Here is a 54917-nt window from a genome sequence, read left to right as displayed (position 1 = left end):
TTGACCGAAGAGGTGACCCTCGAAACGCGCGACGGCGAGAACTGGCTGCAGGCACTCGCCCGCGTGCTCGAGCAGCGCAATCTCTATGCGGAAGTGGACTTCAGCCGCCGCAATATCGCGCTGCGCGCCGGGCCGCCGAAGAGCTTCGCCGTGGTCGAGGGCGGCGTCGCGGCCGCAACCCCTGACGGGAAGCTTCAAGCCGCTGCGCCGACAGCTGACACGCTGCCTGCTGGCCATGTAGATGCGGTAACGCCGGTAGCCGGGACACCGCTGCCTGACGGCCCGACACTGGCATCGGCCTTCGGTGCCTTGGCGATTCGCGACACGAAGCAGGGCCGCATTGAAATCCGATTCGAGCAGGAGCCCAAGGATCTAGTCTTGCGGGACGCATCCGACAGCAAGATCTGGACGCGGTGGGACGAGGCCCAGCGCGTACTGTCCTTCGCCACGGTCGATCGCTTCACGGCGACGGCGGATGGCAAGTCTGTCGACGTGACGCGCACCCCGGAGATCGACTATGAGTTCCCGAACCAGAACGGCGCCGGTCTGGAAATGGTCTTCGAAAAGGACGGTGCGACCTATCTCAGCTTTGCCAAGTCGTTGGTGAGCGTGTCGGTGTTCGGCGATGAACACCAGCGCAACGGCGAACTCAAGGACCGCTACTACAGGTTCAACGGCATCGCCGCACGCCTGACCGTGATCGCGGATGGGAGTGTGGTCTACGTTGACCGTGTGCCGCAGGTCCGGTTCAAAGAGCAGCCTGGAAAGGTGGCGCTGTGAGGATAGGCGCGATCGCGGTCGTCTGCACGGTCTTGCTGACCGGCGTCGCCCATGCCGACTGCCTGGACGATGCCGCGGTGTTTCACGGCGTCAGCCCATCTCTGCTGCGGAGTATCGCGATGCAGGAGTCCACCATGCGGCCGTGGGTGACGAGTCGAAACGCGAACGGGTCGGAGGATATCGGGCTCATGCAGATCAATTCGATCCACCTGCCGCGGCTGAGCCGGTACGGCATCACGCGCGCCCACCTGTTTGATGGATGCATCAACGCCTACGTCGGCGCGTGGATTCTGCGCGAGAACATCCAGCGCTTCGGGCCGACGTGGAAAGCGGTCGGGGCCTACAACGCCTCCTCACCCGACAAGCAGTTGCGCTACGCCAACCAGATTCATGCGCGGTGGCAGGCGCTGCAGCGCGCCGCCTTGCGGTAGTTCCTTCACCTCAATCGAACGCATAGCTATGTGCCAATCCAACCGAACCACCCGCATTGCTGTCGCCGCAGCATCGTTGCTGAGCGGCCTGATCCTTGTGCCAGCGGTGCACGCCTCGCAACTCTCGAACGACGGCTGGCAACACCTGCAGCCGCTTCGTGCCCCCAAGGCTGCCGTCAACCCGACCATGCTGGCCGCGAATACGCCCTCCGTGGTCGCCGCGGCACCTAACAAGGCGAGCACGCCGGCAGGGCCGGGTGCCGCGCCAACGGTCGGTGCGGCGTTCCGGCTTGTCAAAGGGGAGGCGCTGCAACAGCAGCTACAGAACTGGGCGAATCGGGCCGGTTGGACCGTCGCATGGAATGTCCCGGACGGCTGGATTGTGCCCGGCGACAAGGACTACGGCAGTGACTTCGAAAGCGCCGTCAAGCGCGTGGTCGAAGAGCTGGCCAACAACGGTGCGGACGTGGTGGGCGATAGCTGGCGCGGCAATCGCACGGTGATTATCAGCCAAAACGGGATGGTTCAGTGATGATGCAAATGATGAGGAATACGGCGCGCTACACGGCGGCTATCGTTGCGGCTGCAACACTGCTGTCCGGCTGCGGTGTGATGGAGACGCGCAACTTGCAGGACACCATCGGCAGCGACGCGCACGCGGCTTACGCCGATGCACCACGCAGCCGCCCGGTGTTCCGGGTGCATGAAGGCGCCTGGCTGATGGGAGAGAAGATCCGAGCCAGCAAGCCGCAGCCGGACATCTACAACAAGCATGTGGTGTTCAGGGGCACGCTGGGCTCGTTGACCGAAGCCGCGAGCTGGATCGCACAGAGTATCGGCGTGCGTGCGACTGTAGACGCATCCGCCGTCGCAACCTCTGTGTCTGGCACCGCGCCGACCCAGCCGGCCGGCGCTGCGCGGCCGACTGGTCCTATCCCGATGGGTGGCACGCCCCGCGTGGACCTGGCCACCTCGCTGGCCGGCACGTCTGCGTCGGGCCAGGGTGCTGGCATGGCGCTGTCTGTGCCCTTGACCCTTAGGTACGAAGGCAGCTTCAAGGGCTTCCTGGATGCCGTCGAGGCGCACTTTGGGGTCTGGTCTCGTTACAACGACGGCACGGTCTCGTTTTTCAGGACGGAAACCCGGACCTTCATGCTGCCGAGCCTCGCGGATTCGTCCTCCATGAATGGCTCGATCACGACGTCGGACAGCAGTTCCGGCGGCACGGCCGGCGCCGGAGGCAATGGCGGGTCTGGTGGAAGCGGGGCGGGAAGAAGCGGTCAGTCCATGACGATGTCGACCGAGATGAAGCCCTGGGAGACGCTGCAGGCGACCGCTAAGGCAGTCGCTGGCGCGAGCGCCGACGTCGTGGTGGACAAGAATCTCGGCACCCTGACGGTCACCGGCGACCCCGTGCAGTGCGACCGCATTGAGCAGTTCGTCAAGAGCCTCGTGGCGATGTATGGCAAGCAGGTCGCCATCGACGTACAGGTCTACGAGGTGCGCGTCACGCGCGAGGACAATTTTGGCCTGAACCTGTCGCTTGCCTATCAAAGCTCTAGCGGTAAGCCCGACGTCTCGTTCAGTTCCGTCAGCACGCCCACGATTTCAGGGAGCGCCACCGCCATGAATCTTGGCGCGACGATCATGAGTGGTCCTTTCGCCGGCAGCAAGGCCGTGGTGCAAGCGCTTTCGACGCTCGGCAATGTGTCACAGGTGGTATCGCGCTCGGGCGTGACGCAGAACGGCAAGGTGCTGGCTCTGCAGACCGCCACGCTGCAGGACTATGTCGCGCAGTCGCAAACAACGCTGGCTGCCAACGTGGGTTCCACCAGTTCCATACAGACCGGAACGGTGACCTACGGCTTCACCAGCAACTTCCTGCCGAAGGTTGTCGATGGCCGCATCCTGATGAATTTCGACATGACGCTGTCGGACCTGCTGCCACTGCAGCGATTCAACTCGGGCGGCGATGCGAACCAGACCAGCGTGCAGCTGCGCACCATGCCGACCAACCGGTTCACGCAGTCGATCACCCTGAAGCCCGGCGAATCGCTGGTACTCACCGGCCTGCGCAACCAGAAGGCCTCCACGACCAACAACGGCGTGGGTGAGCCGTGGATGGCTGCGCTCGGCGGCGGGGTTGGTGCCCTCAAGGGAGACACGGTCATCGCCATCATGATCTCGGCCCGCTTGCTGTAACAGAGAGACCATTCCATGCAGAATCGCTCATTCAATCTTCGTTGGACCCCGGCCGCGCTGGCCATTGCCGCTACCATCGGCCTCTCGGTGACCGTCCCTGCCCATGGGGCGTCGACGATGTCGAACCCTGTTGCAGCGGCGATCGCATCGGCGGGGGGCGGCTCAGTGACGTCGCAAGCGGGGACCGGCTCGGCGGCGCAGCCGGTGGCTGGTAGCCCAGCGGCGGCCAATGGGACACCCACAGCGGCTGCCGCGGAGACGGCACAACCGTCGCGCACCACTGACGCGCCCGAACTCGCTGCGTTGCAGTCCCAACTGGCCTTGTGGAAGGCACGCGCCGAGATCGCCAAGTTCAAGGCGGAAGTGAAGCGTGCCGAGGATTCCATGGTGGCAGCTCCTGCTGGGGCGCCGCCGGGAGCGGGCGTGCCGTCGGTTTCGCTGGGCGGCCCAATGCCGACGGGCGGCGTCGCAGAGCGAGCACCGCGGCTCGCGCCGGAAGCGCCCCGGCTGGTGTCGTTGCGCGCATTCGATGGTCACTACAACGCCGTAGTGGATGTCAGCGGCCGCACGGTGCCGGTCCAGGCTGGCGACTCGCTGGACGGTGGCTGGAAGGTCGTGAGCATCGACGACGGCGGGGTAAAGCTTGCCAACGGCAAGCGCGTGCGCACGCTGAGGCCGTGAGCGATGGCGGAGATCCTGTCATTCCCCGGACTGAAAGGTGGCTTTGCCATCGGGCTGACCTGGCATCACGAGGAAAAGCAGCCGAGCAAAAGCGTCCTGCGCGCGAGGGCGCTGGAACTTGGCCGCAATGTGCGCTGGGGCGTCGTGCATGAAAGCGCGGAAGGCGCCATCCAGACCGGTTTCTGCGAAGCGATCGCCGGCGCGAAGCCGGCCGGGCTGAAGCCGCTCGCGGCGATCGTGGCGGGCCAGCACCGCCAGCCTTGGAGGGGGCTCTTTCATCTGCAGGGCAGCCTCTACTGGTACATCGCCGTCCGTCAGGGGCACGCCGTCATCGCCGGTGGCGACCGGGTTGGCACGCTCGAGGAACTGGCACCGGTCCGCGAGCGGCATCGTGCCCTGGGCGAATGGACGGAGGTTGAGGGAACGGTTCGGGATCTCGCGAACATGGCGCGGGCGTCGAAGGGCGTGTCAGCTATGCGAGACGTCCTGACCGGCCCTTGGAAGTCGACTTCCTATACCGTCGCTGCGGCGGCTGGCGTGGCGGCCCTTTTCGTGGGCGGGTGGTACTGGTACGACCAGCAGCAGGAAGCTGAGCGCGAGGCGCAATTGATGCGCCAGCGCGCGATCGCTGCAGCGCAGCGTGCCAATGAGGCTGCTCGGCAACGGGCGGTACCTTGGGTTGATGAAGCTACGCCGACCGCCTTCCTGCAGGCGTGCCGCCGCGCGTGGGACCGCCAGGCCCTCGCGGACGCGGGCTGGACGCTCTCCAGCTGGCGCTGCAAGCCGGCCACGTCGACGGCCCTGACGATCGAAATTACCTGGAAGCGGGAGGGCGGTTTGGCAGCCAACGCGCCGGGCGCGCTTTCCGCCGACGGAAATCAAGCGACGGCGACCGGAAATGCGCCGGCGGCTTTCCTGCCTTCGTCGCGCGCGGTGAATCGGCCTGCCGAAGCGCAGCGTTCGATGTGGACGTATGCACAGGGTACCGGCGTGGGCTTGCAGCTGACCTCGCCGCCGCCTCTGCTTCCGGCCGATGGCAACACGCCGGTTGATCCGTGGCTCGCAATGACGGCGGACTTTGGCTTCGGTGCACCGCCGTGGTTGGGCTTGGGCGAGGGGTTGGACGCGGTGGCGGGTCTGCGACTGACGGAAGTCAGCTACGACGGGGCCGCCCAGGCATGGAAAGGAACCGGAAGGCTATATGCAATGCGGGATGGCGCAGTGCCGCCTGCTGGGAGTCAACAACAATGATCGCGACGATCTCTCGTCTGTGGCGCAGTCCACGCAGTAAGTCGGCACGAGGCACCGCATTTGCAACCCGGGCCGAGCCGTCGGTGAAGTCCGATGCGCTCGCGTTGCCGAAGCCTCCGGAGGTGCTTGAGCCTCATATCCTCTATCCCCGCAACCTGCCGGCCACCTTCGACCGTGTTGCCTGCAACCTCGACCATCTGACGGCTGACCAAGCGGCGGCGCTTCGTCAACGCGTCGCGGAAAGCGGGCTGCACGTGGAGGATGTCGCCAGGGAGCTGGGCCTGACCGATGACAACGTGCAGCAAGTGCTGGCGGTGCACGGCTGCGACATCTACGTGGATGCCAGGCATTTCGGCACGCCGCGGCTTCTGACCTGGGAAGCCAAGGTGCGGCGCAGCGGTGCGGCTCCGCAAGTGCGCAAGGTGTCCGCGCAGGAGCTTGCCGTGCTGCGTCAGCAGCGCGGCGCCGGCCAGCAGCAGGACACCGACCTGCAGACCCTGACCCTCGCGCGCCGGCTGATCGCGGATTGCGCCATTCTGGTTGCCTCGGACATTCACATCCTGGTGCGCGAGGACCATACCGAGATCCAGGTACGAATCAAGGGCGATCTACGGACAGTTTCCGCCCAGTCAATGCGCCGCGAGGAGGGCGAACGCCTGATCCGTGCCATATACACCGGTCTCGCCACGGTGAAGGCGGCCACCTACAACCCACTGGACGTGCAGGACGCCCAGATCGCGGGCGACGCGCTGCCGGGCACGGGGCTGTCGAGTGTTCGGATCGTGCGCGGACCGGCCTACCCGGTGGAGAGCGGCGGCGGCTTCCTTGTTGCGCGGCTGCAATACCGGGAGCACCACGAAGGCGCACTGAAGGCGGATGCCATCGATGCGGCTAAGCGGCTGGACCTTCGCACGCCGAAGGTGCCGGGCGGCGAATTCAAGCTCGGCCAGATGGGCTACACGCCGCTGCAGGTGGAACTCATCTCGCAGCTGCTGCGCCGCCCCATGGGCGTGATCGTCGTGACCGGCCCGACCGGGAGCGGCAAGACCACGACTCTCTTTGAGTGCACGCGGCACCAGGCGCGCCTCTTCCCTCAAAAGCGGCTCATCACGATCGAGAACCCGACCGAGTATCCGATGGATTGGGCGATCCAGCTCACGACGGAAAGCGAACGGTTCCCGGAGATGCTGCGCATGACGCTGCGGATGGACCCGGATGCGGTGCTTCTGGGCGAAATCCGTGGCGTCGAGGAGGCGATCGCGACGCTGCAGGCGGCGGCGACCGGGCACCAGGTACTCACGACGCTGCACGTGACCGACCCGTTCGAGACATTCTCCCGACTGGTGATGCTGGACCACGTTCGTCTGGCTATGGACGTGATCGCCAATCACACCCAGATCATCGGCCTGATTGCACAGCGGATTGTGCCGCTGCTCTGCCCGAAATGCTCGGTCACCCTCGACAAGGCGTCTGAGCCGCTGCCGGACTACATGCTCAATGCGATGCGCTCGTGGGGGGATCTGTCTGAGGTGCGCGTTCGCGGGAGCGGATGCGATCACTGCCACGGCCAAGCCATCATTGGTCAACAGGCGGTTGCCGAGGTGGTCGTCACCAGCGAGCAACTGATGCAGGACTTCATCGACGACGGTGTCTTGGCCGCGCGGCGCAATCATCGGCGCCGGGAGGGATCGGACAAGCCCATGATTGCGCACGCGATGGATCTCGTGCTGGCCGGTCGTCTGTGCCCGGTCGACGCTGAGGGAAGCGTTGACGCGATTCCGATGCGGGAGCACCTATGAGCGGATTGTCTTGGGCCATGCGCCGGCGCCTGTATCAACAGGCATCGAGCCAATTGGAGAACGGGCTGACCCTCGCGCAAGTCATTGAGGACTTCCGGGAGCGGCAGGACAGGCGAGGCCGCAAGCGCGCAGCCGAGGCCGCGCACGAGGTCGGGCGCCAGGTGCGCGACGGCAAGGCGCTGATGGCGGCGATGGGCACGAGTCTCAGCGATCTGGAACGCAGCGTGCTGGACGCCGGCGAGAAGGCAGGGCAACTGCCGGACGCCATGCGGCTGGTGCTGGATGTGCGCGAGCTGACGACGCGGCTGCGCCGGAAGCTGCAGGCGAGCTTCTTTGCGCCAACGGTGTATCTGGCCACGCTGTATGTCGTCCTGCTGCTGATCGGTGGCTACATCGTGCCGCAGTTTCTCGACATCCTGCCGATCGGGAAGTGGACCGACTGGGCCTATGCCATGTACTGGATGGGCCAGTTGGCGGTGGGATGGCCTGCACCGGTGATCTTCGGGAGTCTCGGCGCCTATGCCGTCTGGAGCTGGTGGGCGCTGCCGCGCTGGACCGGCCCGGGCCGGCGATTCTGCGACCAGCACGTGTTCCCGTTCACGGCGTACCGCGAAATCACCGGCTTCACCTGGGCGATGTCGTTTGTGGCGCTGTTGCGGGCCAAGGTGCCGGACATTGCCGCGCTGGAGGGACAGATCGGCTCGGCATCGCCATGGCTGGCCTCTCGTCTGAGACCGATTCGCCTCGGACTGGCCGATGGCCTGGACCTGGCGGAATCCATGCGGCAGACCGGGAACGGGTTTCCGTCGCTGGACCTGATCGACGAGGTCGGCGCGTATGCGGGCTTTGATGACTTCACCGAAAAGATCACGGTCGCAGTGCGTCAGAACGCCGAAGTCATCGAACGCCAGTTGCTCGCCAAAGGGATGGTGATGTCGGCGATCTTCACCGGCCTGATGTTCCTTGCTTTCGTGGTGCTGCAGCTAGGCTCCAACTCACTCTCATCGATCCTCACGTCCTCGACGGGCCAGTTCTAACAATCGCCGTTATTCATACACATTTAGGAGCTTCACATGGATGGCATTCTCGGGCGCATTGTCGCCATCGTCTTGGGCCTTCTCGCACTGGCTGGAATTGCCTATGCGGGCTACAACGGGTTCCAGAACCACAAGGCCAGTGTGGTGGCGACCAACATCGCGCAGCTGATCACAAACGCTCGCGCCGGGTTCTCGCAGGGCAACAACGGCTATACCAACTTTACTACGGCAAACGTCGCATCGATGATCACGAGCGGCATGTTCCCGTCCGACATGGTGCGCGGTACCACGCTGATCGACTCCTGGGGAAATGCGGTCACGCTCGCGTCGGCCAATAGCGGATCGCAGGGGGTGATCACCTTCGGCGGCGGCAATGCGCAGACGGCAAAACAGTGTGTCAGCACCGCCCTTGGCCTCAAGGACTACGTGACGCTGGCGATCGGATCGACGACCTTCAATCAGACCAACCTGCCCGACCAGGCCACCGCAGGTGCGGCATGCAGCGCCACCTCGACGTTCACACTCACGTTTCAGTAACCAGGCATCGGAAACTACGCTCCACCAGCGGTATCGCGTCCACGATGGTGAAGCGTCGCAAATCAGGGCGTGCATTGTTTGGGGAAATGACATGGATGGGATTCTCGGGCGGATCGTTGCCATCGTGCTGGGCCTGCTCGCGCTCGCTGGTATCGCCTATGCAGGCTATAACGGCTTCCAGAACCACAAGGCAAGCGTGGTGGCCACCAACATCTCGCAGCTGATCACGAACGCCCGCGCGGGCTTCTCTCAGGGGAGCAACGGGTACACCAACTTCACCACTGCCAACATTCCGGCAATGATCACCGGCGGGATGTTCCCGTCCGACATGGTGCGCGGCACCACGCTCTTGGATCCATGGGGCAACGCGGTGACGTTGTCTGCCGCAAGTGCCGGCTCACAAGGCGTGATCCGATTCGGCGGAGGCAATGCCCAAACTGCGAAGCAGTGTGTCAGCACGGCCATGGGCCTAAAGGACTACGTCTCGCTGGCCGTGGGAACCACCACGTTCACTCAGGCGAACCTGCCGGATCAGGCGACCGCTGGCGCCGTGTGCAGCGCGACTGCCACCTTCACCCTCACTTTCCAGTGATCTCCGGCGCTATCGCCACTATCTGAGGAGGAGACTATGGGCTATCTCATCTTGCCGATCGCGGCGGTCCTGTTCAGCCTTGGCATCGTGGCGCAGAGCTGGCAACTATCACAAGCAGCGCCGGGAGCCGGCGTGCCCGGACGCATGGACTCCGTCGCAACGGTCACCGCGCAGCAGGCCCAGGCCTATGGGGCGGCGTGCGTGTCGACCGCCGACGCAACGCCTGGCCTCGTTGGTGCCAGCCTGATCCCGGCGCTGCCCTCCGGGATGGCGGCGCCGACTGGTGCGGGCTGCATGGCCGTAGCCAACCCGGGTGGCGGGCGCGACGTGTACGGCTACGTCCGCGTTAAGTCAGGCGCCGGCGCCGCGCTGCTTGGGAGCACGCAAGGCAGTCTCGCGTGGTTCCGGGTCCGTAGCCAGGGTACGGCCATCAATATTTCCACCGGCATCGCATACAGCGTGCCTTCGACCATTCCCGTTGGGGCGCTGGTTCATTGGGTCCAGCTGAACACCTGAGAATTGCATGGAAGCCATACTCGGATATCTCATCGCACTGATGCTCTCGATGCTGAGCTTTGCCGGCTTTGTGACGTGGGCGAAGGCGGGTGTCACGAACGTGCAGACCGCGGCTGCGGCGAGCCAGATGCTTGTGTTCGACAAGGCAGCCCTGCAGTTCGTGCAGGACGAGGCGGCGACACTGGTCGCGCAGGCGACGCCAAGCGTGCCCGTCAACATTACGCCGGCGATGCTGATCAATGGCGGCTATCTCCCTGCCGGATTCTCGGCGACCAACGTGTTTGGCCAGACGTGGCTCCTCCAGGTTCTGCAACCGACGCCGAACAACCTGCAGGCGCTTGTCACTTCCCAAGGTGGGCGTGCGATCACGGACACCCGCCAGCTCGTGCAGATCGCTGCGCAGGCCGGCGCGCAGGGTGGCTTCGTGCCCTACGCGGGGCAGAACGGCGATCCGACGATGGTGGCTAATAGGGCGTATGGAGCGTATGGGGCGTGGCAAGTTCCGCTGGCGAACTACACGAACCCCGGAAGCGGCAGGCTTGCGTCGTTGCTCGCATTTACCGGCGTGCAGGCCAACAACGGCTATTTGTATCGGGCGCAGGTTCCGGGTCATCCGGAACTAAATCGGATGCAGACGTCGATTGACATGGCTGGGAACGACGTGAACAACGCAGGTCGGGTGACGGCGACAACGGCTTTGACCAGCCAAGGCGACACTTATCTCACTAGTACAGGCGCCCCCGGGACTGCGTGCGCGGTTGATACCTCTACCCGCAGGAGTACCTCAGGCACCGGCCATGTGATCTGTTCAGGGGGCATATGGCAGGCGGTTGGGACGGCTGTAGCAAACATCTTCGAAGGCCTAGGTTGCGGAAACAATGGTCAGATCGCAACGAGCGCGACCAATGTTGGCTACGTGTGCAAAGGCAACCGGTATATCACGCTCAACAACGCGTTAGGGAATATGAACGTCACTCGAAAGTTTGAAAACGTGACGGACGGCATGACGTTTCCTAAGGATAACTGCCCGGGTGGTACTGCATGGGCGATGTACACGCCGAAGCAGGAAATGGTGAATATCACCGGCAACGTGATACCTCCCATTCAAGGCACCTTCTTCTCTATGAACGACAACGGGACCTTCTGGTACGCACAAGCGAGCGCTATCTCTCCTGCGGCCTGGTATAGCGGCAACGATACGGGCGCGCTTGGAGGGCAACTAGTGGGCACGGTCACAACGGGCTGTACGTTTTAAGGAATCAAATATGAAGCGCATTTTTGTAGCGTGCACCTTGATGGCTAGCTTTTCCGCAGCCGAGGCACAGCTCTATTCGTTTCCGGCGCCGGCGATGACCGTGGCTGACTGTCGAGCTGGCCAGGTCTGGATGCGGCGGAGCAATGGCTTGCCATACTGCGATACACCGATTCCTCCCGCGCCGCCGCCACCGCCTTGCTGTGCCCCGCCACCGCCGCCGGCCTGCCAGTATTCGCCGGGTGCCTATAGCATTGCTATTGGCGATATGGGTCAATGCACGGCCGATGGCGGCTGCGAGGGCAAGGGTTATCAAATTCTCTGGGGTGGAAGCGTTGTAGCCTCTCAAATGTGGAGCGGCTACATGGAGTGGCCGGAGCTGAATTCTCTGGCGTCGGCCGGCATTGACGCCAGCGGATATCGCGTGGGAACTAACAAAGCGAGCTACCTAAGCAACGGCAACAACATGGGACTCGGTGTGTACGAAGTTTGTAGGAAGTAATGGCAGCCCGAAAATACCGGACTCCAGTACGCAGATCCGCCAAGCAAGGAAAAACAAAAGGGCCCGCAAAATCTGCGGGCCCTTGCCTGTTACGGGGATCGCTTCAGAACGCGGTGAAGCTCCAAGATTTGTTGATTGCAATGCCATTGCGGGCGCCGCTAAATGTTGCTGTGTACGTGCCGGCAGAAAGCGGCTGGGTGGGAAGCATGAACACCACACCGGCAAACAGGCGGGCATCCTCGACGGCGTTCGAAACAGATCCGGACTTCGCTTTGGAGGGAACCAAAACGCGCACCGGGACCACAGCGCCACCAGGACCAGCCAGCGAAAAGTTCGACACAGTCAGAACATCGGTGGATTCCGGAGCGGGGACGCGGAACATGATTGGATGTCCGGCAGCAGTCAAATCCGGAGCCGGGTTAGGGGACTCACCAGCAGGGGTAAAGGAACCAACAACTCGTTCGCCGTCAACAGGCGAGTAGGCCATGCCTCCCGCGGGAAGTTGCTGGCCACCCCACGACGGAAGGCCGTAGCCGCTGCCGTTCGCGCCGGTAGACAGTCCAAAATTGATTACGCAATAGCCATCTCGGTTAGCAACACCGATCGTTTCTTGGTTGCTGGTGATACCTTGCAGGTGGTAGACCGAGTTCTTGAAGCTATCGACGCAGAATGCAGACATGGACGCTGACTGGCTGACCCACTGATTCTTCGATGCTCCTGCTGCCACCGCCTGCTCATACGGGTTCACGCCCGTGAAGCCTGGCTTGCCAACGGTTTCCTCATGTGCAAGCAATGCGTTCGCCTTCATGTAGGCGAGATGATTATCAGCGGCCGCGTCCAGGAAAGCGTCCTGCCGCAATGCGCCGACGCCCATCGCAAGGCGATAGTTGTTGAGGTCGGTATAGCTAGCGAGGCGGAAGTCTCCAGCAGGGTAAGTAGGAGTGCCGACGCTAGTGGCGGGCGGCACCGACGTCGGCACTTGCGGAGTCGTCGGGGTGGTCGGTGTAGTGGGAGGAGTGGTGGGGTTTTTGGAGCCACCATCGTCACCGCCGCCGCCACCGCACGCTGCAAGAGCGAGCGTCATGGCCGTGGCCAGCACCGAAAGAGTGAGTTTGGAGTTTTGCATGTTTGTTTTTCTTCCTCTGACTTTTGCCGGCCGGGGATCGACCGTTACTTTTAGCTTACCCATCGCTGTGCGAAGTCAAGTGCCCGCAATCCCCGGCCGGACGTGAGAATACACGAAGGCGACCAACACCAAGACGGCGAATAGGAGCCGAATTTGACCCCCGGAAAGTGGGGTGTCCCTACCTATCGGCTCGATTTTCGGAGTGACCTCTGGTCCAGGGCGTGCTACCGCGAACGGTACAGCGACGTTCCGCAGCTGTTGCAGATGTGCCATTGGTGCACGGCGATGAAGGGCTGTTCACGCCAAAGGCGAATACTCCGTGATCCGCACCGATAGCAGGACATGCCGCGCTCCGTCACGCAAGTCGGATACTTGCGGGCATATTCACTCACCGTGGGCAGGCCCTCGCGGGTCAACACGAATGCGAGCAAGCCAAAGTACGAGAAGACCATGCACGCGATCGCCCATGGCCAAGCCCAGCGATCCTCCTGCCTGGCCCATTTGAACGCGAGGTACGCGGGCAATGCGAAAGCGATCGCAATCGTGATCCATTCCATCTCTCAATCTCCTGTTATGGCGCTTCACCAGCCCCTTCTGCTCGGAGGAGCGGGCTATCGCAAGGCCGTGGTGGGTGCTGCAGTCCTGAAGGTCCAGGAAAGGCTCACCGGCTTACCGGCCCGAGTGCCCGTGAAAGAAGCCGTGTAGGTCTCACGATCAGCCAAGGGCGCGAGCGGGAGCAGGAAGGCCGCATTGTTGCGTAGGTACTCGTCGGCAACACCAGCAGAACCATCCGCCTTCGCGGCGGGGGACACCAATACGCGTGCAGGCATCTCGGCGCCGTTTCTGGCCACAAGTTTGAAGGCCGTCACGGATAGCACTTCCGCGAGCGCGCCGTTGGCGTACACCATCAGAGGCCGGCCCGGCGTAGGCAGGTCTGGCGCGGGATTTGGCGACTCGCCGGCGAAATTGAACCCGCCCTGCACACCGATGTCGCCGTCCGCCGGCACAGTGACGAAAGTTTCAGCGTCAAACTGCTGACCGCCCCCGTAGGGCACGCCGTTGGGGGTAGGGCTTGGCTGCGTGGCAGTGCTCGTGCCAAAGTCCAGAACGCAATGGTTCAGGCCTAAGGCACCTATGCTGCTGTACCCAATACCGATGGATTCCTGGTTGGTCACAAGGGACTGCAGGTGATAGACGGTGTGGTACCACTGGTCGATGCAGCCGAGGCCAATCTCACGGTCGTTCGGCCCCCTGGCCGCGCCCACGACTTCGGCTACCCACTGGGAATCCCCGATACCGGCCTTCTGCGCGCGCAGCAGTGGCGTGGCCTCGTAGAAATGCTGAGACCCAGGTGTCTGGTCATGCTGCGCCACGCTGTGGGCACTGAGATAGACGGCATGTGCCTGGGCAGCTGTGTCGAGCGCGGCGTCCTGCGCGAGCAGCCCGACACCAAGCTTCTGGCGCAAGGTGTTGACGCCCTTGAAGAGCGCGAGCTGTCCAGAGCCTTCGGAGTAGGTTGGATCGGCCACGTTCATCCTGAGCGCAGCTGCCGCGGGCGCCTCGGGCAACTGGACGGGCGGTGGCGCGCTCCCAGTTGCCCAAACCGGGCCCGCGCAGCACGCTGCGATGACGAAGTAGTTTCGCATTAGTTCCGGCGCCCGCCACGCGAGGGGATCAACGTCCCGTTGCAGCACGGGCAAAGGAACGACTGCGAAAGCTCGATCTTCGCGGAGGAGTTCGATGCCAGATAGGGTGTGCCGCACTTCCGGCAGGGCCAAACCGCAAGTTCCTCGCTCGTCGACATGGAGCGGGCCAGATGCAGGGAGCGCTCGGCCGGGACATTGCAATCGTCCGCAAAAAAGGCCCGGTGAATGTCTAGCATTGCGACGAAGCTTTCCGGCGTCGAGACGTCACAGGCGATAGCGGACCGAAACAGCCAGATCTGGAATGTCGCCTGAACGCGGCGTTGCGCGGATTCGAGGTACCACATCAGCGAAGCAGGAGGTTGGCCGGATGGTGAGGACTTCCCGTGTATGCGCTGGTAGGTCTTCCTCGTATGCTCAATGCTGGTATTGAACAGTGAACAAACGCTCATGGCCCGACAGCTAAAGGACAGAAACGCTTCGAACAGAGCATCGCGCTCGAACGTCTCCAGGCGGAACTTGCCCCATACGCCAGAGTGGGGCAAGCGGTCCGAGCGGAGCGGCGAGGTCTCCATCAGGTAGTGGGCAATCATCTCCCGCGAGAGTCGGCCTGTGTGGATTTCCAGCCAGAACATCTCGTCCGCAAAGCGCCAATGGAAGAGCGGTATCAGACGCTCGGTCATGGCCACGTCGAATTGGTGCTGCGGAATTGAGCGCAGGTACGACGCCAATTCGTTGGAGATGCCGATCAGCGGTGCTGCCAACACCGACATGTTCAGGAGGTCGTACACAGCATTGATGTACGAGCGGTTGGTGTGCTCGAGCGCCAGCCTGTCCACCACTGATAGGCTGTGAGGCACCATTGCTTTGAGGCGTTCCATCGTGACCGTCGGCATCCTGCCCTCAATGAACGAACGCCAGTCCTCCACGGTCGTGAGCGTCGGTGCGTAAGCAAGGAATGACGTCCCCAGTACCTTCGACGACTGGCCGATATTTTCACGAAGCGACCGAAGGTTTTCGCTGGAGACCCTGAAAACGTTCTCCAGCGTCGGATGCACCGATACCGTGTTCAGGACGTAGTTGCTGATCCGGAGATTCGCGGAAAGCACGCGATCTCGCACCCAGGCCGGGAGAACAAACTGCTCAAAGATGGAACGGGTAAGCGTGGATTGCATCGTCAAGCTCCGGTGATAGCGATCAGTTCGTTGTGGAATGCCTCCGCACTGCGGCGCAAGGACAACAGCGCGGCGCCATGCTCCTTTACCTTGATTGCCTTGACGGAGCTTCGAAGCTTGGCGAGCGCATCATCGAGATCGGCCTTCAGGCCGTCGATGCGCAGCGCCAGGCTTCTTGAGTCAGCCTCCTTTGCCTCGTGTTGCTCAAGTTCGGCGTTGACCTCCGCCAGTCGTCGCTCAGCTTCCTTGACTTGCGCTTTTGTGGCGTCGAGCTTGCTGCTTTCACCGATGACGGCGTCGGAGAGGTCTTTGTATTCAGCGGGAACGACTTCGACCTTCACCTCCCTCACTACCTCTCGGATCCTTGAATCTGCTAATGCCTTCTGCAAGGCTTGTCGCTCTTCGTTCAATCTGGTGATGGAGAGCTGCAGGCTGTCCATGGCGTGCTGCTGGGACGTGAGTGCGCCAGAAGTGCGATCCAGTTGATCCTTCTGCGCAGCATTGAGCGCGTCCGCAGAGTTCATTTGCTCACGCATGTGGCGCATCTGGGCTTCGAGATCGCGCTGGCGCTCCAGACTCTCGTTCAGTTGCTCTTCCGCGGCTTCCAGCGTGGCCATGACGTGATTGAGGTCCTGGTGCGTGCGTCGAGACCACTCGATATAAGGCAGGATCTCCTTGCGCGAATAGGATTCATCGTTCTTGCGCGCGTCGATGAACCGCTGTACTTCCTCGTTGGTGATGTCCGAACGCTTGAGGATCGTCAGTTCGCCAAGGTTCAGAAACGTCAAGGCGTCGTGGTTCTCTGAGAAGTGATGAAATGCCTGCAGATACTTGATTACCGAGGCGCGTGAAATGCGCATGCCCCTGACGGCGAGGGCGTACAGACTGTCATCGGCTTCCTGGCGGGCGCGCGGCGTGTCGCCCAATCGCTTTTGCACGCACGTCAGGATGGAGTGGTAGATCTGGAATAGCCGAGACCCGATGGCGGTGTGTTCGGCCAGGATGCGTTTCCGGGAGAGCTCGATCTCCTGCGCTGCCTGCACGATGCGCCCGATGGCGCCGGCGTCGATAAAGTGACCCAGTTGCTGGGTCACCAGTTCGCGCATAGCGTTTGGCGACTTTGGATCGACCAGGTTGAATTCGCGACTTTCTTCTTCTTTCTTCTTCATTGGTTGCCCCTACGGAATGGTGTTGTAGCCCCGGTGATCGCGGCAGCCACTTCAACTTACACGGTAGAAGCAAATGTCAAGCAGACAACGGATGCGGCGATCTTGGGTCGGAAGCATATGCCGATGTCGAGGGGCAGAATGGCTCAAAAGCTTGGGAAAAACAGATAGCTTTCGAAAGTCAAGCTCGAATCAGCAGTGCTTCGCTGTGCTTTTTAACGACTTGGACCAATCGAATTTTAGGTATCACCCTCTTCAGACGGGTAGAGTTGTATAGACAAGTGAACCCCACTGCTGGGAGTTAGCGGGAGTTTTGGAAGGAACATGTTCCTTTCGAAATTGCGAATACTCGGGATTTGGACTCGCGATTCGATTCGATGCTCGATGTGAATGCGGCGAACTTGTCATGCATTGACTAGCCGTGTAGAGTGCAGACACCTCTAGCGTCTTTGACGCATCGACTCGGCGGTTAGATTGCACTGACATTCCGCTTGGGCTGCACAGGCCCGTTTGGCGGTCCGCCACATTCCATTTATTGCCGCATTCGGGCAGCGTCCTTACGACATGCATGGCATGTCGCAAGCGCGTTGCCGTTCTAAGCGCGCCTCATTGGATTCCTTGCTCTTCCGAGCATCGAATAATCGCCTGGCATCCGTCCAGGAAATCCCTTTGACTGTTTCTCGTGAGAAACCATGGAATCCTTTGCCAATAACCTGATCAAGCGCCCGCTCAAGCTCTTCGCCTTTTGCATGGCGCTGTATCTGGCTTCTCAGTCTTTCATCGTCGGTGTGTTTGTTGCCGCAGTCGCGTTCTTCTACTTGAAGGAGAAGGCGATTCAGTGGAGCAGGGCAGTACCGGCCGCGCCGAAGGTCTCGATGCCGGAGCACAACTCCGGGCCGAAACCATCGCCTGACCAACCCGCGGAGCCTTCTGAGCAGAAGTACGAGCGCTCAGCAGTTGTGACGCCAATCCGTCGTACAGGGACGCACGATCGTTCCTAGCCTCCAGCCGCCCAGTCCCCTGGGCGGCCCTATTCCACCTGTCACGGGTACTCGTTACCCGCCGACAGGTGGGTCTCCGGGTGCCTGTCCGGAGACCATCATGGAATCAACGACAGCAGGATGGCAGCTGGACTTCTTTGGTGAAGCTGCCGTCATCGTTCTCCCCCCTCCCAAGGTCGAGCCATTACCGGACCCCTCGCTTTGGAGCGAATCGGTAAGAGAAGGGATGGTCGACGCCTTGATCAGCCTGGCCTGCGACAGTCGCCGCGGCGACAACATGCCGGAATCGCTGATCGACTGCGCTGAGTTGCTGCGCGCCCGTATCAAGAACAAGCCACTGGAACTGGAGGAGTACTCCATGACTTTGGGCTGGATCTTTGGATACTGGGATGGAGCACTTCCCTATAGCTATGTCTGTGCAGTCTGCGGGGTTAGCCCGGAAGTCTTGCAGGACGTGATTCTCAACAACGCCCGCTTGCGTGCCGACCTCGATGGAGTGAAGCGCATGTGCTGCGGGTCTCTTCTTTGAGCCAAACCATGACACTGTTCCAGGTCATCAAGCAAGCCGCTGCCGCCATCATGGGCCAGCCGGCTGCGCCGTCGCTGCGCGCGGATGAAGTCCCGGTGGGCACCGGCGCGGACAATGAGTACCAGATCCAGATCAATGGCGTCCCGAACCTGTTTCGTGATGAAGGCGACCATGTCGTTCACTTCGTTGCCGTCTTCGATAGCCAGATTCAGCATACGGCATACGGCGACAAGGTCCTTCCGGAAGTCGTTCCGCGCTGGAGCAAGCTCGGGCGGCACGAGGGCGATGGCGTAACGCCGCAGTCCGTCGCCGAATCCGTCATGCGCCAGGCGAAGGAGCGCCAGCCCGTGGCAACGCCTGCAGGCCCAGAGAACTCGGCCGACTCGCGACAATCAGGCCGCGCTGAGCGTCAGATGCCGCACCGCGCACCGGCCAATTCGGCGGAGGCCCGTCAAGAAGGGCATGCCTCCCGGTCCAACTATACGGTCGGCACGCTGATCGAGTGGGGCGAAATGGAATTCCCGAATCGCAAGCCCGGCGGCAAGGCGACGTACACATCCTTTGCGGTCAGGTTGGACACTAGTGCCGGCGAGAAGACGCTACAAGGTGAAGGTCTGAAAGACGCCCTGGCTGACGTCGCTTGCAACATCGGCGACCGCGTAGGTATCAAGCGCTTGCACAAGGAGAAGGTGCCCGCCTTCCATCATGCGACCGGGCGCCCAATTCTGGACCCTGCCACCGGCGAACAAAAGCTTTGGGACCGGTGGGTCTGGCAAGTGAACCGCATTCATTGACAAGGAAACAACATGGCATCCGTGAACAAAGTGATTCTCGTCGGCAACCTCGGAGCTGACCCCGAAGTCCGGTACATGCCCAGTGGCGACGCTGTGGCGAATCTTCGCATCGCTACCACCGATCGGTACAAGGACAAGCAGAGTGGCGAGATGAAGGAAGCCACTGAGTGGCACCGCGTCTCGATGTTCGGCAAGCTGGCAGAGATTGCTGGCCAGTACCTGCGCAAGGGCTCGTCGGTCTACATCGAGGGCCGCATTCGTACGCGCAAGTGGCAGGACCAGTCCGGCCAGGACAAGTACAGCACCGAGATCGTCGCAGATCAGATGCAAATGCTTGGCGGTCGCGGAGGTGCCAGCGATGGCGATAGCGATTCCGGTACGGATCGCTCGGCGTCGCAGCAAAGTCCTGCCAGTGCGCAGCGGTCGGCCCCAACGGGGCAGCGCCAGCCGCCGGCGCGTCGACAGCCTGCACAGCCGCCGTCGAATGGCTTCGGAGATTTCAACGAAGACATCCCCTTCGCCCGGCCTGCCGCGCTCGATGGCATTCCGTTCCGCAACGACGGCGCGCCGCGGTACTGACGTGCAGCTCGTCGACGCATCTGTTTTAACTGCCTGCTACCGGATCCACCGGTAGCAGCAGTCTCCTTTTCCCGGCCATTTCGGCCATTCCCCATTCGCTTTCGCATACGCGATGCTGAAAAGACCTTCTGGCTTCTGCCGGGATGTCTTTTGAGCAAGCGTTTCTCCGCCTGTCTCAGGCATCGACAAACCTACTCCACCCGGAGTCATCCCATGAAGATGAAAGACCTTAGTGAAATTGTTGCGAGCTGGTCGTCTGACCAATGGGACGCTCTGGTTGCGCAGTACCTGCCAGCGTCCGCCCTTACCGACGCCTTCTGGCGCGGCCGCCCTGGACCGTGTCCGATGTGTGGTGGGCGCGATCGATTTACCTACACCCGCAAGCGGAATCGCGGGGATTGGGTATGCCGAAAGTGCAACGACGGCAGCCCTGCTGGCGGCGACGGCCTTGAGCTTGTCCGGCGATACACCGACATGTCTTACTTGGAGTTGAAGTGCCGGCTGAACGGCCAGTCCATTGATCCCGTTCCGGTCGTCTCCCATAAGCCGCGGCCATCACGACGGGAGGCTATGAGTCCCGCAGATCTGTTGCGCTGCGTGATGAAGCAAGTCAGTACGTCGAAGCCATTGACGGCGGGTGACCATGGCATGCGTTACCTGGCTACCCGTGTTCCTGGCTTGTGCGCGCCATTGCCGCAGGGATTGCGGCTGGCAACACAGGAGTACTGGCATGAGAAGGAGATCGTAGGTCGGTATCCAACGATCGTTGCTGAGTATCGTCTGCCAGATGGAAGGATTGCGACGGTCCACCGGACTTCGTTGGATCCTCACAAGGCTGAGAAGGCACTCGTCATTTCAAAGGACGGCGAGATCTTACCCTCGAAGCGAAACTACCTGACAGCGTTGCCGCTTGATGGTGGGGCAGTGCGCTTGATGTCACCGCGTAACGGGGAGATCGGCGTCGCCGAGGGCCTCGAGAGCGCGTATGCCGCCTACATGCTTTTCCGCGTGCCGACCTGGTTCTGTCTGAACCGCGTCGAGCTGAGCAGATTTGTTGTGCCAGATGGCTTGGGCATCCATACCGTGCACATCTTTGCGGACTTCGACACGGTCGACGTGAAGACGGGCAAGTCCCCCGGGATGGCCGACGCACTGACGCTGCAGAAACGGTTGCGCGCCGCTGGCTTTACTGTTGTGCTGCATCGCCCGAAAGTCCGTGGCACGGACTTTTGCGATCAGTGGCGAACGGAGTACCAACTTCGCCAGATGTCCCAACCGGCTGCCGTCGCAGCCTGACCTTTCCGCCACCGCCTGGTGGCATCACTTTCAACCTCTGCCCTGTGGGTCCGCCCCACAGGGGCGGAGTCCCCCGCGTGGCAGGTCTCTCTGGAGAATGCAATGCCGCAGAAGGGCTTCACCATGATCGTCAACAGACTGCACATTCACGCCATGCGGAGCACGCCGAACCGTGATGTGCAGGCTGGCCAGTCGGAGGCCCAGTTCTTCCACATCTATCGCCGCGACGAATCCGGCCGGATGGTGTTGGTAGAACGCAGCCTGTCTCTCGACTCTGCATTCGATTTCTGCTTGCCGACGCTGCACTGAGCCGGCCTTCCCATTAACGACAAAGCCCAGCAATTGCTGGGCTATTTTCGTTTACGGCCGGGACGCCGGCTGCGAGTTCAGCCTGCCTTCCGTGCCTTGGCACCGCGATAGCAGTGCACCACCGCCTCGATGACGCAATAGCAGATCACTACTGCGAACACGAAGCGATTGATGTCATGATTGGTCGATAGATAGTCGAAGAACTGCATGTTGATGGTTCCTTTGGCTGGTTGGTTGATTCTAGATTGCCATGGAATTCGGGGGAGTCAAGGGTAACCGTTCGGGCTCAATCGAAGAACCTGGACATCGCCGAGTTCACAGCGTTCAGGTCCAGATTGCCCTGAGGGCCAACCGTTTGGCCCTCAGGTTCCTGGGGCGCAATGTTGCTGACCGATGCCTGGGAGGCGGCTTGCGAGCTCATGGCAATGGTGTCTGCTGGCTGGGCTTCGAGGCGAGTTGGGGCTGCGCTGGACGGAGCCAGCGCCTGAACCGGAGCCGGAGCCGGACCCGGTGCAGGCGCAGGTGTAGGTGCAGGCGCAGGTGTAGGTGTAGGTGTAGGTGTAGGTGTAGGTGCAGGTGCAGGGGTAGGTGCAGGTGCAGGTGCAGGGGTGGGAGGGGGATTTCTGTCTGGCCGGTAGGTAAGCGCAGCAAGGATCCCGCCGGCGGGCGGTTGCACAGCTGCGCCGCTACCCGCCGAAAGAATTGCTTCCGCGCCCAACTCCGCCAGGCGACGGAGCACCTCCGCCCGCAGGCGGGGATCGCTGATCTCGGCGAGTTGTGCGCAAAGCCGCGGTGTCGTCAGCGGGCTGAGGGCAACTTTGATCGCGAGCTTTTCCATAGTCAGTTACTCAGCCCCGGGCTTGACGCGCGCTGCCGATGTCGAAGAAGCCCCGGACATTGGCGAAGCAGGGGGAATCCATGGCGACGATGTGCGAGCGCGGGAAGGCCGCGCGGATGGCGCCGGAGTATAGGGCGCTACCGCCACCGGTCAGGACGATCGCCGCAATATCTTCCGTGCGACCCACCCGGGTCTGCATCTCCTTCACAGCCATTTGGCACTGGGCCTTGGCGACTTCGAAGTACGGCCGCAGGTCGACCATCTTTTCGTAGTAGCGCATAAGCTTTCCCTGGCGCAGCGCCTTGTCGATGCGCTCAATGTCTCCGGTTGGCTCGCCGCCTTCGTCGGCGGAGAGGAGCGTGGCCACCTGCTTGTAGATCCGAGAGGACCCACCCGGCACGCCGCCGCTACGGGTGTCGTCCATCATGTAGCCGCGGGCGACAACCCAGTCGGTGGTGAAGTAGCCGACATCCACGATCAGGCAATTGTCGTCGGGATCCAGTTCCTTCCCCGACTGGCGCATAAAGGTCACCAGCGAGCCGAGGGGTTGGGGAAGCGCGACGACCCGCTTGATCGTGACGTCGCCGGCGCCGAAGTCATGGGCGCCGGTGAATCGCTCCTGCAAGGCGCCGGCGTACTTCTGCAGCGTATGGACGGGAAGGCCGAGGATGAGTTGGCCTACGTCCCTGGCCTGGGAATAGTGAAGCGCACCAAACAGCAGGGCTGCATACTCAGGCGTGGTAACGAAATCTTCCGACAAGGTGCGCCCGTTGTTGCCATAGGCCGAGGTGATCGAGACGTCTGGGCCCACCTCGTATTCGGCGCCATCAACAGTCACATGGACCACATCGCGAGCCTGGAAGTAGCCACCGCCGTGGCTGGCAAGGCTGGATGCCGAGCGCGTGGGGGCCAGCGACGGAAACATGCTGGCTGCCACGTCTGCGCCGAGGGGGAAGGCAAATTTGGTGTTTCCATAGCCGACATCGACCGCAATGGTATTGGTGCTCATTTGAAGCTCTCCTTGGCAAGTTGAACGTAGTCGGAGCGCGGTGGTGATGTTAGACCTATGACAGCACGGGCTATCTGGTGTCACCAAGTGTAAGCAAGTGACACCAGGGTGTGAACAGCTATCACCTGTTGAGACCTGTTGACCCGCAGCTAACACCTGCTCTCCGATCCCCTTCGAATCTACTCCTTGCGTCGCGAAGTCAAGTTTTCGAAAGCTCGCGAAATTGCCGGCGATTTCGTTGCGACGGCTCGGAGCTTTGGTTTATGCTTGGCATACCTTCAGCGTCCCCGACGCATCGACCTCGCCGACATCTGCGCGGCAAATTCAACACCCAAAGCCGGGCAACCGGGCCTTGCGGTGCCAGTTGTTCACGCCGGAAATTGAACCGGCATTTTTTTCAATCAAATCAAGTGGACCGTGTTGGATAGTGAGGACACCGGACACCGCGATACCAAGCCGATTGGCGGTCTGTTCGTGAAAATAGACCGTAGTGTGGACAATTCCGAAGCCGGACACCGGACAGGTGCTCTGTCGAATTTCCACGAATGCCAGACGCCCTTTCAGCCAGTTGGCTGGGCGCGGATCACGAAGCCCGACACACCGCGGCGGGAATGATCCGGCTTTGGGGCGGGGAGCTGGTACGTACCGATACGACGGTGGACGCAAGCTTCTGAGCAATATCGACCCGGGGGGCGCTACCGGTACCAGAACGGCGCAACAAGTAATCACCCATCACGGCATAGGCCGGAGGCATTCAGGACTTGATCCTGGCGCCATCCGGACCGGCATCGCGAGATGCACCGGATAGGGTGGCCGCGCAGCGGCGTGAAGGCGGAGGCCTTCACGCGCACAGCGGACAGTCACGACGCATTGCTTCCATGCTCAGGGCTGATCGGTTTGGCATCGCTAAAGGACAGGAAGGTAGTGGCGGGACCGGCTGGGTGGGCCGGTAAGCCGGGGGTGGTACCCCGGTGCACCGAGGGGGCAATGCCGGATCGGGGTCGGCGCTGTCCAGCAATGAGCGGCGGGCGTCCATGGGCGGGCATTCGCCTGGCGCCGCATGCGCGAAGCGCAACCTTCCGAGGACCGTATGATCAAGACTATCCACCTGCGCCCCATCATTAACCAGTACAACCTACCAGAACGGTTCAAGACTGAGTTTGCATTGCTGGCTGCGGAGCATTTGCACCTACCGCATAGCGGAACGCGAGTGAGCGGCAGGTCGCTGTCGCAAATGTCGCAGCGCCAGCGCCTGCAGGCCCTGCTCGCAATGTTCGTAGAGCTGCGCAGCGTCGGCGGCATGGCCGTGAATTCGCCATATAGCATCCGGCAGAAGCACGTCCGCTGGCTGGTCCAGTACTGGGTGGGTGACCGGAAGTTGAACGCAGGCACGGTGGAGCTGCGCCTCACCCACCTGCGTGCACTGATGTCGTGGATGGGCAAGACCAACGTGGTTGGGCGGATCGACGACTATGTAGAGCGGCCGGCCGGTTATGCACGGAGCTATATCGCACGCGAGGACAAATCCTGGGAAGGTAAGGGCATTGACGCGGCGGCAAAAATCGCCGAGATCGAGGTCACGGACGCCCATGTCGCGCTGCAGCTCAAGCTTGAGGCTGCTTTTGGTCTGCGGGCCATGGAAAGTTGGCGGTTGCGGCCGGCTTTGGACGTGCTCCCATCAGGGATGCTGCATGTGCACGACGGCACGAAGGGTGGAAGGCCCCGCCGCGTCCCGATCGAATTCGGCTGGCAGTACGAATTGCTTGGCAAGGCTGCGACACTCGCTTATGCCACCAATCCGGAAAAGGGGACGCTGATTCCTGCTACGTACACCCAGATCCGTTGGCGCCGGCGCTTCTATACCGTCCTGGAGAAGCACGGGGTAACCAAGAATGGTCAGGGCGTAACGGCACACGGACTGCGCCACCAGTTCCTGCAGCAGATGTACCAGCGGGAGAGCGGCCAGGCCGCAGCGGTGAAGGGTGGAGGGAAGGTGGTCGATGTCCAGGCGCACCGCGAAGCTATGCGCAAGGTGGTGGAGGCGGCAGGACACAGCCGGGCCACGAAAGCGAACGCGTATCTGTCGACGTACGCTACTCAGCTGTCAATCGGACGGACTGATCCAACGCTGGAGGATGTCAAAGCTGCGATCGCCGCGGCGGGTGGGAACAAGGCTGTCGCGGCACGCGAGCTTGGGATATCGCGAACGAAGCTGTATCGGATTCTCGCGCAAGAGGTGGGTCGATGAGGCAGACGGCGCGAGTGATTGCTCTCTGGGCAACTGGACGAATACGGTGGAGGACACTTGTCTATGCTGTCCGAGAGCGGCCAGCGGTCGTCGTCGGAAAAGGCGGATACTACCAAGTCGGAGATCTGTAGGGAGGGTTGAGCATGCTGAGCTTCTTCGGAAAGCTCATCAAGGACTCATAGTATTTGCAGACAAGAGCGGCATTGCCTGGAAGACAATGTCTGTTGTTTCCATGGAAAAGGAGAATCATGACGAAAGCCGAACTGATCGAAGCGATCGCCGCCGGTGTAGACGGGTTGACGAAGGCCAAGGCCGAAGAAGCGCTGAACGTGACCTTGCACGCCATCATGGATGCCGTGGCCAAGGGCGACGCGCTTTCCCTGGTAGGTTTCGGAACATTCAGCAAGGGCGAGCGGGCCGAGCGCATGGCTCGTAACCCGCGCACCGGCGAGGAGATCAAGGTTGAAGCTGCCAGGACCGTGAAGTTCAAGGCCGGGCAGCGATTCCGAGAGGCTGTCAATCAGGAGTGATCAGCATCCGGAGCAGTGTTTGCATGCAAAAGGCACGTCTTTTGGCGTGCCTTTCGCTTTTTCTGAAGGAACATGTTCCTTCCGCGGTCGAGATGGCTGGCTAACGTGCGTGGGCGAGGGCCAGCGACAGGATTGCACTTGCGTCCCGGATGGCTTGGTGGAGAGGCTCCGTCGCGCGCGAGGCCGCGGCGGCTTCGCCCGATGCAAGCCATGCGAACGCGACGCGGCGCGCCGCCTTCTCACCAGGGTGCGGGGTGGGAAGGGGCAGGTCCATCGCCGTGGCGTTCATGGCCTTGGGGAGTGTCGGAAACGGGTCGATCCCTGCAAAGTGCCGCAATTCTGCGACGCTAATGACACTGTACGCGGGCGTCGCGTCGTTGCGGACAAGGTAGACGGCGGCGCCAATGCCTGGCACGTGGATCGCTTTCCAAATGAAGTCGGGGATGTGCACGTGGCCCAGCGTCCTCGGGGTGCCGACGAATGCGGGGCCGGTCACCACCTGGATCGCACCGTGCTGGCGGGCCAGCCTGCGTGTGGACGTCTCGATGTGACTCCAGGTGCGGCGGTTCGACACGCTGTGTTGGGGGATAACGTTCGCGAGGCTGAAGCTCTCGGCTTGGGACGCCTTGTCCGGGAAGTCGCCGCTCGGGGCCCTCGATCCATGCCCGATCCGCGTCGGTAGTCGGCCAGCCTGGCGCGGTCGGCTTCGGGCAGTCGCTCCTCTTCGTAGAAGTCGCTGTCGCGTGGCAGCTTGCGCGCGGCGTCGACGGCCTCCCGCGTGAGACGCTCGGCAGACCACAGCGCGGTGCGTGTCTGGCTCGAATAGAGAACGGCGTAGGCGCGGTAGCACAGCAACTGCGTGCGGCCCGCTGGTTGAGTCGTGGGTTGGCCCGTAGGCAGGACGTGAGCACAGGCCTGTCCCGTGTCCCGTGCGCTTGCCGTGAGGGATGCAAGGGAGAGAACGACTGCTGCGAGAAGCTGGCGGGTCATCTGAGGGGAATTCCGTTGAAGTGGATACGCCTTCAGCTTGCCCGCCGCTGGGCAAAGTCAAGGCTGCCAATGATCCGGCAGGCTGTCGATGGCCTTACCGACGAATTCTTCCATGTCGAGGAGCGGCCAATCCTGATCCGCCAGACCCTCCTCCGCGACTTCCGCGGCCAAGGCCGGCACATGCTCAAAGCGCACCATCGGAGCGCCATCGATATGGATGACCTTCGCGCGCTGCAGCAGCTTCTGGTAGCGGGCGGCTTGCGAGAGAACAGTTTCGGGCGGGCCGACGTGCTTGAACTCGTAGCCGGGCTGGGTAAGGGCTGCAGCCATCGTCGCGAACATCGGTCCGTTGGCTTCCCAGTCGCTGGTTGTGGAGGCGAGAAGATTGAGGAAATAGGGGATGTCGGAGGAGGTCAGCGCACGCCGGGCGATCATGGAGATGGCTTCCTTGTCGGCCGGGCGAAGGTCGACGCGGCTGTTCCAGATGGCGCTGAGTCGCGGGAAGGCGGCGTCCCTATTCCTGGGATCGTTCTCGACCGGCGGCGTTGACATCCCGCATTCGTCGCAGGCGATGACGGCCTGGAGCCGGCCGGCGACGTAGGTGGGCGCGCCGCCGCAGTGCGCGCATTGAAAGAGGCCGCTAGGCATGGCGAGATCCAGTGCTGAAAAATGCCGGAATTATGCCTGCCCGCGGCTGGGGCTCGGTCAGTTCCGGTCGCCGGCGTGTTCAGAAGTTGTTTCGCTGGCAGCCAGATAGTCGGCTGTGGTGCTCAGGAAGGCTCTTCGATTTGCGCCCTGGACACCCTGGAGGATCTCAGCGTGATCACGCAACGCCGCGCCGACCTGCCAGAACTCGTTGAGCCAGTGGCCGGGCTCGCCCATCGGGCCGCCCATCCGGCCGGTGGCGATTGCCCCCCGAATGGCAAGGACGGTCTCGGGCTCGGGAAATTCTCTGTCTTCGTTGTCGTGGTGCTGCATTGCTATCGACCTTGGGAAGCCCATTGGAGGGCGGGGTGCATCAGGAAGCCGTCGGACTGACGAAACAGCTCGGCGGCGCCGCGAGCATACTGGAGGATCCATTCCGTGACGATCCAGCGCCTGCCCAATCGCTCGGCGGCGAGGCCCGTACGGATCGTGCCGCCGAACGGATCGACGACCAGGTCGCCAGGCTCGGTCAGGAATCTTGTAAAGAAGTCCGGGATGGCGGTAGGCTGCATGGCGCCTTGCGCGGGCAATCCAAGCGTCGCGGCCGCCCTGCGGTAGGCCAGGGTGTCGGCGCAGCGGTGGCCGCGTTCGACGACATTGCGGGAAAGCCGGCCGGATGTCGGATTGCCAAAGGACTGGGGTCGGATCCGATAGGCACCATCACCGTAACTGGCTGACCGCTGTTCGCCACCGGCTTCGAGCAGCCGCCGATGCCGTTCGGTATGGGCCTGCAGCACGCGGCGGTTGTCGGCACGGACACGGCCTGGATCGTTCGTCAGCCATAGTAATGGCTCGTATGCCGTTGCGAGGTGGACACGGTCCACGCATGCCCATCGAGTCGGGCCCGGCGGCTTGCTGTAGTTCACCCATGGAATGCGGTCCATCAGCGCCAAGCCGAGTCGGTCATGAAGGGCCAGCACAAGCCGCTCCATATAGAGGGATCGGGCGGGACTGCGGTGCTGGAAGATGTCGTTGGAAATGTTCAGGACGATGCTGCCGCCGGTCACGAGATTGGCAACGATCGGCTCGAGCGCCCCGCAGATGAAGTCGACATACTGGTTATCCGTAGGATTGCCATATGCCCTGGCTTGCCGCAGTGGGTATGGCGGCGACGTGACGCACAAGGCGATGGGTTCCGCCAATCCTCGAAACACATCCTCATTTCGAGCCCAGATGGCCATGCCGAGCATCGTGCTGAACGCGACCAGCTTGACGCCGTCAGCTGCACGGTCGAGGTCCTTGGTGACCGGCTGCGTGAGGCGCCAGAATCCCGTGCGATCGGCGACACGCTCGACAACACCGAGCGTCTTGAGCGTCTGCTGGTGCCAGCGAACCGCACGCTTGAATGGGCTATGCAGTGCCTTTGCAGTCCCGATCGGAACGCGCGCCGTGGCCGCGCTGTGATCGATGCCCGCCGAACGCGCCACAATATCGTAGAGAGCGCCGGTGGAGAGCCCATCTTCGGACGCGTCTGCAAACGCCGCGGCGACGTGTGCGAACAGGTCTAGTTGGCGCATCAGACTGCTCCACGACCCAGGGCGCGGTGGCAGGCCTCCGCCACGTCCAACGAGGTCACAGGGAAAGCGTCATGCAGCATCCCGTCGAGTTGCCGGCCTGCTGCCTTCTTGCCCACCCGGTCCATGACGGTGACTGGGAAGCGGCATTCGTCGCGTGCTCGGATGAAATCGTCTCCCTTCTGTAGCTGCTGGCCGTGCTTGTCGAGGCAGATGCCGCCGCCGACCCAGGTGCTGGCCTTGTTTACCCATTGCTCAAACGTCTCGAACGTTCGGAATGCCGGCTCGCCAGAGGTCGTGAGCACGGAAGCGGTATGCCACTCGCCCCACTGCTTTAGGAGGAAGGGCACGCCCGCCGCTGCGCACTGGTCCCGCAAGCTGCGCGACCAGGCAGGGTGCATCGGGCGTGCGTCGCTTCCGCTCTCACCGCCTGCGATGATCCAGTCGATCGAACCAGGGTTGTAATCGTTGCCGGACGTGTGTAGCAGCTCGCCCGTGATTGTCGAGAACACGTCGACGTGGCCGAGCAGGGGCTCCATGGACAGGAAGCGGGTCTTGGCGGGGACACGCAACAGCTTCGGAATGTCTCGTACCGCTTCGGCCTGATTGACGATCGTGGCCCCCAACCAGATATCCGCGGGTGCGTTGCCTGCGATCCACGTGGCCAGCCACGGCACCAAGGGATTCTCCGCGCAGTCGTCGCGCAGCATCAGTGCATTGAACGCTTCGCCCAGCCGCTTCATGGCGTTGCCGATGCGCTTGGTCAGCACGAGCTTGTCGAGGTTTGGGGTCTGCCGCCACACATCGAGCATGTCGATGAACCATTCGATTGGCACCTCGTTGTCGAACACATCGGCCAAGCTCGCGCAGAAGACGCGCTGGCGGCGCCCGTGCACCGCGGCGAAGGCAGCGTGCGCCAGGTTCCAGCGGAACGGCTTGCGCCAGTTGGTGGCGGACGTGCGCCGGCGCGGGGCGCCGGGCCCCCAGTTCTGGGCCTGGCCACCGCCAAAGCGGGCATTACGGGTCTCCGCGTAGCAGTGGTCACAGCCAGGGCCAACGTGCTGGCAGCCCTCCCACGGATTCCAGCTGTGGTCGGTCCATTCGATCTTTGTGTTTTCGCTCATTGTTGGTGGTCCTCGAACAGGTCCAGGGTTCGTGTGTCGCGCTCGGGCCGGTTGGCCTCGACGTGGAGGTGCGATGCAATCGAGCCGCAAAGCTCGCAGACACCTCGCCCGACGCTGACTGGCGAGTGCGGCTGCGACGCGCGGCCGATGTCCGTAGCGGCAGGTGTCTTCGGGGAGATATGAGGGGCGGCAGGTTTCATTGGGCTGGCTGGTTAGCTTGTGCGCGGCTACATTGGAGTCAGCGTATCGCGCGGTGGGCATTGTCAAGACGGGGGACTGCTATGTGGACCTGCACCGAATGCCGGCTGTCGGTGATGTTTTCGGCGGCCGATCCAGAACTGGACGAGAGAGGCTTCTTTTTCATCTGCAAGGGATGCGGCCATCGAAATCCGCTGCGCCGAGTAGGGCCGACGGAACGAGGTGAGGACGATCCGCTTTGTCTGGCTCAGGTCGTGGACGCCTGAGCCATGTTCAGCGGCGGCGCGGCGGTCGCGTTGGGGCAGCCTGGCGCGGAACCGGGAGACCGTAGCGGCCTGCAGCGGCTCGCAGATCGGCGACATCCACACTGTCGCTTGCGAGCGCTGCGAGGACCTCCTGCGCGAACCCGTGGAGTGCCGCCAACTCTTCTCCGATGGGGCCGTGTGTGTAGAGATACAGGCCGCTCGGCACGCGTCGCACGGCTGTGGTTTCCCTGGCCATTCGTTGCAGCAGCGCTTCAGCCATGTCCAGCCCGAGGCCGAGATGGCGCTCCAGAAGCGCAACTGACGCGGCGCGGTGCTGATGCACCAGTTCCAGCGCCTTGCCATACAGGGCGTCGGCGATCGGGATCCGATCAGCGTGCATCGGCTGCCCGTGTGCCAGCCGGCGGCACGCGGACGCTGGAAATCGACGTGGCTACCGCATCCCATTCCAGAAATGGAACGCCGGCAGTCTGGTAGTGCTGGCGCTTGCTCGCCGTCCGAGCGTCGTACGCGGGATTGCCGGCCATGCCGAGTACTTCGATGACCGTTTCGGGCTGGACATCGGTCAGGACGAAGTCGGGGTGTACCTCCGCTCGGCCGATATGCCGCAGCGGCTTGCGAAATGCCCGGCGCAGAGCGACCAGGTGATCGGCCATGGCGACCTCATGGGAGGAGTCGCAAGGCAGGAACTGCCGGTTTGCCAGCATGGCGCCAATATCGACGACCGTCAGGTAGTTCGAGCGGGACTTCTCAACGAGCAGGACAGCGACACACCGTTGCTCGGCCCGTCCGATGCCGGCCAGCGCGGTGCCAAAGGAAGCCTGCAGGCGTTCGTACAGTCCCGAGGACATGAAGAACCGCTGCGTGCTCTGGCGCAGGACGACCTTCCCTCCGTACTGGGTGGCGGCGTGCGACTCGATTTCGCCGATCAGAATGCCGCGGGGATTCCCGGCGGCGGTAGGCGAAAGCCTAGCCTGCCACGCCTCGAACTCGGCCAGGATTTCGGACTTCCGCGCCGGGTCCCACCGCTGCATGACGTGCAGCAGGCCGTCGGCGTCCTTGCCATTGATCCTGCAATCGTCCAGTTCGGCCGTCAACTGTGACCAGCAGCCGTTCCAGCTGCGGGCACCGGTACCAGGCCAGACATTAAGACCGGCCTGCTCCCAAGCGAATTCGAGGAGCGCCAGCAGGCCTGCGGATCGCCGTTGCGGCTTTGTGAACTGGCCCTTCGGCGTTCGCTGGACGGTTTTGGCCGGTGTGTGGGTGCTGACCGAAAGTGAGGCGTCGAGGCGGATATCGTGGCGGCCATCGCGCATGCGAAATGCGTCGAGACTGTCGGCGGCGCCGGGCGTTGTCTGGGTCTTCCGGTGGAAGGGGCATCCTTCGGCGTGCCGGAACGCCTGTTCCGGCCAGCGCGCGAGCAGGAAAATATCGCGGTGTCGCCGGATCACCAGTTTGGGCCGCGGCCGGCCCTCTGCGCAGCCGCATTCCGCGAATCCCTGGATCGTCTTGGCACGCTCGAGGTGGCGCGCGTAGCGGCCGGGATCTTCCAAAACCTCATCCAGCGGGTACTCGTTCCCGCCAATCCGCACGGTGATCATGGTCTCTCCTTTAGACACCGGCTTCCCGGAACATGGTGTAGAGGTCGCGCCGGATCTCGCTCACATCGAGCAGGCGCTTCGCGCGTGTCATGGCGACGTAAAGCAGGCGCATCTCTTCCGGTGCCATGGTGAGTTCGCCGTCGTCGCCGGTCTTGAACTTGAAGTCGCCGGCGAGCTGCACGCGCTCCCATTCGAGGCCCTTGGCCCGGTGGACGGTCGACACGATGTAGTCGGCCTCATCCTCTGGCGAGACGCGGGTGAGGATCAGGCGCAGATAGTCCACGCCCTCGTTGTCGATCAACGTGACGAGGGGCTTCAGGTCGCGGCCGGCGAACGATTCGGCATATTCCTGGACCTCTTCCCACGTTTCGAACAGGGCGAGGGTGGCGGGGTAGCCGATGCGCTGGCCGCGCATGAGCTGCTCGGCGCCGTCGGCAAAGGCGCGGAGCTCGTCGACGTTGGCGCGCACCGCCACGCGATCGCCCCGGCCGATGCCCTGGGCAAGGTGCGTCAGGACCGTCGCGTTCTTGCGGCACAGGATGGCGTCGAAGCGATCCTGTCCTGGCGTTGAGTCGTGCAGGATCCGGGACTCAACGTGGTCCTGTCCACGGACGGGCGTTTCCTCGTCCATGAGCCGCAGCACGCGGCTGGCCAGTTGAGCGATGGCCGGGCCGAAACGGAACGATTCGGTGAGAGCGCATTCAGGTGCACGAATATGCTCCATGGCGTTGACCGCGCCGCGCCATTCGTAGATCTGCTGGTACGGGTCGCCGACGTAGATGACCTGGGACTGCTGCGCGCGCAGCACCGACAGCATCAGGCCATCGGCATCCTGCGCTTCGTCGAACAGGATGAAGTCGGCACCAATGCGCGGCCGGCTGCGCTCCCACCTCTTTACGTAGACGTCGTGAACGATCGCTGACGGGGAAGCGGGGTCGAGGTATTCACCCCAGAGCCGCTTGACGTAGGGCAGCAGCGAGTCGCGCAGATGCTCGGCCTCCTCCTCCTTCACGATCGACTCCACTGGAATGTGCCACGCAAGAGGCTCGGCCTGTGCGGAGCGGCAGAAACGCGCCGCGCCGTCCATCACTATTCGGGCGACCTTGCTGGCGCTCAGTTCGAGATCCTTGCCGATCGTCGTCGGCAGGCGCAGCTTGGCGAGACCGTAGCGCAAAGCGAGCTGATGCGGCGGCTCGACCGGGTTCTTGAGCTTGCGGGTGAGTTCCGGCGGCGTGGCGCTGTACGCGAGCGAGTGGACGGTACGGCAGCGGGTGTTCTGCGGGAATTTCTGGGCAGCCTCGTTGGCGATGTCCTTGTTGAAGGCCAGATACAGCCCTCGCGCGCGGCCGCGGGCCTCGGCAGCCAGGCGTAGCGTCGACGTCTTGCCGGCGCCCGCATACGCCTTGACTTTCAGCGGCCCGCCGGCCTTGACCGCGTCGACAACGGAAGCCTGTTCGTCGGTGGGGACCATCAGGCGATCTCCAATGCAGTTTGCTCGGGCAGCGAGGCTAGAACGCGTCGGCGGATGGCCAGTGTGTCTGCACGTGCGGCTTCCGAGCGTCGCTCATACTCGCCACTGACCGTGTCGACGATGTAGGCGAAGTAGAGGGCGGTTGTAGGCCCGGTCCATGCCTTCCACTTTGCGCGGATCTCCGCACGTTGTTCATCGGAGAGCGAGAAGTAGATGGCGCGCTTCTCTCGCCAGACGCGTGCGTGCAAGGCGCGCGTTGTCCTTTCAAGGTTGTCGGAGCGCCGTTGCCGACGGGCAAGTTCCTCGTCGGGAGAATGCTGCTCGGCGGCCACGTGATCCGCAAAGAGCGGGTACCTGTCGCGCTCGCGCTGCTGTTTGCGCGCGAAGGCGGCCTGGCGACGGGTATTGAAGTCGATGGGGGTGTGGCGTTCGAGGCAAGAGAAGCGCATGGCGGGAAGGTTTGGATTGCTCTTACATCCAAGATACCGAGGCCGTCGAGAAGTCAAGGCGGCCGGCGCGCATGTTGCGCCGCGTATCATTCTCAGGCTGATTTCCGCCGCACCTGAAGGCGAAAGCTTTAGAATTTGCCGCGTCTTTCACGGAAAGCCATGTCTGAGCTCCCCATTCTCAAGTTCCGCGAGGTGTCCCTCGGCGCGCGCCCAAAGGGCGAGCGCGAAGCCATTCCACCGGGCGATCCGTCCTACGACGATATCGCGCTGATGGATGCACTCACCTTCCGGCGCTATCTGGATCGTGTCTTCTGGCATCCGCGTAGCGAGGTGCTGCGCTTCGAAGTGCGGGCCGTGCCCTCGCCGGCGGGCAGAATCTATGACGTGGTGGCGCTGGTTGCGCCAGGCGAGGGCGAGGTATGGTTTTCGGAACAAGCGTTGCCCGCCCGGTGGGACTACGTGGCGATCACCGAGATCAACTACGGGCTATCGAAGCGGCTTCGATCGGAACTCAAGGCCACAGGCAAGATCCCCGACGACTACCAGGCCTTCGACGATGGCCCATTGCCTGACTTCTCCAATCTGGAGAACCCCGAGGAGGTTGCGCAGCGGCGCTGGGCCGTGGTCGACCGGCTACGCGAGGCCAACCGACGAGATCGCATCGGGGCAAAGCGCGGCTGAGTTTGCGTGGCCCGCGGTTCGGTCCTTGTCCCGGCGTTCGACGCGCGGTAAGATTCGTCCACTCTCCGCGCTACTGCGCATCGACCCTGCCGGCGTACCGGCCATCTGCTTTTTCACCCATTGGGGCTTTTCCCAATGGGGAAGGCCCCGTTTTCGGAGCCTTCTCATGCGTATTTCATCCCGTATCAGCACGCTGGCTGTTCTCGCGACCGTCATCAATCTGTTCGCGGCGCTGTACTTCCTTGTGACCACTGGTGACGATCGCCTTGCTGCCATGCAGCTGCACCTCGTTGCCGAAATCGAGTTCCTGGTTCTCATCAGCTGGCTTCTCGCGAAGCTGCTGCATCTGGATCAGAAGCCTGCCACTGCGGGCTGACCGTCCTGGTCAGCCGCCAATCCACTACCCACCGGGGAACGCTCCCCGGTGGGGCGTTTCCCCAAGTTACATCCAAGGAAACGCCATGTTCCAGAAATTCCTCGAAATCGAAGTCGGTCCCGCACCGTGGGAAGAAGAATGCGCGCAGGTCGGCAGCGATGACTATGCCAAGCGCTCTCCAATGGAGTGCGCGGTGTACATCCGCCAACTGGGCCGGATCTTCGGCGTGCACGCGCCGGAAGTGCTGTCATTCGTGCGCAGGAGCTTCCCCCACGATTTCGGCCGCTATCACGAAGTGGTGGCCTGCATGAATGCGGCAGGCCATGCGCTGTTCGATGAGTCGCGCTTGCCTGCGCAGTGGGATCACGCCGCCCGGGCCGAACTGGCCTGGCTGTGCTTGAGCGATCGCTACCGCCGCTTGCTGCGGGATGGCGACTGCGAGCTGCTGGACGTGCCAGCCCTGTACCGACTTGGAACGATTCCGGATTTTCCCGATCATCCGGTCGCGCACTGGCTGGCGCTGGGTCTCGTGCCGATGCCTACCGGCCCGGCGCTGGCGTTCCACTGATCCAGCCTTACGGTAGACGAGATCGGCGACTCGGCCGGTCAGCCTGCTATCCCTTATTGGCCCGTTCGGGAGACCTCCCGTCGGGTGGTCTCCTATACATTTCTTGAGAGACCACCATGTACAAGGAAATCATTGAGCAGTTCATCGCCGCCCAGAAAGCAGCCCACGCCGCGTATGCCGCGGCCGCAGCTTTCGAGCGCGAGACCGTCGCCGCGATCCCTGACCACTATCGATCGGTTGAACTCCGTAGCGAATACCGTACGGCGCAAGAGCTGGAGAAGTTCTGCCGCTCGGTCGCCAGCGGCGTCGTCAATCGCGCCCGGCGCGAGTTTGCCCCGCAGGGCGCCCGTCTCGATATTGCCCACGAGGACGAGTACAAGCGCGCTGGGCTGGATATCGACGCAGCCCTGAGGGCTGGGAAGGTCCCAGACATCGACGGGCTCTGGGCATCGATGGCCCGCCGCTACGGCGGCCATGGCGGCGCGGAGCTGGCCTACCAGCAGGCTGCCCAGCGGATCATTTCCGGCTTCGGCCTCAACCGCAAGCGCGAAGTCAAGCGCACCGCCTCGGCGGTGGTCCTGCGCAAGCACGTCACCTCCGAAGCCTGCTATCGGCGGACGGCGCGCAAGGTGGGCTACTACAGCTACCAGAGCACGGCAGACTGCCTGTCTGGCCTCGCCACCTTTGCCGCCAAGGCGGGTCATCAGCTGCTGGCAGGCGCGCTCAGCCAGGTCAACGTGCACGACGTCGAGTACAACTACCGCGAGAAGCTCAGCTACCCCGGTCTGGACATCGTGTTCTTTAAGGACGCCTGGGAGTTCAAGGTCTCTCACCAGGTTGCAGACGATTTGATGCTATTCCTCGGCGAGTACGGCGAGGCCTTCATGCAGGAAGCCGCGTAGGCCCCATGTAAACTTTTACGTGTGGCGCCTAAGGGCGCCTCGTCTTCCTGGAGTAGAAGTACATGTACAACGCACGCATTGAGGCATTCCGCGCAGAGGAGACCCTTTCCGGATTCCAAGCTATGACGCCAGCGTCGGCTGACCTCAAGCGGTTCTGCCGCAAGCAGGTCGCCGAGATGATCCAGCGGGCCGGCGTCGAGTTTGGCATCGACGGTGCCCCCATCGCCATCGACGAAACACGCCTGGCTGTCGACGGCTATCCCAATATCTGGGAGGCCATCCGGGCCGGTGTCGTGCCGGACCTGGATCGCTTCTGGAACCTGCTGCGCGACACGTACGAGGCTGATGGGCCGGAGAAAGCCGAGCAGCAGATGGCGGCCACACTCGTTCGTGCCTTCGGCCTGGCCAGCAGTTCGGCCGTGCGCCGCTCCACCGTCTTCGTTCGGCTCAAGCTCATTGCGATATCGGAGACGGTCAGCGATGCCTCGCGGCCCTCGCGTCAATTGCATTTCGGCTCGTTGGAGCCTGTTACGCAGGCGTTCGCTGCACTCGCGGTCTTTGCACGCCGCAATGGCCACGCCGTTCTGGCGAGCTGCCTCGCGCAGTTCCATCCCGCCGATGTGTTTGAGTCGCAGCAGCGGCGCACCTTCCCAGGCCTCGACGTCATTCAGTACAACGAGTATTGGGAGTTGCGCTTCGCCACGCCAGTCGCTGACACGCTTCTGGCGTTCGTCCAGCGGCACGTCGGCATTTCACCTCAGTCCGCATAGCCGACCACGGGTTGCATCCCCCTTACGCCCCGTCAGTGACTTTCACCGACGGGGCTTTTTCTTTTCTGGAACCCATCATGTCTAATACTTGGTATGCGCCCTTGCGGGCGCTTGTCAGCCTTGGCTCTCAGGCCGAGAAAATCGCGCACCAGGGCGAGCTACACGCGGCGCGTCAGCGCCATCTGTCGCAGTTTTTCACGCCCGATGCCATTGCCCGCCTGATGTGGGGCGCGGTAACCCACTGGCAGCCTAACCGGAAGGTGTCGATACTCGATAATTCGGTCGGCTCGGCCCGCCTGCTGCAGTTCGCGGACCCGGGCACGCACAGCCTCTATGGCGTAGACGTGCACCAACCAACGATCGAGGCGGTGCAGCATGCCATCGAGGCTGCTGGCTTTGACGGCAGCTTTCGGCACGCCGGCATGGAGGAAATCCATCCGACGCGCTTCGATGTTGCCCTCATTAACCCGCCGTTCTCCATCCATCTGGAGTCGCCGCACCTGAAGCCCTACGACTGCACTACCTGGGGCCGATTTGGGGCCAACACCAGCGCCCTGAGTCATGAATATGGGCTGTACCAGGCACTCGACGCGGCGCAGATCGTGGTGGCACTGCTGCCCACAACCTTCGTCGACAAGTTCGCCGGCCTGGTGATCGGCCACGGCGAACCCTTCGCCGATGCGGCAAGGCGTGTGGTCGGCGTGTTCGACCTGCCAACGAGCGCCTTCCGGGAGGAAGGGGCGGAGGTGCGCACCTCCATTGCGGTATTCGCGCGCTACCGCATGCGCGCCCGCGATTTCGTGCGGCAAGCCGTGTCGGATTTGGCCGAGCCGCTGCCTGCGCTGGAACTGCAGGCCGAGGATCGTCTCTATGGCGAACCGCGGCTTGGCCACCAGCTGCTGGATGACGAAGGGCCCGCTATCACGCGTCCGGTGACCTCGCAGAAACGGGTACGCATCTCGCATGACGGGCGCCGCATCGTGCTCGGATTCGAGTGCGGGTTCGTCGAGGCGATGGTGCTCAATCGTGTGCTGGAGCGCCGCATCGTGTCGCTGGAGGGCCAGCGCCTGCCCCGTGGCTTTCGCTACGCAGGCACGGGCCGGCTGGATCTGGAGGCCTATCTGGTGCAGCCTGATCCGATCGGGGCATTGGGGACGCTCGTTGCCATGGTGAAGTCTGCCGGCGGTGAGCCGGAGTTTGCACCGGGCTTTCTCGAGCACTTCCGCCAGCGTCTGCGTCGCAGCATGCGTCAGGCGTTGCCCTTGCGCCATGCGGTCTGGACGACCGGCGTAGGCGCCGCCGATACCATCGTCGGTACGGCCACGAAGACGCATCTGGTCGACTCGTCGGTTTGGGGCGGCCCGGTTATCAAGGCCGGCCAGACGGTGCGCTTCGATCGGCAGCCCGACGGCCGCTACCAGTACACGGTGCGGGACAAGTGTTATGTCGTCTCGTTGGACGAGATCACCACCCGCTACAGCGTCGAGAAATCGGCGCAGGCGTGGGAGATCGTGCACGAGGGGATGGCCGTGCGCTATCCCGGGCAGGCCGAGCGGCTGCGCAAGCGGCTGCTGGCGCTGGGCATTGACCGGTGGCTGGACTGGCAATTCCAACAGGAAGACCTGGTTGAGCTGCTGCTCAAGCCCAACGGTGCTGTGGCCGCGTGGGAGCAGGGCTGCGGCAAGTCGCGTCTCGCGGCGGGCCTGATCCTGCTGTCCGGCGTGAAGCACGGCCTCATCGTTGTCGAGGCACGCCTGATCGCCGAGATGCGTGCCGAACTGGAGCAAGTCATGCCAGCATCGGACGTCCACGTAATTCAGTCGCCTGAGGATCTGGTGCATCTGGGCCGCCTCAATCTGATCGCCTATGAGCGCTTGCGCATGCCCGTCGACCGGCAGGCCTCGCGCCGCGTCACGTACGCGCACCGGCTGCGCCGTCGCATCGGCCTGCTGGTGGCCGATGAGGGTGAGCGCCTGTCCAACCCTGCCAGCGACCAGAGCCGCGCGCTCTGGCAGCTGTCGGCGAAGCGGCGCTATATCCTGACCGGCAGCCCGATTGCCAGCTATCCGCGCGATATCTTCGGACTGATCGCGTTCACGGGCGGTGACGGCACGGCGGCCCAGCCATATGGCTACCGGCGTGGCTACCTGGAAGCGAACTGGCTTGCTTCAGTGCAGCATGCCGAGCGCGGCATTGACCGTTTCCGCAGCGACTTTGTGGTGCTGGAATGGGTGACGTGGGAATTTGCCGAAAGCCTGCAGGATGGGGCCAAGCGCGAAGTGCCCAAGATCGGCAACCTGCCGCGGTACCGGCAGATGCTGGCGCCGCACGTGAAGCGCCGGTTGGTGTGCGAGCCCGATGTAGCCCGCTTTATCCGCATTGCGCCGCCCGCGGTCGAGGTGGTCGAGACGGACTGGGATCCTGCGCACTTGTCGTTCTATCTGCGGACGGCCGACGAGTTCGCCCAGTGGTACCGGGACGTGCGAAAGGTGGAAGGGAAGTCCAACAACCTGATCGCGATTCTGGCCCGCATCCGTGCCGTGCACTTCGCCGCCAACTACCCGCAGCATGGGGTGGATGGTGTCGGAGCGCTGGGGCAGCTGACCAGCAAGCAGCGCGCGGTGATCGAGCGGCTGGAAGCCATCGCCGGGGAGGGCAAGCAGGCCATCCTGTTTGCCGAGAATCCGGGCGTCATTAACCTCATCGCCAGCCAGTTGAAGGCGAAGGGGGTAGAGACGGTGCCGTTTCACGGCGGCATTCCGATTGCGAAGCGCGTGGCCGACAAGGACAAGCGTTTCGTCGGCGGCACTGCCACGGGCCTGTTGTGCACCAAGGCGTCGGGCCGGGCGGGCTACAACCTGCCCAATGCCGATTACGTGCTCTTCTACGACCGTTCGTGGACGTGGCGCATCGAGTACCAGGCGATGCGGCGCGCGCTGCGCTGGAACCGGAAGGGGCAGTTAAAGGTGGTCTATTTCCATCTGCCCGGGAGTCTAGATATCTACCAGGACCAGATGGTGGCGCACAAACGGGATGCCATGGAGGCGGGCCTGGACTGGGCGACACCGGAACTGGAAGACGAGGCGTTCCTGCACATGGACACGCTGTTGGACGAATTTGTCGACGATCTCGCGAAGCTGCACGGTCGCAAGGCCCGGGATCAACGTGAACTGCTCAAGGAGGCAGCATGAAAGCAAACGAGTGCAGCATCGCCATTGGCGAGGGGCTGGCAACGATCAAGCGACGCGGCACGCGTGGCACGACCGTTGCCCACATTCTCGGCACGATCGAGGCGGACGGGTTGGAAGTCGTCTGCCTGGACCGTCTCGTTCATGGCATCGCCGAGAGCGAGATGGACGGCTGGCAGGTTATTGGCGCGGTGACCAGCGTGCTGGCCAGGCCGATTGGACCCATTCCAGCGAAAAGCAGTCGAAATTGACCAACTTTCGGGGGATGCCTCTGGCTTAAATCACTTTAAGATCAGTTCCGTAGCGCGCCCCGCTACGGAATTGCCTCTCAAGTTGTACCCGTTCCCTCAGGCCCCCACTCGTTGGGGGCCATTTTTTTTTATGCACGCGAAGCCTGTGGCCGTAGCGTGCTGGGCCGCATCAGATTGGATTGAGGCGGTGTCCGGGGCACGCTCCAGGCTTAGCACCACATCGCCGCATCGGATGCGCAGCCATCTTGGCCATCAAATCTTGCTCGTCGAGACGAAATTCGAGTATCCTCACACCACACTTCGCGTCCCAGACGCATCGACCCCGCACCTTTTGGTGCCAGCTTCTGCAGTATGGTGGTCGCCGGCATAGCCTGGCAGTCCATCCTTCCACCCCATCGGGAACCACGTTCCCGGTGCGGCAACGGGTTCCCATTCCGTCTCGGAGAACCCAAAATGCAAAACCCCACCGTTGTCATTGGCAAGATCCGTCCTGGCCGTAACCCGCGCAAGTACTTTGATCCTGTCCAAATGGCTGAACTGACCGAATCCATTCGCGTGGACGGTATCCTTCAGCCGATTCTTATCCGTCCCGTTGAGGGCGATGAAAATGGGCATGAGTATGAAGTCGTTGCCGGTGAACGCCGCTATCGCGCCGCACTGGCCGCGCATGGCGAGGGATACCATATCCCCGTCACGCTCAAGGTGATCACCGACGCCGAGGCCGACCGCATGGCGTTGATTGAAAACGTGCAGCGTGCGGACATGGCGCCTTCCGAGGAGGCCGTGGCAGCATCGAGGATCGCAGGCCAGTTGCAGGGCGACCGCGACGAAGCGGCCCGCCTCCTTGGCTGGTCGCGCTCGACGCTGGACAAGCGCCTGGCTCTCATGAACTGCAGCGAATCGGTCCTGAATGCGCTCAACACGCGTGTCATCCAGCTCGGCCACGCTGAATTGCTGGCGACGCTCGCCAAGGCCACGCAGGACAAGCTCCTGCCGGTCATCGTGAGCGAGAAGAAGTCCGTATCCGAGTTGAAGAAGACCATCGAGGCTGCCGCGTGCAGCCTGGAGAAAGCCATCTTCGACAAGACGGAATGCGCAAGCTGCCAGCACAACTCTTCGTTGCAGACGGAGATGTTCGGCGAGGCAATTGCCACGGGCAACTGCACCAACCGCGCCTGCTATACCGAGAAGACCGACCGCAAGCTCGACAGCATCAGCTACGGGCTCAAGGACGAGTACCAGGTCATTCGCATCGTACGCCCCGGCGACAACCACACCCGCATCCAGCTTCAGGTCGATGGCTCGACTGGGGTGGGGGAGGAGCAAGCCAAGGCGTGCCACGGTTGCGAGAACTTCGGTGCCGCCGTCAGCGGACTGCCCGATTCACTGGGTAAGGTCTACAGTGGTCAGTGCTTCGACACCGTCTGCAACCAGCGGAAGGTGGCGGCACGCCTGAAGGCGGAGCGCGACGCGAAAGCGGCGGCGCAAAAGCCTGCAGGGGGCCCGGCCGGTTCCGGCAAGCCCGCGGCTGCGAAGGGCGGGGACAAGTCTTCGGCGTCAGCCGAGAAGCCTGTCACCTCGATCAGCGAGTCGGAGAAGGTCAAGAACTACCGGACCGATCTCTGGCGCAAGGCGCTGCGCAAGGAAGTCGCGCAGAACGCGGACCAGGCCAATGCCTACCTGATCTCGATCGCCCTCAATGGCCTCGCACGCAACATCGGCGGCGACAAGATGAGCAAGTTCTTCGAGAAGCTGACGGAGCAGAAGGCGTCATCGACGCTGCAAGGCTGCCTGACGGCGGTGCATGCACTGGACGCTGGCAAGCGCCAGCAACTGACCGTGGCGTTGACTGTCGCGGCAATTGACGGCATGGAGGTGCCGAACCTCAAGGAACTGTGCCGCTTCCACAAGCTCGATCTGCGCGCGCACTGGAGCCTGCAGAAGTCGCAATACTTCCTGGAGATGCTCACCAAGTCCGAGATGAAGGTTCTCGCGGACGAACTGGGCATTCGCAAGGCGCTGGGCGATAGCTTTGCCAAGCTGTTCAACAAGCCGAAACCCGAAGTCATTGCCGGCCTGCTGGCTGTCGATGGCTTTGACTACACCGGCAAGGTGCCCAAGGTCCTGGGCTTCTGATCACTTTCACTCTGCCTTAACGCAGGGCGCCATCCGGCGCCCTGCCTCACCCCATTTCCCCAAAAGGATTCACCATGTTCACTGAATTGGTCCCGCTCGTCCGCGCGAGCGACAAGGTTGTTGTTACGCTGTCCATGCATGGCGATGTCATGTCCGTTGTCGTGCTGCCAGTCATCAAGAATGCCGCGGATGCCGCGCTCACGTCGCCTCTGGTGCTGTCGGCAACGCCTGCGGACCTGGATGCCGAGTTCGCGGCGGCCGTCACGAGTGTGAGCGAATCGCATCGCTCGCTGGCCGAGCAGGCCGAGGCAACGAAGTCGATTCTCGATGCCGCCAAGTCCACGCAATCGTCCAATGCGACGAAGGCGCTGGCTAAGGCCGCATCGCCATCGGCGTCGGAAAGCGAAAGCGCTTCGGATGATGATGCGGATGCCGATGATGCCGCGCAGACCGAAGCGGACGCGAAGGTGAGTGCGCCGTCCTCGGTCGGTACTGATCTGGCATCCCTGCTCTAAGGAGACCGACATGGCACTCGAAATCAAGAAGTTGCTGCGTCAGTTCTCCTACAACGGCATGTCCTTTGTGGACCCTGGTCCGGCGTTCACGCCAGAGCAGGTGCGCGACATCTATTCGGCTCAGTATCCCGAGCTGACCACCGCCTCGGTGGATGGTCCGGAGGTCAAGGGCGAGGTTGCGAGCTTCACCTTCGTTCGCGCCGCCGGCGCCAAGGGCGCGCATGCGCGAATCTGACCTGATGAAAGCACTGGCAACCGGCCAGTTCGCTACCACCATGAAACCGCCCGAAAGGGCGGTTTTTTCACATTCTGAGGAGACTCAACAATGCTGTTCGATCCTCGGTCGTTTGTTCCAGAGGTCGATGCAGGACAACCCGCATGGACGCCTGCGCGACAGCATCCCATTGCCCGACGTCGACCTGCCCATGATTTTCTGACGCTGCCGGCCATCCCTGCTGGGGTTCCGAATAGCGGGCTGCTTACCTTCGGGGATGAGGTCGATGTTTTGGGCCTTGTCCGTGCACAGTTTGCCACCGGTGTGCTGCGTGCGAACGATGTTTCGACTCCAACGGGTGCGGGCGATGCATTCGCCCAGGCCATGTTTGCGTGGCTGCGCGCCCGCACACCTGAGTGCAAGCGCCTGAGTTTCGGCTTCTCGCTGATCGACATAGGCGCTGCAAAGGACCAGTTGATGCAATTCGGCTGGGAGGACGAGATCGAGGCGCCGCTGTATCTCGCCATCGACATGCCCGGCGACGACGTCTACTTCATTGGTGAAGCGCGCGCGAGCGCGCTGCGAGCGGTGCACCCGCACCTTCTCTACACCGCGATGTCGCTGATCAATACGGCTAGCGCGAAGTCGCTCTTCCTGCGCACCCCTGAAGCCCTGCTTGACCTGTTTGCGCGGTGGCACTGGGAGTACGACAGTACCCTTGCCGACGACAAGAACGCGAGGGAATTCCTTGCCGAGAGTTGTGACATGGATGAAGGCGACATCGAGCGATACCTGCCGTCTGTCGTTAGGCCGGAACTCGCACCGGATGACGTACTGCCACCGGCCTGCCACGGCTATCCGGCGTCGAGCAAGCTGCGAGCATTCGGTAGCAGGAAGCTCTATGAGCTGTCTCGCGCCAACAATGGCTGGGTCAAGGATCTATGTGTCGCGCTGGCCGAACTGAACCTGACCCTTAAGAGGCAGGGCGATAGGTCGGCCGTTGCAGGATCCCAGTGGGCCGAGCCGGCATACTCCGCGGCCACGCTCGCCTATAGGCAGTCCGACTACGTCACGCAGGTACTCGACGATCTGTATGACGGGCTCAACTGCAGCGGCGATGCAACGCTGTTCCAATGCTTCATACCCATTGCGGGCGAGCCAAAGGCGATCCGGCAGCAGTTCAGGGATCTGGACGGCATGCTGAAGACCATCGCGGCGCTCGATCGCGTTCTCACACTCATTTCTGACTAGGAGGGCCATATGGCCGAAATCCTGACCGCTACGCGGTCGCACGACGTGGCCCTGCAAGGGGCCATTTTGCTTTATGGGCAAGGGCCAGGGCAGTTCTCCTACGCCACGGCCCATCGCATCGAGCCGGATGGCTCGGGTCGCCCCGTCATTGGTGCCGGCACACCGCTGAACCGTATGGCGTTGATCCACGCAGTCCGTGAAGTGGCGGAGGCCTCGCTCCCCAACGGCGAGTTCCTCACACCCAACGTGCTGTCGATCAGCCCCACCGCGGTGACATGGTGGTGTCCCGCGGCGCAGCGTCGCGTTTTCTTCGACTGCAAGGAGTTCGGGAAGCGCAGTGCGGTTGTGCCACACCCCGCGCTTGTGTTCCAGGCATCGCAGTCCGGGTTCCGGGTCTTCGCCCTGAGAGGGGACGAGCGCCCCGTACCGGCCAGCGAGCTTTGCGAGCCGCCTTACTTCAATACCTGGGACCACGGGAAGATCTGCATCGGCTCAGCCCATGTGCCCAAGCAGATCGACGTGGCATCAATCGCAGGTTGGGAAGCCGGATTCTTCAACTCGGCATTTACCCATCCCAACCATGGCAGCAAGCGCGTGACGTACGAGCGCGGCGCCTATGCCTTCTGGAAGGACATGCTTGACGGGCAGTTTCCCGACTACCCCAAGCAAGTCCTCGTTCCCATGAAACTCAAGCTGGCGGATCTGATCGCCGGCAAACTGGAAAAGTCATCATGAATCCTGCTGACGCTGCCCTGCAGCAATCCTTTCCTTCTGTGATGGTGCCGCGCTTCGGAGCGCTCGCGCCCATGGAACGGTCCGGCGAGCGCCTGCTCATTGCGGCTAACGGCGTGTTCCTTGAGATCGTCCGGCCCTGGCTGAGCGTCGTCCGCCACCTCGGCGCTTTCCAGCATCGCACGGCCATTCCATACGGCGAGGCGGCAGAGACAACCGATCTGCGCTGCGGGCGCATCCCGGCTCAGTTGATCGGGGAGTTCGCCGCGATGGCGCGTGCCGCGCATCCCAAGGAAACTGGTGGGTGGGTGGTCTGGAATGCCGATAGCGCTTCGTTCCGGCTGGTGCCAGTGCAGATCCTGGAGCACAGCGGCGGGCACCTGAAGTACGAGCGTCCCCCACTGGCTGCAGACGATGTGCTGGTGGTCGACTGCCACTCGCATGGGCGTCACCCGGCGTTCTTCTCGTCTACCGACGATGACGACGACTGCCACGACGTGAAGTTTGCGTTCGTGATGGGCAACTGCGACGCGGCAACGCCTTCGATGGCACTGCGGCTGTGCGCCAAGGGCATTTTCGAGAACGTGGAGAAGGTTCCAGCCGACTGGTACGCCGCGGCGCGCGAGGAGGTGCTGGCATGACCTTCGAGCATCGCATTCCCGCGAACATGACGACGCGTGCCTGGAAGGTGGTAGTGGTAGGTGCCGGCGGCACCGGCAGCGCCTTGCTACCCAATCTGGCGCGGCTGCATCACGCCATGCTGGAGCTGGGCCACCCGGGCGGCATCGATTGCACGGTCTACGATGACGATACCGTCAGCGAGACCAATATCGGTCGTCAGGGCTTCTATCCCGTCGATGTGGGCCAGCACAAGGCCACGCTGATCGTGAACCGACTGAACAACCTGATGGGGACGCGCTGGGAAGCGCACACGCGTCGGGTTGCGAGCGGCGATCGCTTCGTCTGCGACATGGCAATTGGCTGTGTTGACACGCGGGCTGCCCGCAAGGCGATCCTTGGAGCGATGAAGCGTGGCACAGGTGGCTACTATCTTGACTGCGGCAACGAGTCGGACAGTGGTCAGGTGATTCTCGGCCAAGTGCGCGGCAAGGCGGCGCAGCGCTTGCCCCATGTCGGCGACCTTTTCCCCGAGCTGCTGGACCCGAAAGGGGACAAGGCCGACACTGCGCCGTCGTGTTCGATGGCAGAGGCGCTGCAGAAGCAGTCGCTGGTGATCAACCAGGCGATCGCGGTGCAGGCCTACAACTTGCTTTGGACGCTGTTTCGCACGGGGACGCTGAAGTACTGCGGCGCGTTCGTGAATTTGGCAGTGGGGCGTACGAATCCACTGCCGGTTGACCCGCAGGCCTGGGCGCGATTCGGGTATCACCTGCCCGAACCGAAGCAGCGCGCGAGCCGCGCCTCTCGCCATGCCGCTTGAACCCGCCGTCCCCGAAGTTTTGGGGATGGCATTTTTTTTGGATTCATTGCAGCGGCGCCCCACGTGGCGTTCGGCCCGCACCTATCATCGACCCGCCGGAACACAGCCCAGGTAGCTGCCTTCCGGAAGAATTGGAGTACACACTATGCAAGATCCTCATGCCTTTGCCTCTAAATACCGACCCGTTAGGGTAGCCGGCGACTGGCTACCCGACGACTTCGCAATCGATGCCTTCTGGAACGGTGTCAGTTGGAACGGCTTCGTGGTGCCATTGTTTACGCTGGCATCAGCGCAGCAACTATGCAAATCGATGCCAACCCTTGAGTTTGTAGCGAGTGATTCGTCATTCCTGCTTTCCGAAGAGCACGGTGCGGTAACCATCCAGGGACGGCCGTATCGCGTTGGCGAGGCATTGCTGATTCTTTATGCGATCGGCGACAGTTGGTGTTGGCGTCTCGCCGAATGCGGCTGACCGGAAGCCGCATTCGGCGCTTCGGTAAGTAGGCTGCGCCGGATTGAACGACTCCACAAACGCGCTCGACACTGCTAACATAGGTGCACCTACCGCGTCTCCGACGCATCGACACTTCCGGTTGTATAGCCGGACATCTCTTTTTTCCCCACCTACGGGCCTTCCTGCCCGTGGGCATGTTGGCCCCATTTTCGTTGAGGCCATCATGATCAAGCGATTCTTCCTGCTTTTCCTTTGCTGCGCCGTTTTCACTGGCTGCGCTGCTCAGCCGACTTCGCCCAATACCTACCGGGCGACGGAAGCGCTGCGCACAAGTAACGCTGAAGCTGTCACAGTCGTCAGGGTTCGCCCCGTCACGATTGTCGACAGGGACGGCATTATGTCGGCCCACACCGGCGTACCCGGTGTTCTCGGTGCCGTCGTTGGTGCGGTGCTTGGTGCGCGCATCATCGGCGACGGCAATGGCCGTTACCTGGCCGGCGCCCTGTCGGGCACCGTCTCGGCGGTCATCGCGCAGACGGCGGCGAACCAGTTGAGCCGCCGCGATGGCGTGGAAGTCATTGTCCGCACGGACAGTGGCCGCCAGGTCGTCGTGACCCAGGATGCGGATCAGCAGTTCGTCTCTGGCGAGCAGCTGTTTCTCGTCTCGGGTGCCGGCGGCTATCGCCTCACTCACTAACGGCCTCCGGTTCGGAGTCCCATTCCCTTCATTCTCCCCGCGCGGACCCTCCCGCGTGGGGGCTCTGTCGCGAACTGCAACCAGCCATGTTCGACACTGCAGAAACATCTCCCCTGACCATCAATCCGATCGAAACGAAGGGCAGGTACATCTTCGAAGTCGCCGATGACGTCCGTCGTCAACTGCGCAGTGCAAGCCTGGAGCCGGAATGGCTCAATGCTGCCAATTTCATGGATGACGACAATGAGGCCATGTACGGCCCGAAGTCGTCACGCCAGTGGCCACAGTTGGGTGCGCGTGAACGACTCACCGTCTCCGTGCATCGCGGTTGGTCGGAAGGCTGGGCGGTCTTTGTCGACCGGATCGGCTACGCCGGCGAGGCCCCCAACCTGGTCACCACTGCCCAGAAGTTGCTTGTTGGCAAGGTGCTGTCCGAGCGCCAAGCTTGGGACACCGTCCGAGCCATCAGCAAGATTTTCGATCTCGCCTGACCTCAGGCCCATCCCAATCGCAAGCCCGAGAGGGCTTGCCGAAGCTTTCAGGCTTCGGCAAGCGCTTTCACCCGCGTCATCGACGCATCGACCCACTGTCCGGCATAGCCGGACCAACCCATTGCGGGACACTCGTCCCGTTGGGAAGGGGTGTCCCGCGCATTCTTGAGGACATCATGAAGCTTCCTAAATCATTCTTCAGTCGGCACCCGTCGACCAATTCTTCTGCCTGCCAAGCGGTTCGCCGTGACGCATGCCGTGTGCTGCGCCGCTTCGCCGGCGACATGGCACTTAGCCCGCGGGACTACACAATTCGCGAGCATCGCCAGCGCCGTCGCGACGTCGACGTGTTCGCCTTGCATACGGACTCGCTGCTTGTCGAGATCCAGCACGGCCCGGGCCAGGAAGGCGGAGTGCGCATGTCCTACAGAACCTGTCGCGGTCGCCATGACTTGACCGGGGGGCGCGACAATACCGTCAATGTGGAGTCGCTGGCCACCGACCATGGCTATGCCAATCTGGTTTCCACGCTTCGCGTGGTGGCCGGGCGGCGTAGCTGAGGGGGCAAGCCATGACCAGCCTTATCAAGGTGACCTTCACATCGACGTCTGGTGAGGAGGTGAATGGGCATGCCCAGTACGATCCAGCGGCCGGCATGGTGACATTGCCGGCGCGCTTGCTGGAGCTTGTCAATCGCGCAACGGGGGCAGGCGAAGGCTATGCCATCGTGGCTCACGAAGACGGATATCGAATTCCATTACTGCACGTGGAAAACGGTAGCTATCGCGTCGATCGGGCACGGCGCCAACGCAAGGCGTTTCTTCTGCAAGCGTGGAAGGCGGTCATCGCGCCGACCAAGGACCAGCGGCAGCAATCAGGCCGATTTGCTCACACGCTTTCTGCTGCAGCCGTGATTGGCGCTGCGGGCTATGTCGGTTCGGGCCGCGTTTGGACCCTCAGCGCGGTGACGGACGTCTTGAGCCTGGTCGGCATCGGTGTTGTACTATTCTTCGTAGGCGCAGTGCTTTCTAAAGGAGACTGAGAATGACTCTCGGCCTGTTTGTACTGATTCTTGGCGGGGCCATTGCGGCTTTCCTGCTCTGGGCGGACCGCAATGGACGACGTGTCCACAAGGACTAAGTGATGTTTGGGCCATTTGTATTCGGCCTTTCATCGTGCATCGCGGAACTTGACCGCGACGCCTGAACGCCTCCCTTCTCCTACGAGCCGATTCGTCGGCTCCGACATCAGCGCATCCCTTGGGGTGCGCTTTTTGTTTTTCAAACCACCCACGCGGGCGTCGTCCCGTCGGGCCGGCTCCCCATCTAACGGAGTTTCCCGATGGACCGTATCTATGGCGCTGGCCTGGCCAGCTACCCCGCCGGCGTGCTGCTGCGCGCCAGTGTCTATTCCACCAACCTGCGCGCGGCGTTCTCACTCGTCTGTGCCGACGATGGCATGCCCTACGGCGCGCTGTCGGTGAACGTGCCAGACGCCGACCTTGCCGAGGACGAGATTCTCGCGTCGGCTGCCTGGAACCTGCCGGCCGATCTGAAGACTGTGCTGCTGGGCACCGGCAAGTTCGTCCAAACTGGCCGGTCGAACCAGGTCGGCCTTGGCCGCGGCGAAATTTGGCGTATTGCGGATCCTGACTTGTTGTCGCAGGTTGCTGCCGCACGCGTGGTCGCTCGCCGAAGCCGCCCGGTACGCCGCGCAGCTGCGCTCGCCTGATCCGATCCTTTCAACCCTTTCGGGGCATGTCCCCGAAGGGGCGTGCTCCGCCCCAGGAGCCACCATGTACGTTGTCCACATCGGCCAACAGGCCGAGAATCGCACGTCGCTCGCCGGCGTGCTGCAGCTTTTGAACGATGACCGTGACGGCCGCGCGCTGCCGCGTGTCGAAGACATCTCCGTTCGGCACATCGAGCGCGGGGCGATCCCGGTCGTGCGCCTTGCGTCCGGCAATTTTGCGGTGCGCCCGACGGGCACCCGGCGCGCGATCCTGACCATGATCCTCGACGAAGTGGATCGGTTCATTGTGCGCGTGGGTGGAAAAGTCCTGCGCCCGCACGAGATGAGCCGCGCCTCCTGGGGCGCCGTGGTCGCTGCCGGCCGCCTGGCGTACTTCCCCGCGGAAGCCATCGACATGTCTCAAGGCGATGCGGGACCGCTCTTCCAGACAGCAGACCTTTTTGAGGAGAAGGGAGCGTTCGACATCGCTGAGTTTGTTTGTGGTGAGTTCGTGCGCAGATTCGGCTACGGCATCAACGGGCCGTTGTATGCACCGGATGCGAGCCCCAATGCCCGCCATGAGGTGCACGTTGCCTATGCGCTGATGCGTGGCGAGAAGGTTCGAAACTGCATCGTCAATACCTACCGCGACAACCCGCACCACGGCCGCCATGACCTCTGGATGCAACCCCTGATCGAGGTACCCGCGCTACGGGGGGCATTGTCGGCCAGCGTGTTGCAAGCGCTTTGCCGGACCACGCGTGCCGAGAAGCTCACGATCACGACGCGCAATGTCGGCAAGCTGCTCGCCGCACTCCGCCATGTGCCGCACGACGGCTGTGACGTGGAGGTCGACGACGCTCTGTTTGTGGCTGGCATCCTGCCACCGCGGACGATCCCGACGCCCAAGCCGCCGACGGCGGAGAACGCGCAGCCGGTGACGAACCTGGCTGCGCGGATTCACGCGTTGATCAGCCAACGGCAGTTCCAGGAGAGCATGGACAAGGCCAAGGCCGAGCGGGAATCGCGGAGAATCAGCCAGCGAGAGTTCGATCGCCAGGCCTGTGCCGCTGCAGCTTACCGCGCAGCCTATGGCTATGAGTGGCCGAACCGCGTTGCGCTCGCAGTCATGCAGCGCAATGTGGCGGCGGTCCTGCAGATCTTTGACGGCCCGAAGGACTGGAACACGGATTCGAAGCGCGCCCTGCGTGAAGAGATCGGTGTCGACGTTCTCCAATGTTCAGCGATGACTCGCCGACGCCGGCTGTTTGAACTGTGTGGATTCTCGGAAGCCGAACAGGCCGAATGGGAGGCCCACGAGGTCATCGAGAAAGCGCAGAAGCGCGCCGAGCGTGAACTGGCTGATGCAATGCGCCAGGCCGAGGCGGTCAAGTACCGTCTCGAGACCGGCCAGGTGATGAGCGGACGCGAGTACGTCGACTTTTGCATTGACGCTGGCTTCTCGCAGCTCATCGACGAGCCCCGCGGTAGTGCCAGACGTTACCTGATCCACGATCCAGTAAAGCGGGCTTCCCGACCGCTGCGCGCCAAGGACGGCACGCTGGACTATGCGCGCGCTCGCCTGGCGCATGTCGCCGTGCCCGTGGCGCTCGCCGCATGATTGCATTTTCCCCCGGCCACTGGCTGGGGGCGTCTTCTTCAAATCACGCGTGGATATCCTGAGCATTCGGGTTCGTCCGGACGCGACGCTTGCGTTAGCCTTTGCACTACACACAAAGCTCTGTTCGCACTGAAGGACGTTCAGTCCGAACCGAGTTTTACCCGCGTCTACGACGCATCGACCAAGCCGGCATGCCGGCCATCCTCTGCAACTTCCCACAGGGACGAACCCTGTGGGGACGTCTCTGTGGGCATTATCCCTTGCCCACATGCACCTCCAATTCTTGCTGTAGCCGTGATGGCGTGTTGCCCTGGACCCGCTGAGTGCGGCCACGGAAAGCGCCATGTCTTGCCCCGCACGCGTGCAGTCCTGCTCGCTGCGAATTCTGATCTTCCCATTTCTTTCCTGCGACCGGCCTTGGGGCCGTGCTCGCGCTATCCCATTCTCAGGAGCAATCCCATGTCTCATCTCGTTCAAACCATGGCTTATGTCGGCGCTACCCCGTGGCACGGCCTGGGCAACCAGCTCGAAAGCAATCAGCCGCTCGAAGTGTGGGCGGACGCTGCTGGCATGAACTGGCGAATCGAGGAAACCGACGTGATGTATCGCGCCGGCTCCCACGATCTCGATCCGCTTCATTCGTTCCCCCAGCAGAAGGTGCTGTTTCGCTCGGATACCAAGAAGCCGCTTGCAACAGTGTCCAAGCGGTACCAGGTCGTCCAGCCCTCGGAGATCCTGGACTTCTATCGTGATCTGACGGAGGTCGGTGGCTACCAGCTTGAAACGGCAGGTGTGCTCAAGGAAGGTCGCAAGCTCTGGGCGCTCGCGCGTACGGGACAGTCGACCAAGATCGCCGGCGTCGACGAGGTGCGCGGCTACCTGCTGCTGGCCACGGCCTGTGATGGCACCTTGGCCACCACCGCCCAGTTCACGTCGGTGCGGGTGGTTTGCAACAACACGCTGCAGATTGCGCTTGGCCGCAGTCGCGGCGCCGTCAAGGTGCCGCACCGCAGCCAGTTCGACCCGCGCGCTGTCAAGGAAGAGTTGGGCATCGCCATCTCGTCGTGGGATGGCTTCATGGTCCGCATGCATGAACTGGCCGACCGCAAGGTGAGTCAGGTCGAATCGGAACGCTTCTTCCAGCGCCTGTTCACGTACCCGTGGACGAAGCCGGATTCGAACGGTCCCGACAAGGTGAACGAGCGCGGCCTGAAGGCTGTGCTCAATCTCTTCGAGGGCAACGGTCGTGGTGCCACGCTGGAATCGGCGGCCGGGACTGCCTGGGGGCTGGTGAACAGCGTCACCGAGTACGTCGATCACCAGCAGCGAGCGCGCAATGCGGGCAATCGGCTGGATTCGGCGTGGTTCGGTGCCGGCGCGGCACTCAAGCAGCGCGCTTGGGACGCTGCGATCGAGCTCATTGCATGACGAGATCGTAATTGTTCAGCCCTAAAGCGAACGACGCTCCATGCCGATGTTTGGCATGGAAGTAGTCGCTTTTAGGTCCACCAAGCCCCGGCAGTGCCGGGGCCTTTTTCTTCTCTCGTTGCCAATGATTCTGACTGATTTCTATTCTCGATACCCTCGATGGCTGTTCCGGACCTCTGATGCGAAGCGACCTGCGTTTCCTGGCCGCAATGCCTGTCGTACCACGATCGGGAGTGACGGGCAACGAGTCGCGGGGCGACTTATGCAACGGCAGCCAATCATTGTGGCGCATTTCCACAAGGAGCGCTTTCATACACTCTTCGATGAGTGGCAGAGCCTGGTCAGGCAGCACGCAATCCAGGTGGAGTATGACGCTTGGATGGACCAGCGATATGTGCAAGGACCCGCATTCTCAGTGACGCTAAAGCGGGGAAGGGTTGTATTCGATCTAGTACATGGGGCCATGTACGAAGTGCGCGGCAAGGACGGAAGCGGGCGCATCTTCAGAGTGCAGTTGGCCAATGACTTTCCGTATGTGTCGTTTCGAGATCCCGCCAGCGGCGTGGACTTTCCGTGGGTCGCATTCCCTGACGTTTCTACACAGGCGGAGTTGATGACGTTGCGACGCATGTACTAAAAGAGAAAGCCCGGCGAAAATTTCTGCCGGGCCTTTTTGCTCTCGAAAGAGAGGGTGTGGAACTGAGCTTTTCGATTTGTTGGAAGGAACATGTTCCTCAACTGCTCGCAGGCTCCACCGCTTCGGTAGCAGAGTCAGTGACGGCCACCCCCTCCTTTTGTGGGGATGGTGCATAGCCGACCGCCTGAATGCGTGTGATGGTGCCGTCCAGGGCGGCATTCGGTCCCAGCCGGATAGTGCCCGCGTAGATGATCCGGCCCTTCACTCGGCCGTTGATCAGCAAAGAGGTCCGACCGACGACATCGCCTTCGACCACACCGTCCACAATGACGTGCTCGCCATCGACGTTGCCGTGCACTACACCGCCTGCCGCGATATGCAATAGGCCCCGGGAAGCGCCAATGTTGCCGGTGACCAGCGCCAGGCAAGTGAAGCCATGGTCCGAAACAATGTCGCCGTGGATGCTCATGCCGGCACGCAGCACGCTGAAGATGGGAGGATTTTCCATGGCGCTCAGAACATCTTGATGTCGGTGGGGGAGTTGGCATGCTGCGCCGCTGTGTTTCGCGCCGGCGCGGCACTAGTCGGCAGCTGCTGTGCAGTCTTGGCCGGGGCCAGTACGGTCGCGGCCCTCGCCGGTGCTGGTGCAGGGGCAAGCGCAGGGGCAGGCGCAGCCGGGGCCGCAGATCGCTTCA

The 54917-nt window shown here is 62.6% G+C and carries 62 protein-coding genes and 1 pseudogene (2 of these 63 cut by a window edge); 43 read left to right on the top strand and 20 right to left on the bottom strand.

Going from position 1 to position 54917, the window contains the following annotated elements; translation table 11 throughout:
* The 13 genes from I6H87_RS33945 to I6H87_RS33885 form a co-directional block, all read left to right on the top strand.
* A protein-coding gene (locus I6H87_RS33945) for a TrbG/VirB9 family P-type conjugative transfer protein (protein ID WP_041688744.1) crosses the window boundary here: on the top strand, positions 1-780 show its 3' portion. The gene continues 489 nt to the left of window position 1, outside the view; the window shows 780 of its 1269 coding nt (coding positions 490-1269); its start codon lies beyond the left edge, outside the window; the stop codon is at positions 778-780.
* Positions 781-812: 32 nt separating this feature from the next.
* Complete coding sequence (locus I6H87_RS33940; RefSeq protein WP_413227105.1) at positions 813-1211, top strand: lytic transglycosylase domain-containing protein; 399 nt, start codon at positions 813-815, stop codon at positions 1209-1211.
* Between the two features lie 28 nt (positions 1212-1239).
* Positions 1240-1743: a toxin co-regulated pilus biosynthesis Q family protein gene (locus I6H87_RS33935; RefSeq protein WP_011154264.1), complete on the top strand. Its 504-nt coding sequence runs from the start codon at positions 1240-1242 to the stop codon at positions 1741-1743.
* Positions 1744-1745: 2 nt separating this feature from the next.
* Positions 1746-3413: a type II secretion system protein GspD gene (locus I6H87_RS33930; protein WP_413227109.1), complete on the top strand. Its 1668-nt coding sequence runs from the start codon at positions 1746-1748 to the stop codon at positions 3411-3413.
* Between the two features lie 15 nt (positions 3414-3428).
* Positions 3429-4094, top strand: a complete 666-nt coding sequence (pilP, locus tag I6H87_RS33925) for a type IV pilus biogenesis protein PilP (RefSeq protein ID WP_231881528.1) — start codon at positions 3429-3431, stop codon at positions 4092-4094.
* Between the two features lie 3 nt (positions 4095-4097).
* The gene (pilO2, locus tag I6H87_RS33920) at positions 4098-5345 is read left to right on the top strand and encodes a type 4b pilus protein PilO2 (RefSeq protein ID WP_011154261.1); all 1248 of its coding nucleotides are present in this window, start codon (positions 4098-4100) and stop codon (positions 5343-5345) included.
* A complete protein-coding gene (locus I6H87_RS33915; protein WP_011154260.1) occupies positions 5342-7144 on the top strand; it encodes a GspE/PulE family protein in 1803 nt (600 codons plus the stop codon). Before pilO2 ends, I6H87_RS33915 begins: the two co-directional genes overlap by 4 nt.
* On the top strand, positions 7141-8181 hold the full coding sequence (locus I6H87_RS33910) for a type II secretion system F family protein (protein ID WP_011154259.1): 1041 nt from the start codon (positions 7141-7143) through the stop codon (positions 8179-8181). Before I6H87_RS33915 ends, I6H87_RS33910 begins: the two co-directional genes overlap by 4 nt.
* A gap of 36 nt (positions 8182-8217) precedes the next feature.
* A complete protein-coding gene (locus I6H87_RS33905; protein ID WP_011154258.1) occupies positions 8218-8718 on the top strand; it encodes a prepilin type IV pili in 501 nt (166 codons plus the stop codon).
* Between the two features lie 91 nt (positions 8719-8809).
* Positions 8810-9310 (top strand): prepilin type IV pili, encoded by a 501-nt coding sequence (locus tag I6H87_RS33900; protein WP_011154257.1) that lies wholly within the window; start codon positions 8810-8812, stop codon positions 9308-9310.
* Between the two features lie 36 nt (positions 9311-9346).
* Positions 9347-9826: a hypothetical protein gene (locus I6H87_RS33895; protein WP_011154256.1), complete on the top strand. Its 480-nt coding sequence runs from the start codon at positions 9347-9349 to the stop codon at positions 9824-9826.
* Between the two features lie 7 nt (positions 9827-9833).
* Positions 9834-11081, top strand: a complete 1248-nt coding sequence (pilV, locus tag I6H87_RS33890; protein ID WP_011154255.1) for a shufflon system plasmid conjugative transfer pilus tip adhesin PilV — start codon at positions 9834-9836, stop codon at positions 11079-11081.
* 10 nt (positions 11082-11091) lie between these two features.
* Positions 11092-11580 carry a hypothetical protein gene (locus I6H87_RS33885; RefSeq protein ID WP_136227940.1) on the top strand — a complete coding sequence of 163 codons (489 nt, stop codon included), beginning with the start codon at positions 11092-11094 and terminating at the stop codon, positions 11578-11580.
* Positions 11581-11683: 103 nt separating this feature from the next.
* On the opposite strand, the gene I6H87_RS33880 is transcribed toward I6H87_RS33885, so the two are convergent.
* From I6H87_RS33880 to I6H87_RS33860, 5 genes are all read right to left on the bottom strand, one after another.
* Positions 11684-12706: a CAP domain-containing protein gene (locus I6H87_RS33880; protein WP_082236127.1), complete on the bottom strand. Its 1023-nt coding sequence runs from the start codon at positions 12704-12706 to the stop codon at positions 11684-11686.
* Positions 12707-12930: 224 nt separating this feature from the next.
* Positions 12931-13263 carry a hypothetical protein gene (locus tag I6H87_RS33875; protein ID WP_011154253.1) on the bottom strand — a complete coding sequence of 111 codons (333 nt, stop codon included), beginning with the start codon at positions 13261-13263 and terminating at the stop codon, positions 12931-12933.
* Between the two features lie 54 nt (positions 13264-13317).
* Positions 13318-14241: a CAP domain-containing protein gene (locus I6H87_RS33870; protein WP_011154252.1), complete on the bottom strand. Its 924-nt coding sequence runs from the start codon at positions 14239-14241 to the stop codon at positions 13318-13320.
* Between the two features lie 110 nt (positions 14242-14351).
* Positions 14352-15524, bottom strand: coding sequence for a FlhC family transcriptional regulator (locus tag I6H87_RS33865; protein WP_011154251.1), 1173 nt, complete (start codon positions 15522-15524; stop codon positions 14352-14354).
* A 2-nt stretch (positions 15525-15526) separates the two neighbouring features.
* Complete coding sequence (locus I6H87_RS33860) at positions 15527-16693, bottom strand: coiled-coil domain-containing protein (RefSeq protein WP_011154250.1); 1167 nt, start codon at positions 16691-16693, stop codon at positions 15527-15529.
* Between the two features lie 689 nt (positions 16694-17382).
* On the opposite strand from I6H87_RS33860, the gene I6H87_RS33855 reads away from it, so the two are divergent.
* The 6 genes from I6H87_RS33855 (at position 17383) to I6H87_RS33830 (ending at position 21198) form a co-directional block, all read left to right on the top strand.
* Positions 17383-17691: a hypothetical protein gene (locus I6H87_RS33855; protein ID WP_041688740.1), complete on the top strand. Its 309-nt coding sequence runs from the start codon at positions 17383-17385 to the stop codon at positions 17689-17691.
* 100 nt (positions 17692-17791) lie between these two features.
* Complete coding sequence (locus I6H87_RS33850) at positions 17792-18220, top strand: hypothetical protein (protein ID WP_011154249.1); 429 nt, start codon at positions 17792-17794, stop codon at positions 18218-18220.
* Positions 18221-18228: 8 nt separating this feature from the next.
* Positions 18229-19014, top strand: a complete 786-nt coding sequence (locus I6H87_RS33845; RefSeq protein WP_011154248.1) for a hypothetical protein — start codon at positions 18229-18231, stop codon at positions 19012-19014.
* A 12-nt stretch (positions 19015-19026) separates the two neighbouring features.
* Positions 19027-19593, top strand: coding sequence for a single-stranded DNA-binding protein (locus tag I6H87_RS33840; protein WP_011154247.1), 567 nt, complete (start codon positions 19027-19029; stop codon positions 19591-19593).
* Between the two features lie 219 nt (positions 19594-19812).
* The gene (locus I6H87_RS33835) at positions 19813-20889 is read left to right on the top strand and encodes a primase-helicase zinc-binding domain-containing protein (RefSeq protein WP_041688863.1); all 1077 of its coding nucleotides are present in this window, start codon (positions 19813-19815) and stop codon (positions 20887-20889) included.
* A 102-nt stretch (positions 20890-20991) separates the two neighbouring features.
* Positions 20992-21198: a hypothetical protein gene (locus I6H87_RS33830; RefSeq protein ID WP_011154245.1), complete on the top strand. Its 207-nt coding sequence runs from the start codon at positions 20992-20994 to the stop codon at positions 21196-21198.
* 77 nt (positions 21199-21275) lie between these two features.
* Here I6H87_RS33830 and I6H87_RS34775 read toward each other — a convergent pair whose 3' ends face one another.
* The 3 genes from I6H87_RS34775 to I6H87_RS33820 form a co-directional block, all read right to left on the bottom strand.
* Positions 21276-21407 (bottom strand): hypothetical protein, encoded by a 132-nt coding sequence (locus I6H87_RS34775; RefSeq protein ID WP_011154244.1) that lies wholly within the window; start codon positions 21405-21407, stop codon positions 21276-21278.
* 639 nt (positions 21408-22046) lie between these two features.
* Positions 22047-23045, bottom strand: coding sequence for a PRTRC system protein D (locus I6H87_RS33825; protein ID WP_011154242.1), 999 nt, complete (start codon positions 23043-23045; stop codon positions 22047-22049).
* A gap of 324 nt (positions 23046-23369) precedes the next feature.
* Positions 23370-23588, bottom strand: coding sequence for a hypothetical protein (locus I6H87_RS33820; RefSeq protein ID WP_136227939.1), 219 nt, complete (start codon positions 23586-23588; stop codon positions 23370-23372).
* Between the two features lie 547 nt (positions 23589-24135).
* Between I6H87_RS33820 and I6H87_RS33815 the strand changes: the two genes are divergently transcribed.
* Positions 24136-25293, top strand: a complete 1158-nt coding sequence (locus I6H87_RS33815; protein WP_011154241.1) for an integrase domain-containing protein — start codon at positions 24136-24138, stop codon at positions 25291-25293.
* Positions 25294-25541: 248 nt separating this feature from the next.
* A complete protein-coding gene (locus I6H87_RS33810; RefSeq protein WP_041688738.1) occupies positions 25542-25823 on the top strand; it encodes an HU family DNA-binding protein in 282 nt (93 codons plus the stop codon).
* Between the two features lie 100 nt (positions 25824-25923).
* Here I6H87_RS33810 and I6H87_RS33805 read toward each other — a convergent pair.
* The 9 genes and pseudogenes from I6H87_RS33805 to I6H87_RS33765 form a co-directional block, all read right to left on the bottom strand.
* Positions 25924-26813 (bottom strand): annotated as a pseudogene (locus I6H87_RS33805) (DNA/RNA non-specific endonuclease).
* 57 nt (positions 26814-26870) lie between these two features.
* The gene (locus I6H87_RS33800) at positions 26871-27461 is read right to left on the bottom strand and encodes a Lar family restriction alleviation protein (protein WP_011154238.1); all 591 of its coding nucleotides are present in this window, start codon (positions 27459-27461) and stop codon (positions 26871-26873) included.
* A 57-nt stretch (positions 27462-27518) separates the two neighbouring features.
* On the bottom strand, positions 27519-27791 hold the full coding sequence (locus I6H87_RS33795) for a hypothetical protein (protein ID WP_041688736.1): 273 nt from the start codon (positions 27789-27791) through the stop codon (positions 27519-27521).
* 2 nt (positions 27792-27793) lie between these two features.
* Entirely contained in the window at positions 27794-29035 is a 1242-nt protein-coding gene (locus I6H87_RS33790) for a DNA methyltransferase (RefSeq protein ID WP_011154237.1), read from the bottom strand.
* On the bottom strand, positions 29035-30156 hold the full coding sequence (locus I6H87_RS33785) for a phage Gp37/Gp68 family protein (RefSeq protein WP_011154236.1): 1122 nt from the start codon (positions 30154-30156) through the stop codon (positions 29035-29037). The genes I6H87_RS33790 and I6H87_RS33785 overlap by 1 nt, the downstream gene beginning before the upstream one ends.
* Before the next feature lie 471 nt (positions 30157-30627).
* Positions 30628-30999: a hypothetical protein gene (locus I6H87_RS33780; RefSeq protein WP_011154235.1), complete on the bottom strand. Its 372-nt coding sequence runs from the start codon at positions 30997-30999 to the stop codon at positions 30628-30630.
* Positions 30989-32218: a DUF1173 family protein gene (locus I6H87_RS33775; RefSeq protein ID WP_011154234.1), complete on the bottom strand. Its 1230-nt coding sequence runs from the start codon at positions 32216-32218 to the stop codon at positions 30989-30991. Before I6H87_RS33775 ends, I6H87_RS33780 begins: the two co-directional genes overlap by 11 nt.
* Positions 32219-32228: 10 nt before the next feature.
* A complete protein-coding gene (locus I6H87_RS33770) occupies positions 32229-33689 on the bottom strand; it encodes a 3'-5' exonuclease (protein WP_011154233.1) in 1461 nt (486 codons plus the stop codon).
* A complete protein-coding gene (locus I6H87_RS33765) occupies positions 33689-34138 on the bottom strand; it encodes a hypothetical protein (protein WP_041688734.1) in 450 nt (149 codons plus the stop codon). The genes I6H87_RS33770 and I6H87_RS33765 overlap by 1 nt, the downstream gene beginning before the upstream one ends.
* A 159-nt stretch (positions 34139-34297) precedes the next feature.
* On the opposite strand from I6H87_RS33765, the gene I6H87_RS33760 reads away from it, so the two are divergent.
* The 22 genes from I6H87_RS33760 (at position 34298) to I6H87_RS33655 (ending at position 53585) form a co-directional block, all read left to right on the top strand.
* Positions 34298-34819 carry a hypothetical protein gene (locus I6H87_RS33760; RefSeq protein WP_011154231.1) on the top strand — a complete coding sequence of 174 codons (522 nt, stop codon included), beginning with the start codon at positions 34298-34300 and terminating at the stop codon, positions 34817-34819.
* Between the two features lie 166 nt (positions 34820-34985).
* Positions 34986-35195: a hypothetical protein gene (locus I6H87_RS33755; RefSeq protein WP_041688732.1), complete on the top strand. Its 210-nt coding sequence runs from the start codon at positions 34986-34988 to the stop codon at positions 35193-35195.
* Positions 35196-35280: 85 nt separating this feature from the next.
* A complete protein-coding gene (locus I6H87_RS33750) occupies positions 35281-35763 on the top strand; it encodes a hypothetical protein (RefSeq protein ID WP_011154229.1) in 483 nt (160 codons plus the stop codon).
* Between the two features lie 116 nt (positions 35764-35879).
* A complete protein-coding gene (locus I6H87_RS33745) occupies positions 35880-36665 on the top strand; it encodes a hypothetical protein (RefSeq protein WP_011154228.1) in 786 nt (261 codons plus the stop codon).
* 62 nt (positions 36666-36727) lie between these two features.
* On the top strand, positions 36728-37435 hold the full coding sequence (locus tag I6H87_RS33740) for a hypothetical protein (RefSeq protein ID WP_011154227.1): 708 nt from the start codon (positions 36728-36730) through the stop codon (positions 37433-37435).
* Positions 37436-37512: 77 nt separating this feature from the next.
* Entirely contained in the window at positions 37513-40626 is a 3114-nt protein-coding gene (locus tag I6H87_RS33735; protein WP_011154226.1) for a helicase-related protein, read from the top strand.
* Positions 40623-40874: a hypothetical protein gene (locus I6H87_RS33730; protein WP_011154225.1), complete on the top strand. Its 252-nt coding sequence runs from the start codon at positions 40623-40625 to the stop codon at positions 40872-40874. The genes I6H87_RS33735 and I6H87_RS33730 overlap by 4 nt, the downstream gene beginning before the upstream one ends.
* Positions 40875-41327: 453 nt before the next feature.
* A complete protein-coding gene (locus I6H87_RS33725) occupies positions 41328-43010 on the top strand; it encodes a PRTRC system ParB family protein (RefSeq protein ID WP_011154224.1) in 1683 nt (560 codons plus the stop codon).
* 74 nt (positions 43011-43084) lie between these two features.
* Positions 43085-43525 (top strand): PRTRC system protein E, encoded by a 441-nt coding sequence (locus I6H87_RS33720; RefSeq protein ID WP_011154223.1) that lies wholly within the window; start codon positions 43085-43087, stop codon positions 43523-43525.
* A gap of 10 nt (positions 43526-43535) precedes the next feature.
* Positions 43536-43760 carry a PRTRC system protein C gene (locus I6H87_RS33715; protein ID WP_011154222.1) on the top strand — a complete coding sequence of 75 codons (225 nt, stop codon included), beginning with the start codon at positions 43536-43538 and terminating at the stop codon, positions 43758-43760.
* Between the two features lie 90 nt (positions 43761-43850).
* A complete protein-coding gene (locus I6H87_RS33710; RefSeq protein ID WP_011154221.1) occupies positions 43851-44990 on the top strand; it encodes a PRTRC system protein F in 1140 nt (379 codons plus the stop codon).
* A gap of 9 nt (positions 44991-44999) precedes the next feature.
* Positions 45000-45725, top strand: a complete 726-nt coding sequence (locus I6H87_RS33705) for a PRTRC system protein B (protein ID WP_011154220.1) — start codon at positions 45000-45002, stop codon at positions 45723-45725.
* The gene (locus I6H87_RS33700) at positions 45722-46363 is read left to right on the top strand and encodes a PRTRC system protein A (RefSeq protein WP_011154219.1); all 642 of its coding nucleotides are present in this window, start codon (positions 45722-45724) and stop codon (positions 46361-46363) included. Before I6H87_RS33705 ends, I6H87_RS33700 begins: the two co-directional genes overlap by 4 nt.
* Positions 46360-47163: a PRTRC system ThiF family protein gene (locus I6H87_RS33695; RefSeq protein WP_011154218.1), complete on the top strand. Its 804-nt coding sequence runs from the start codon at positions 46360-46362 to the stop codon at positions 47161-47163. The genes I6H87_RS33700 and I6H87_RS33695 overlap by 4 nt, the downstream gene beginning before the upstream one ends.
* Positions 47164-47308: 145 nt before the next feature.
* On the top strand, positions 47309-47635 hold the full coding sequence (locus I6H87_RS33690; protein ID WP_136227938.1) for a hypothetical protein: 327 nt from the start codon (positions 47309-47311) through the stop codon (positions 47633-47635).
* 205 nt (positions 47636-47840) lie between these two features.
* The gene (locus I6H87_RS33685) at positions 47841-48314 is read left to right on the top strand and encodes an outer membrane lipoprotein (RefSeq protein ID WP_041688728.1); all 474 of its coding nucleotides are present in this window, start codon (positions 47841-47843) and stop codon (positions 48312-48314) included.
* Between the two features lie 86 nt (positions 48315-48400).
* Positions 48401-48805 (top strand): hypothetical protein, encoded by a 405-nt coding sequence (locus tag I6H87_RS33680; RefSeq protein ID WP_011154216.1) that lies wholly within the window; start codon positions 48401-48403, stop codon positions 48803-48805.
* Between the two features lie 35 nt (positions 48806-48840).
* Positions 48841-49365, top strand: a complete 525-nt coding sequence (locus I6H87_RS33675; RefSeq protein ID WP_231881527.1) for a hypothetical protein — start codon at positions 48841-48843, stop codon at positions 49363-49365.
* 11 nt (positions 49366-49376) lie between these two features.
* Entirely contained in the window at positions 49377-49847 is a 471-nt protein-coding gene (locus tag I6H87_RS33670) for a hypothetical protein (RefSeq protein ID WP_011154214.1), read from the top strand.
* 299 nt (positions 49848-50146) lie between these two features.
* Complete coding sequence (locus tag I6H87_RS33665) at positions 50147-50536, top strand: hypothetical protein (RefSeq protein WP_011154213.1); 390 nt, start codon at positions 50147-50149, stop codon at positions 50534-50536.
* A 64-nt stretch (positions 50537-50600) separates the two neighbouring features.
* Complete coding sequence (locus tag I6H87_RS33660) at positions 50601-52157, top strand: V-type proton ATPase subunit G (RefSeq protein WP_011154212.1); 1557 nt, start codon at positions 50601-50603, stop codon at positions 52155-52157.
* 459 nt (positions 52158-52616) lie between these two features.
* Positions 52617-53585, top strand: coding sequence for a DUF932 domain-containing protein (locus tag I6H87_RS33655; RefSeq protein ID WP_011154211.1), 969 nt, complete (start codon positions 52617-52619; stop codon positions 53583-53585).
* Here I6H87_RS33655 and I6H87_RS33650 read toward each other — a convergent pair.
* The 3 genes from I6H87_RS33650 to I6H87_RS33640 form a co-directional block, all read right to left on the bottom strand.
* Positions 53575-53898, bottom strand: coding sequence for a hypothetical protein (locus tag I6H87_RS33650; RefSeq protein WP_157886317.1), 324 nt, complete (start codon positions 53896-53898; stop codon positions 53575-53577). The genes I6H87_RS33655 and I6H87_RS33650 overlap by 11 nt on opposite strands.
* 421 nt (positions 53899-54319) lie before the next feature.
* Positions 54320-54730, bottom strand: coding sequence for a polymer-forming cytoskeletal protein (locus tag I6H87_RS33645; protein WP_011154209.1), 411 nt, complete (start codon positions 54728-54730; stop codon positions 54320-54322).
* 5 nt (positions 54731-54735) lie between these two features.
* A protein-coding gene (locus I6H87_RS33640) for a hypothetical protein (protein WP_011154208.1) crosses the window boundary here: on the bottom strand, positions 54736-54917 show its 3' end. It continues 502 nt past the right edge of the window; only the last 182 of its 684 coding nucleotides appear in the window; its start codon lies off the right edge, out of view — the gene reads right to left on this strand; it ends in the stop codon at positions 54736-54738.

The sequence above is a fragment of the Cupriavidus necator genome (assembly GCF_016127575.1).
GTDB lineage: Bacteria > Pseudomonadota > Gammaproteobacteria > Burkholderiales > Burkholderiaceae > Cupriavidus > Cupriavidus necator_D.
Note: the sequence above shows the minus strand (reverse complement) of the source record. Positions and strands in the feature narration are given on the sequence as shown.

Bases quoted from the DNA above. Each gene is read 5' to 3' on its own strand.
- I6H87_RS33935 (WP_011154264.1), top strand. From the start codon at position 1,240: ATGTGCCAATCCAACCGAACCACCCGCATTGCTGTCGCCGCAGCATCG.
- I6H87_RS33930 (WP_413227109.1), top strand. From the start codon at position 1,746: ATGCAAATGATGAGGAATACGGCGCGCTACACGGCGGCTATCGTTGCG.
- pilP (WP_231881528.1), top strand. From the start codon at position 3,429: ATGCAGAATCGCTCATTCAATCTTCGTTGGACCCCGGCCGCGCTGGCC.
- pilO2 (WP_011154261.1), top strand. From the start codon at position 4,098: ATGGCGGAGATCCTGTCATTCCCCGGACTGAAAGGTGGCTTTGCCATC.
- I6H87_RS33915 (WP_011154260.1), top strand. From the start codon at position 5,342: ATGATCGCGACGATCTCTCGTCTGTGGCGCAGTCCACGCAGTAAGTCG.
- I6H87_RS33910 (WP_011154259.1), top strand. From the start codon at position 7,141: ATGAGCGGATTGTCTTGGGCCATGCGCCGGCGCCTGTATCAACAGGCA.
- I6H87_RS33905 (WP_011154258.1), top strand. From the start codon at position 8,218: ATGGATGGCATTCTCGGGCGCATTGTCGCCATCGTCTTGGGCCTTCTC.
- I6H87_RS33900 (WP_011154257.1), top strand. From the start codon at position 8,810: ATGGATGGGATTCTCGGGCGGATCGTTGCCATCGTGCTGGGCCTGCTC.
- I6H87_RS33895 (WP_011154256.1), top strand. From the start codon at position 9,347: ATGGGCTATCTCATCTTGCCGATCGCGGCGGTCCTGTTCAGCCTTGGC.
- pilV (WP_011154255.1), top strand. From the start codon at position 9,834: ATGGAAGCCATACTCGGATATCTCATCGCACTGATGCTCTCGATGCTG.
- I6H87_RS33885 (WP_136227940.1), top strand. From the start codon at position 11,092: ATGAAGCGCATTTTTGTAGCGTGCACCTTGATGGCTAGCTTTTCCGCA.
- I6H87_RS33880 (WP_082236127.1), bottom strand. From the start codon at position 12,706: ATGCAAAACTCCAAACTCACTCTTTCGGTGCTGGCCACGGCCATGACG.
- I6H87_RS33875 (WP_011154253.1), bottom strand. From the start codon at position 13,263: ATGGAATGGATCACGATTGCGATCGCTTTCGCATTGCCCGCGTACCTC.
- I6H87_RS33870 (WP_011154252.1), bottom strand. From the start codon at position 14,241: ATGAACGTGGCCGATCCAACCTACTCCGAAGGCTCTGGACAGCTCGCG.
- I6H87_RS33865 (WP_011154251.1), bottom strand. From the start codon at position 15,524: ATGCAATCCACGCTTACCCGTTCCATCTTTGAGCAGTTTGTTCTCCCG.
- I6H87_RS33860 (WP_011154250.1), bottom strand. From the start codon at position 16,693: ATGAAGAAGAAAGAAGAAGAAAGTCGCGAATTCAACCTGGTCGATCCA.
- I6H87_RS33855 (WP_041688740.1), top strand. From the start codon at position 17,383: ATGGAATCCTTTGCCAATAACCTGATCAAGCGCCCGCTCAAGCTCTTC.
- I6H87_RS33850 (WP_011154249.1), top strand. From the start codon at position 17,792: ATGGAATCAACGACAGCAGGATGGCAGCTGGACTTCTTTGGTGAAGCT.
- I6H87_RS33845 (WP_011154248.1), top strand. From the start codon at position 18,229: ATGACACTGTTCCAGGTCATCAAGCAAGCCGCTGCCGCCATCATGGGC.
- I6H87_RS33840 (WP_011154247.1), top strand. From the start codon at position 19,027: ATGGCATCCGTGAACAAAGTGATTCTCGTCGGCAACCTCGGAGCTGAC.
- I6H87_RS33835 (WP_041688863.1), top strand. From the start codon at position 19,813: ATGAAAGACCTTAGTGAAATTGTTGCGAGCTGGTCGTCTGACCAATGG.
- I6H87_RS33830 (WP_011154245.1), top strand. From the start codon at position 20,992: ATGCCGCAGAAGGGCTTCACCATGATCGTCAACAGACTGCACATTCAC.
- I6H87_RS34775 (WP_011154244.1), bottom strand. From the start codon at position 21,407: ATGCAGTTCTTCGACTATCTATCGACCAATCATGACATCAATCGCTTC.
- I6H87_RS33825 (WP_011154242.1), bottom strand. From the start codon at position 23,045: ATGAGCACCAATACCATTGCGGTCGATGTCGGCTATGGAAACACCAAA.
- I6H87_RS33815 (WP_011154241.1), top strand. From the start codon at position 24,136: ATGATCAAGACTATCCACCTGCGCCCCATCATTAACCAGTACAACCTA.
- I6H87_RS33810 (WP_041688738.1), top strand. From the start codon at position 25,542: ATGACGAAAGCCGAACTGATCGAAGCGATCGCCGCCGGTGTAGACGGG.
- I6H87_RS33800 (WP_011154238.1), bottom strand. From the start codon at position 27,461: ATGCCTAGCGGCCTCTTTCAATGCGCGCACTGCGGCGGCGCGCCCACC.
- I6H87_RS33795 (WP_041688736.1), bottom strand. From the start codon at position 27,791: ATGCAGCACCACGACAACGAAGACAGAGAATTTCCCGAGCCCGAGACC.
- I6H87_RS33790 (WP_011154237.1), bottom strand. From the start codon at position 29,035: ATGCGCCAACTAGACCTGTTCGCACACGTCGCCGCGGCGTTTGCAGAC.
- I6H87_RS33785 (WP_011154236.1), bottom strand. From the start codon at position 30,156: ATGAGCGAAAACACAAAGATCGAATGGACCGACCACAGCTGGAATCCG.
- I6H87_RS33780 (WP_011154235.1), bottom strand. From the start codon at position 30,999: ATGCACGCTGATCGGATCCCGATCGCCGACGCCCTGTATGGCAAGGCG.
- I6H87_RS33775 (WP_011154234.1), bottom strand. From the start codon at position 32,218: ATGATCACCGTGCGGATTGGCGGGAACGAGTACCCGCTGGATGAGGTT.
- I6H87_RS33770 (WP_011154233.1), bottom strand. From the start codon at position 33,689: ATGGTCCCCACCGACGAACAGGCTTCCGTTGTCGACGCGGTCAAGGCC.
- I6H87_RS33765 (WP_041688734.1), bottom strand. From the start codon at position 34,138: ATGCGCTTCTCTTGCCTCGAACGCCACACCCCCATCGACTTCAATACC.
- I6H87_RS33760 (WP_011154231.1), top strand. From the start codon at position 34,298: ATGTCTGAGCTCCCCATTCTCAAGTTCCGCGAGGTGTCCCTCGGCGCG.
- I6H87_RS33755 (WP_041688732.1), top strand. From the start codon at position 34,986: ATGCGTATTTCATCCCGTATCAGCACGCTGGCTGTTCTCGCGACCGTC.
- I6H87_RS33750 (WP_011154229.1), top strand. From the start codon at position 35,281: ATGTTCCAGAAATTCCTCGAAATCGAAGTCGGTCCCGCACCGTGGGAA.
- I6H87_RS33745 (WP_011154228.1), top strand. From the start codon at position 35,880: ATGTACAAGGAAATCATTGAGCAGTTCATCGCCGCCCAGAAAGCAGCC.
- I6H87_RS33740 (WP_011154227.1), top strand. From the start codon at position 36,728: ATGTACAACGCACGCATTGAGGCATTCCGCGCAGAGGAGACCCTTTCC.
- I6H87_RS33735 (WP_011154226.1), top strand. From the start codon at position 37,513: ATGTCTAATACTTGGTATGCGCCCTTGCGGGCGCTTGTCAGCCTTGGC.
- I6H87_RS33730 (WP_011154225.1), top strand. From the start codon at position 40,623: ATGAAAGCAAACGAGTGCAGCATCGCCATTGGCGAGGGGCTGGCAACG.
- I6H87_RS33725 (WP_011154224.1), top strand. From the start codon at position 41,328: ATGCAAAACCCCACCGTTGTCATTGGCAAGATCCGTCCTGGCCGTAAC.
- I6H87_RS33720 (WP_011154223.1), top strand. From the start codon at position 43,085: ATGTTCACTGAATTGGTCCCGCTCGTCCGCGCGAGCGACAAGGTTGTT.
- I6H87_RS33715 (WP_011154222.1), top strand. From the start codon at position 43,536: ATGGCACTCGAAATCAAGAAGTTGCTGCGTCAGTTCTCCTACAACGGC.
- I6H87_RS33710 (WP_011154221.1), top strand. From the start codon at position 43,851: ATGCTGTTCGATCCTCGGTCGTTTGTTCCAGAGGTCGATGCAGGACAA.
- I6H87_RS33705 (WP_011154220.1), top strand. From the start codon at position 45,000: ATGGCCGAAATCCTGACCGCTACGCGGTCGCACGACGTGGCCCTGCAA.
- I6H87_RS33700 (WP_011154219.1), top strand. From the start codon at position 45,722: ATGAATCCTGCTGACGCTGCCCTGCAGCAATCCTTTCCTTCTGTGATG.
- I6H87_RS33695 (WP_011154218.1), top strand. From the start codon at position 46,360: ATGACCTTCGAGCATCGCATTCCCGCGAACATGACGACGCGTGCCTGG.
- I6H87_RS33690 (WP_136227938.1), top strand. From the start codon at position 47,309: ATGCAAGATCCTCATGCCTTTGCCTCTAAATACCGACCCGTTAGGGTA.
- I6H87_RS33685 (WP_041688728.1), top strand. From the start codon at position 47,841: ATGATCAAGCGATTCTTCCTGCTTTTCCTTTGCTGCGCCGTTTTCACT.
- I6H87_RS33680 (WP_011154216.1), top strand. From the start codon at position 48,401: ATGTTCGACACTGCAGAAACATCTCCCCTGACCATCAATCCGATCGAA.
- I6H87_RS33670 (WP_011154214.1), top strand. From the start codon at position 49,377: ATGACCAGCCTTATCAAGGTGACCTTCACATCGACGTCTGGTGAGGAG.
- I6H87_RS33665 (WP_011154213.1), top strand. From the start codon at position 50,147: ATGGACCGTATCTATGGCGCTGGCCTGGCCAGCTACCCCGCCGGCGTG.
- I6H87_RS33660 (WP_011154212.1), top strand. From the start codon at position 50,601: ATGTACGTTGTCCACATCGGCCAACAGGCCGAGAATCGCACGTCGCTC.
- I6H87_RS33655 (WP_011154211.1), top strand. From the start codon at position 52,617: ATGTCTCATCTCGTTCAAACCATGGCTTATGTCGGCGCTACCCCGTGG.
- I6H87_RS33650 (WP_157886317.1), bottom strand. From the start codon at position 53,898: ATGAAAGCGCTCCTTGTGGAAATGCGCCACAATGATTGGCTGCCGTTG.
- I6H87_RS33645 (WP_011154209.1), bottom strand. From the start codon at position 54,730: ATGGAAAATCCTCCCATCTTCAGCGTGCTGCGTGCCGGCATGAGCATC.